General features: G+C 67.7%; 37 protein-coding genes and 5 pseudogenes (1 of these 42 running past the window's edge). 28 read left to right on the top strand and 14 right to left on the bottom strand.

Going from position 1 to position 43,344, the window contains the following annotated elements:
* Window positions 1-232 (bottom strand): annotated as a pseudogene (locus tag F1643_RS12665) (response regulator); the annotation flags it as partial.
* A 4-nt stretch (window positions 233-236) separates the two neighbouring features.
* The gene (locus F1643_RS12660; protein WP_370540581.1) at window positions 237-2,507 is read right to left on the bottom strand and encodes an ATP-binding protein; all 2,271 of its coding nucleotides are present in this window, start codon (window positions 2,505-2,507) and stop codon (window positions 237-239) included.
* A 400-nt stretch (window positions 2,508-2,907) separates the two neighbouring features.
* Here F1643_RS12660 and F1643_RS24235 point away from each other — a divergent pair, with 400 nt between their 5' ends.
* A complete protein-coding gene (locus F1643_RS24235) occupies window positions 2,908-3,375 on the top strand; it encodes an NAD(P)H-dependent flavin oxidoreductase (protein ID WP_370540580.1) in 468 nt (155 codons plus the stop codon).
* A complete protein-coding gene (locus F1643_RS24230; protein WP_370540579.1) occupies window positions 3,300-3,776 on the top strand; it encodes an NAD(P)H-dependent flavin oxidoreductase in 477 nt (158 codons plus the stop codon). The genes F1643_RS24235 and F1643_RS24230 overlap by 76 nt, the downstream gene beginning before the upstream one ends.
* 99 nt (window positions 3,777-3,875) lie before the next feature.
* Here the strand turns inward: F1643_RS24230 and F1643_RS12650 are convergent, their stop codons facing one another.
* Both F1643_RS12650 and F1643_RS12645 read right to left on the bottom strand, forming a co-directional pair.
* Window positions 3,876-4,052: a hypothetical protein gene (locus tag F1643_RS12650; RefSeq protein WP_194913532.1), complete on the bottom strand. Its 177-nt coding sequence runs from the start codon at window positions 4,050-4,052 to the stop codon at window positions 3,876-3,878.
* Between the two features lie 73 nt (window positions 4,053-4,125).
* Window positions 4,126-4,985 (bottom strand): annotated as a pseudogene (locus tag F1643_RS12645) (DMT family transporter).
* A 144-nt stretch (window positions 4,986-5,129) separates the two neighbouring features.
* Here F1643_RS12645 and F1643_RS12640 point away from each other — a divergent pair.
* A complete protein-coding gene (locus F1643_RS12640) occupies window positions 5,130-6,536 on the top strand; it encodes a PLP-dependent aminotransferase family protein (RefSeq protein ID WP_194913525.1) in 1,407 nt (468 codons plus the stop codon).
* A gap of 75 nt (window positions 6,537-6,611) precedes the next feature.
* On the opposite strand, the gene F1643_RS12635 is transcribed toward F1643_RS12640, so the two are convergent.
* From F1643_RS12635 to F1643_RS12620, 4 genes and pseudogenes are all read right to left on the bottom strand, one after another.
* Window positions 6,612-10,223 (bottom strand): molybdopterin cofactor-binding domain-containing protein, encoded by a 3,612-nt coding sequence (locus tag F1643_RS12635; protein ID WP_194913524.1) that lies wholly within the window; start codon window positions 10,221-10,223, stop codon window positions 6,612-6,614.
* A 22-nt stretch (window positions 10,224-10,245) separates the two neighbouring features.
* Window positions 10,246-10,704: pseudogene (locus F1643_RS12630) on the bottom strand ((2Fe-2S)-binding protein); the annotation flags it as partial.
* 82 nt (window positions 10,705-10,786) lie between these two features.
* Window positions 10,787-11,269 (bottom strand): MarR family winged helix-turn-helix transcriptional regulator, encoded by a 483-nt coding sequence (locus F1643_RS12625; RefSeq protein WP_206692465.1) that lies wholly within the window; start codon window positions 11,267-11,269, stop codon window positions 10,787-10,789.
* Between the two features lie 302 nt (window positions 11,270-11,571).
* Complete coding sequence (locus tag F1643_RS12620; protein ID WP_194913522.1) at window positions 11,572-12,621, bottom strand: 2,5-dihydroxypyridine 5,6-dioxygenase; 1,050 nt, start codon at window positions 12,619-12,621, stop codon at window positions 11,572-11,574.
* 468 nt (window positions 12,622-13,089) lie between these two features.
* Between F1643_RS12620 and F1643_RS12615 the strand changes: the two genes are divergently transcribed.
* The 6 genes from F1643_RS12615 to F1643_RS12590 all read left to right on the top strand — a co-directional run bounded on the left by F1643_RS12615 (window position 13,090) and on the right by F1643_RS12590 (window position 19,931).
* Entirely contained in the window at window positions 13,090-14,238 is a 1,149-nt protein-coding gene (locus F1643_RS12615; protein WP_194913520.1) for an FAD-dependent monooxygenase, read from the top strand.
* Entirely contained in the window at window positions 14,235-15,062 is an 828-nt protein-coding gene (locus tag F1643_RS12610) for an alpha/beta fold hydrolase (RefSeq protein ID WP_194913519.1), read from the top strand. Before F1643_RS12615 ends, F1643_RS12610 begins: the two co-directional genes overlap by 4 nt.
* 68 nt (window positions 15,063-15,130) lie before the next feature.
* Window positions 15,131-15,832: an Asp/Glu racemase gene (locus tag F1643_RS12605; RefSeq protein ID WP_206692470.1), complete on the top strand. Its 702-nt coding sequence runs from the start codon at window positions 15,131-15,133 to the stop codon at window positions 15,830-15,832.
* An 11-nt stretch (window positions 15,833-15,843) separates the two neighbouring features.
* Window positions 15,844-16,476: an N-carbamoylsarcosine amidohydrolase gene (locus tag F1643_RS12600; RefSeq protein WP_194913517.1), complete on the top strand. Its 633-nt coding sequence runs from the start codon at window positions 15,844-15,846 to the stop codon at window positions 16,474-16,476.
* A gap of 260 nt (window positions 16,477-16,736) precedes the next feature.
* A complete protein-coding gene (locus F1643_RS12595; protein ID WP_194913515.1) occupies window positions 16,737-18,074 on the top strand; it encodes an MFS transporter in 1,338 nt (445 codons plus the stop codon).
* A gap of 174 nt (window positions 18,075-18,248) precedes the next feature.
* Complete coding sequence (locus F1643_RS12590) at window positions 18,249-19,931, top strand: methyl-accepting chemotaxis protein (protein ID WP_194913514.1); 1,683 nt, start codon at window positions 18,249-18,251, stop codon at window positions 19,929-19,931.
* 15 nt (window positions 19,932-19,946) lie between these two features.
* On the opposite strand, the gene F1643_RS12585 is transcribed toward F1643_RS12590, so the two are convergent.
* Window positions 19,947-20,885, bottom strand: coding sequence for a LysR family transcriptional regulator (locus F1643_RS12585; RefSeq protein ID WP_194913513.1), 939 nt, complete (start codon window positions 20,883-20,885; stop codon window positions 19,947-19,949).
* Between the two features lie 98 nt (window positions 20,886-20,983).
* Here F1643_RS12585 and F1643_RS12580 point away from each other — a divergent pair, with 98 nt between their 5' ends.
* Window positions 20,984-22,213 (top strand): MFS transporter, encoded by a 1,230-nt coding sequence (locus F1643_RS12580; RefSeq protein ID WP_194913512.1) that lies wholly within the window; start codon window positions 20,984-20,986, stop codon window positions 22,211-22,213.
* A 93-nt stretch (window positions 22,214-22,306) separates the two neighbouring features.
* Window positions 22,307-22,669, top strand: a pseudogene (locus tag F1643_RS12575) (SDR family oxidoreductase); the annotation flags it as partial.
* Between the two features lie 92 nt (window positions 22,670-22,761).
* Here the strand turns inward: F1643_RS12575 and F1643_RS12570 are convergent.
* Window positions 22,762-23,397: an SH3 domain-containing protein gene (locus F1643_RS12570; RefSeq protein ID WP_194913511.1), complete on the bottom strand. Its 636-nt coding sequence runs from the start codon at window positions 23,395-23,397 to the stop codon at window positions 22,762-22,764.
* 200 nt (window positions 23,398-23,597) lie between these two features.
* Between F1643_RS12570 and F1643_RS12565 the strand changes: the two genes are divergently transcribed.
* Window positions 23,598-24,593 carry a PDR/VanB family oxidoreductase gene (locus F1643_RS12565; RefSeq protein WP_194913510.1) on the top strand — a complete coding sequence of 332 codons (996 nt, stop codon included), beginning with the start codon at window positions 23,598-23,600 and terminating at the stop codon, window positions 24,591-24,593.
* A 36-nt stretch (window positions 24,594-24,629) separates the two neighbouring features.
* On the top strand, window positions 24,630-25,055 hold the full coding sequence (locus F1643_RS12560; RefSeq protein WP_194913529.1) for a PAS domain S-box protein: 426 nt from the start codon (window positions 24,630-24,632) through the stop codon (window positions 25,053-25,055).
* A 272-nt stretch (window positions 25,056-25,327) separates the two neighbouring features.
* Here the strand turns inward: F1643_RS12560 and F1643_RS12555 are convergent, their stop codons facing one another.
* On the bottom strand, window positions 25,328-25,870 hold the full coding sequence (locus tag F1643_RS12555; RefSeq protein ID WP_194913509.1) for a hypothetical protein: 543 nt from the start codon (window positions 25,868-25,870) through the stop codon (window positions 25,328-25,330).
* A gap of 202 nt (window positions 25,871-26,072) precedes the next feature.
* Here F1643_RS12555 and F1643_RS12550 point away from each other — a divergent pair, with 202 nt between their 5' ends.
* The 7 genes from F1643_RS12550 (at window position 26,073) to F1643_RS12520 (ending at window position 32,983) form a co-directional block, all read left to right on the top strand.
* Window positions 26,073-27,026, top strand: coding sequence for a LysR family transcriptional regulator (locus F1643_RS12550; RefSeq protein WP_194913508.1), 954 nt, complete (start codon window positions 26,073-26,075; stop codon window positions 27,024-27,026).
* Window positions 27,027-27,185: 159 nt separating this feature from the next.
* Window positions 27,186-28,223, top strand: a complete 1,038-nt coding sequence (gene dctP, locus F1643_RS12545) for a TRAP transporter substrate-binding protein DctP (protein WP_194913506.1) — start codon at window positions 27,186-27,188, stop codon at window positions 28,221-28,223.
* A 14-nt stretch (window positions 28,224-28,237) separates the two neighbouring features.
* A complete protein-coding gene (locus F1643_RS12540; protein WP_194913504.1) occupies window positions 28,238-28,813 on the top strand; it encodes a TRAP transporter small permease in 576 nt (191 codons plus the stop codon).
* Window positions 28,813-30,096 (top strand): TRAP transporter large permease, encoded by a 1,284-nt coding sequence (locus F1643_RS12535; protein WP_194913503.1) that lies wholly within the window; start codon window positions 28,813-28,815, stop codon window positions 30,094-30,096. Before F1643_RS12540 ends, F1643_RS12535 begins: the two co-directional genes overlap by 1 nt.
* Before the next feature lie 95 nt (window positions 30,097-30,191).
* Window positions 30,192-31,139, top strand: a complete 948-nt coding sequence (locus tag F1643_RS12530) for a hydroxymethylglutaryl-CoA lyase (protein WP_194913501.1) — start codon at window positions 30,192-30,194, stop codon at window positions 31,137-31,139.
* Window positions 31,132-32,373 (top strand): CaiB/BaiF CoA-transferase family protein, encoded by a 1,242-nt coding sequence (locus F1643_RS12525; protein WP_194913499.1) that lies wholly within the window; start codon window positions 31,132-31,134, stop codon window positions 32,371-32,373. Before F1643_RS12530 ends, F1643_RS12525 begins: the two co-directional genes overlap by 8 nt.
* A gap of 25 nt (window positions 32,374-32,398) precedes the next feature.
* Window positions 32,399-32,983, top strand: coding sequence for a gamma carbonic anhydrase family protein (locus F1643_RS12520; protein WP_194913498.1), 585 nt, complete (start codon window positions 32,399-32,401; stop codon window positions 32,981-32,983).
* Window positions 32,984-33,030: 47 nt separating this feature from the next.
* Here F1643_RS12520 and F1643_RS12515 read toward each other — a convergent pair whose 3' ends face one another.
* From F1643_RS12515 to F1643_RS12505, 3 genes are all read right to left on the bottom strand, one after another.
* Complete coding sequence (locus F1643_RS12515) at window positions 33,031-33,792, bottom strand: ABC transporter permease (protein WP_194913497.1); 762 nt, start codon at window positions 33,790-33,792, stop codon at window positions 33,031-33,033.
* Window positions 33,789-34,715 carry an ABC transporter ATP-binding protein gene (locus F1643_RS12510; RefSeq protein ID WP_194913495.1) on the bottom strand — a complete coding sequence of 309 codons (927 nt, stop codon included), beginning with the start codon at window positions 34,713-34,715 and terminating at the stop codon, window positions 33,789-33,791. The genes F1643_RS12515 and F1643_RS12510 overlap by 4 nt, the downstream gene beginning before the upstream one ends.
* 162 nt (window positions 34,716-34,877) lie before the next feature.
* Entirely contained in the window at window positions 34,878-35,966 is a 1,089-nt protein-coding gene (locus tag F1643_RS12505; protein ID WP_194913494.1) for a LacI family DNA-binding transcriptional regulator, read from the bottom strand.
* Between the two features lie 155 nt (window positions 35,967-36,121).
* Here F1643_RS12505 and F1643_RS12500 point away from each other — a divergent pair, with 155 nt between their 5' ends.
* The 8 genes and pseudogenes from F1643_RS12500 to F1643_RS12475 all read left to right on the top strand — a co-directional run.
* Window positions 36,122-37,162, top strand: a complete 1,041-nt coding sequence (locus F1643_RS12500) for a TRAP transporter substrate-binding protein (protein WP_194913493.1) — start codon at window positions 36,122-36,124, stop codon at window positions 37,160-37,162.
* Between the two features lie 254 nt (window positions 37,163-37,416).
* Window positions 37,417-39,315 carry a TRAP transporter large permease subunit gene (locus tag F1643_RS12495; RefSeq protein WP_194913492.1) on the top strand — a complete coding sequence of 633 codons (1,899 nt, stop codon included), beginning with the start codon at window positions 37,417-37,419 and terminating at the stop codon, window positions 39,313-39,315.
* 45 nt (window positions 39,316-39,360) lie between these two features.
* Window positions 39,361-39,900 (top strand): VOC family protein, encoded by a 540-nt coding sequence (locus F1643_RS12490; protein WP_194913491.1) that lies wholly within the window; start codon window positions 39,361-39,363, stop codon window positions 39,898-39,900.
* A 112-nt stretch (window positions 39,901-40,012) separates the two neighbouring features.
* Window positions 40,013-41,317 carry a ribulose-bisphosphate carboxylase large subunit family protein gene (locus F1643_RS12485; protein ID WP_255542719.1) on the top strand — a complete coding sequence of 435 codons (1,305 nt, stop codon included), beginning with the start codon at window positions 40,013-40,015 and terminating at the stop codon, window positions 41,315-41,317.
* A 5-nt stretch (window positions 41,318-41,322) separates the two neighbouring features.
* Window positions 41,323-42,162 carry a four-carbon acid sugar kinase family protein gene (locus F1643_RS21710; RefSeq protein ID WP_206692464.1) on the top strand — a complete coding sequence of 280 codons (840 nt, stop codon included), beginning with the start codon at window positions 41,323-41,325 and terminating at the stop codon, window positions 42,160-42,162.
* Entirely contained in the window at window positions 42,162-42,638 is a 477-nt protein-coding gene (locus F1643_RS21705; RefSeq protein WP_206692463.1) for a nucleotide-binding domain containing protein, read from the top strand. Before F1643_RS21710 ends, F1643_RS21705 begins: the two co-directional genes overlap by 1 nt.
* 205 nt (window positions 42,639-42,843) lie before the next feature.
* A pseudogene (locus F1643_RS24770) lies at window positions 42,844-43,023 on the top strand (hypothetical protein); the annotation flags it as partial.
* Between the two features lie 81 nt (window positions 43,024-43,104).
* Window positions 43,105-43,344, top strand: partial view of a diguanylate cyclase domain-containing protein gene (locus F1643_RS12475; protein ID WP_370540582.1) — the 5' portion only. It continues 1,155 nt past the right edge of the window; 240 of the gene's 1,395 nt are visible here — the first part of the coding sequence; its start codon is at window positions 43,105-43,107; the stop codon falls past the right edge of the window.

Raw genomic sequence — 43,344 nt, 5'->3', positions numbered from 1 at the left:
GATCCCGTCCACTTCGGCAGCTGATGTCGAGGATGATGACGGCCGGATACTTCGGGTCGGAAGGCTTGGATATGGGCTGCCCATTCTCGTCGAACAGATAGGACAGCGCTTCCGCCCCGTCGCGGGCGACGACGATGTCGTTGGCGAGCTGCGCCTCCTCGAAGGCCTCCAGCGTCAGCTCCAGGTCCTTCGGGTTGTCCTCGACCAGCAGGATCGGTTTCAGCGTGGCCATCGGGCTACCTCGATTCGGCGGCTGCGGACCGCGGCAGGGAGAAATGGAAGGTCGCACCGTGATCCAGCTCGCCTTCCGCCCACACCCGGCCGCCGTGGCGCTCCACGATGCGGCGGACATTGGCGAGGCCGATGCCGATGCCTTCGAACTCCTCCTCGCGGTGCAGGCGCTGGAAAACGCCGAAGAGTTTACCGGCATAGGCCATGTCGAATCCACGGCCGTTATCGCGCACATAGAACTGGTGCGCCTCGGCCGTGCTGCGGCAGCCGACCTCGATCTCCGGTTCGGCGCGGTCACGGGAGTATTTGATGGCGTTGGACAGCAGGTTCTGCACCACCAGCCGCAGCATGGTCGGATCGCCGGTGACGGTCGGCAGCGGATGCACTGTCCAACGGACGTTGCGCCCCCGCAGATCGGGCTCCAGCAGGTTACGGACCTCCTCCACCAGCCGGGCTACGTCGACCTCCACCCGCGCCAGCGTGGCACGGCCGAGCTGCGAGAAGTGCAGAAGCCCGTCGACCAGCGTGCCGGCCGAACTCGCCGCCTCGATGATGCTGTCGAGGTAATGGCGTTCCCGGTCGTTCAGCTTGTCGGCGGCGCGGGAGCGCAGAAGCTCGGCATAGCTGGAGACGTGGCGGAAGGGGGCCCGCAGGTCGTGCGAGACGGAGTAGGAGAAGGCGGCAAGCTCGCCGTTGCTGCGGCGAAGCTCCTCGTTCAGCGCAGCCATCTCCTCGGCCTTGCGCAGCACGATGCTGACGATGGCGTTGCGGAAGTCTCCGGCGGCTTCGATCTCGCCATGGCGCCAGGGCAGGGACTGGCCGCGCACCGTCTCCTTCCAGGTCTTGAAGGAATTGCGCGGCGACAGCCGGCCGCTGTCGTCGATGGGCTTGGTGGGATCGCCGGCCCATTCGATGGAGCGCACGATCTCCGGCCGGAACCACAGGAGGTAGCTTGGATGCAGCTGCGAGATGGAGATCGCCAGCAGCCCGCTGGCGCTGGCCTCCATCCCGGCGGCGGCCCGCATCTCCACGGGCAGCTGGTGGCTGGCGAACAGATCCTTGATGCCCTGACCGGCCAGCTCCGCGCCGATGGCCTCCACCACCGCCTGCGGCGGGGTATGGCCGATCAGGCGGCAATCGCCGTCGAACAGGATGGCGGCGCCATCGGCATTCACCAGCGACAGCAGATCCTCGCCATCCTCCGCCAGCCCGTCGATGAAGCGGTCCGCCGCGGCCATATGGGCGAGCAGCCGGGCCTGGATGCTCTTGGAACGGATGCGGTGATCGGCATCCTCCGCCCGCTCCAGTGCGATCATTTGGCTGGACAGCACCTGTCCCAGCAGGTCGCAGGCGGTGCGGATGGCGAAGGACACCTGCCGCGGCTCGGCATGATGGCAGGAAATCAGGCCCCACAGCCTCTCGCCGTCCATCACGGAGATCGACATCGAGGCCGGCGTGCCCATGTTGCGCATGTATTCCAGATGCACGGGCGACACGCTGCGCAGCACGGAAAAGCTGAGGTCGAGCGGCTCCGCCCCCCCCTCCGCCGCCCCCAATGTCGCCAGGACGGGAACCGGGCGGTAGCGGGCATCGGCGATCAGCCGCAGGCGGTTCAGCGCATAGAGGCGGCGCGCCTGTTCCGGAATGTCGGAGGCGGGAAAGCGCAGGCCGCGGTAGGAGGGCAGGCGGCCGTTGCCGTCCTCGGCGATGACGGTGCCGTTCCACTGTTCGTCGAACCGGTAGATCAGGACGCGGTCGAAGCCGGTCAGCGACCGCACCTCCTCCGCAGTGCAGGTCAGCAGCGTCTCGAAATCATGGGACGCCTGCATCCGCCGGATGCCTTCGCGCATCTGCGGATAAAGCGCCTCCAGCGTGCCGACGCCGGTGGCTTCGAGTTCCTCCAGTTCCAGGATCACCAGCCCGCCGGACCGGTGGGCGATGGCCTGATGGTCGCTGCCGCCGCGCAGGTGGAGGATATCGAGCTGCACCGGCTCGGCAGGGGCGGCGTGCAGCCGGCGGACGAGAGACGCCATGCCGTCGGCATCGATCAACCGGTCGATCGGCTGGCCGAAGGCCTCGGCGAGGGGGCGGTTGAGCACCGCCCCGGCTTCCGCACTTGCCCGGACCAGGCGCAGGCTATCGGGTTCCAGCGCCAGGAGATGGCCGTGCGGTTGGATGCTGCCGGGAATGTGAATCGGTTCGCGCGAGCAGGCGTCGAGGTCAAAGCTGCCCGCCATGGTCTGGGGCCACGGTTCCGGTCCGGTTGCAGGCGTCACGATCGTCCTTTGCTCGTCTCGGTCACAATCCGGCAGGCCCGCTCGAATCAGGCCCTTGTCACCAGAGTCCGCCGGATTCCCGTCGAGAGTTCGACGGCAGTCCGAACAGTCCACGATGCAAAACCCAACTCCGACCCTGCGCGTCGCGTTGCGGCGACCGGCACGGCAGGATATTCATCAGACCCTATACTTTCATTATCATAGGGCAAGTTTTCAGCTGGTTCCCAGAATTTTGTCTGATTTGCGCTTAAATCATAGATCGAAGATCATATACCGTTTCGTCTTATGGATCAGCTTATAAATACGGGTACTCCCGTTGTGCCGCATGGCAGGCCGGGAGCAGTGGGAAGGGGTGGCAATAAGGGCAGGGACAGGAGGAATTGACGGCATGAAGACCGAGGTGACGCGCCTGCTGGGCGTCGATTATCCCATCGTTCAGGGCGGGATGCAGTGGGTCGGGCTGGCGGAACTGGCATCGGCGGTGTCCAACGCCGGCGGGCTCGGCATCCTGACGGCGCTGACCCAACCGACGCCGGAGGATCTGGCGCGGGAAATCCAACGCTGCCGCGGCATGACCGACCGGCCCTTCGGCGTGAACCTGACCATGCTGCCGGCGGTGACGCCGCCGCCTTACGAGCGTTATCTGGACGTCATCATCGACAGCGGCATCACCATCGTCGAGACGGCCGGCAACAGCCCGCGCGCCTTCGTCGAGCGCATGAAGGCGCACGGCATCCGCATCCTGCACAAATGCACCAGCGTCCGCCACGCGCTGAGCGCCGAGCGGGCGGGGTGGACGTCATCAGCATCGACGGCTTCGAATGCGCCGGCCATCCGGGGGAGGACGACATTCCCGGCCTGGTGTTGATCCCGGCGGCGGTGCGGGCGTTGAAGATCCCGGTCATCGCCTCCGGCGGCATCGCGGACGGGCGCGGCATGGCGGCGGCGCTGGCGCTGGGTGCGCAGGGCGTCAACATGGGCACGCGCTTCCTCTGCACACGCGAGGCGCCGGTGCATGATGCCGTCAAGCAGGCGCTGGTCGCCGCCGGCGAACGCGACACCAACCTGATCCTGCGCAGCCTGCGCAACACCGCCCGCGTCTTCAAGAATGCCGTGTCGGACGAGGTCGTGGCGCTGGAACGCCGTCCGGGGCGGCGCCGGGTTCGAGGAGGTGCGCCCTCTCGTCGCCGGCCAGCGCGGACGGGCGGCCCTGGAGTCCGGCGACGTCCAGGCCGGGGGTGGTGTCCGCCGGCATGGTCATCGGCCTGATCGACGACATCCCGACCTGCGAGGACCTGATCCGCCGCATGGTCGCCGATTGCCGGACCCACCTGCGCCGCGCTCTCGCGATGGCGGAGGAATAGGCGGTCAGAAGATCAGCTTCAGGATGCCGGTGACGACCAGCAGGCCGATGATGAAGATGATCAGGATGGCCCAGCCGAGGATCTTGAGCATGGTGTCGGTCCCTATGTGGCTTCGTGCATTGCGTGGCGCCTCCGCTTTCCGGTGACGCCACGCCCATGCTTGGATCAACCCGCCAGCCACGCTTCGGTTCCCGCGGGAGGCGTGTGAGGGATGCCGATGACCCGCCGCGATAGGTGGCCGGGCTGCTTGACGCTCACGCGAACTTCCTGGCACCTGCGACGCACAGCACCACCAGCCCGGTCACCGCGATCATGGTCCAGGCGACCGGCTCGTGCAGCAGCAGCCCGGCCAGCGCGAGGCCGAGGAGGGGCTGAAGCAGCTGCAATTGCCCCACGCCGGCAATGCCGCCGAGCGCCAGACCGCGATACCAGAAGACGAACCCCACCAGCATGCTGAAGACCGAGACGTAACCAAGCCCGATCCAGGCGGGCGCACCGACACCGGCCCAGCTTTCCGGCATCGTCAGGGCAGCGGCCACCGCCATGGCCGGCGATGCCAGCACGAGCGCCCAGGAAATGACCTGCCAGCCGCCCAGCCGCCGGGACAGGACGGCACCCTCGGCATAGCCGAGCCCGCAGAGCAGGATTGCCGCGACCATCAGCAGGCCGCCGGCAAGCGATGCGCCTCCCCCCTGGGCCAGGGCGAAGCCGGCGACGGCGAATCCCCCGACGGTCGAGAACAGCCAGAAGGCCGGCTTCGGCCGTTCCCTCGACCGCAGCACGCCGAACAACGCGGTGGCGAGCGGCAGCAGCCCGATGAACACGATCGACTGCGCCGAGGTGATCCGTTGAAGCGCCAGTGCGGTCAGCAGGGGAAAGCCGACGACGACCCGAGCGCCACGATGGCCAGCGGGCGCAGGTCGCTGCGCGCGGGCCGCGTCTGCCGCAGGATCGACAGCAGCGCGACCGCCAGTGCGGCGGCGATCACCGCCCGCGCCGAGGTCAGGAACAGCGGCGGGAATCCGGCCACCGCGACGCGCGTCGCCGGCAGCGAACCGCTGAAGATGACCACACCGAGCATCCCGCTGCCCCATCCCGCCGAAACCCACCGCATCCTGCCCCCGATCCGCTCCATTTGCGGCGATCCTAGCGTCACATCCGCTGGCGAAGACAGCGACAGTCCCATACAATTTCACCAAACTGTATTGGTCACGGAAGCCACACGGATGGGAGCGGCGCGAATGGCGGCGGGTGCAGGATGAACAGCCGGACCGGCACGCGGAGCGGCACTCGGACCGGCGAGGTGATGGATGCGATCCGCCGCAGAATGGCGAGCCGCGCGCTGTCGTCGGGTGAAAAGCTGCCCTCGATCCGCGGCTTCGCCGCCACCATGGGCGTGTCGCCATCGACGGTGGTGGAGGCCTACGACAGGCTCGCTGCGGAAGGCGTGATCCGCTCGCGCCCCGGTTCGGGATTCTACGTGTCCGGCGCCATGCCGCCGCTCGCCCTGGCCGAGGTCGAGCCCCGGCCCGACCGGACCATCGATCCGTTCTGGGTGTCGCGCCAGTCGCTCGATGCGGCGGCAGAGACATTGAAGCCCGGCTGCGGCTGGCTGCCGGCCGATTGGATGCCGAACACCGCGATCCGACGGGCGATCCGCCGTCTTGCGGCTGCGGACGATGCCGTACTGGCGGAGTATGGCGGCACGCGCGGATCGCTGCCGCTGCGCCGTCTGCTCGTCCGCCAGTTCGCGGACGAAGGGATATCGGCGGGCGCCGACCAAATCCTTCTGACCGGCTCCGGAACCCAGGCCATCGACCTGATCTGCCGCTTCCTGCTGCGCCCCGGCGACGTGGTGCTCGTCGACGATCCCTGCTATTTCAATTTCCAGGCGCTGCTGCGCGCCCATCAGGCCCGGATCGTCGGTGTTCCCTATACGAGGAATGGGCCCGATGTGGCCCTGTTCACCGAAGCCCTGATGGCGCATCGGCCGAGGCTCTACATCACCAACTCCGCGCTCCACAACCCGACCGGCGCGACGATGTCGCCGCAAACGGCGCACAAGCTGCTCGGCGCCGCCGCCGCCCACGATCTCACCATCGTCGAGGACGACATCTTCGCCGGCTTCGAGCTCGAGCCGTCACCGCGGCTGGCGGTCCTCGACGGGTTGGCTCAGGTCATCCGCATCGGCAGCTTTTCCAAGACGCTGTCCGCCTCGATCCGCTGCGGCTACATCGCGGCCCGGCCGGATTGGGTGGAGGCGCTGGTCGATCTGCAGGTGGCGACGAGTTTCGGCGGCCCCAGCCCCGTCGCCGCCGAACTCGTCCTGGCGACCTTGAGCGACGGCAGCTATCGCAAGCATCTCGACGCCCTGCGCCGGCGGCTGGCGCGGAGCCGCCGCGTGGTTGCGGCCAAGCTGGCCGCGTTCGGCCTGCGTCCATGGCTGATGCCGCGCGGCGGATTCTATCTCTGGTGCAGCCTGCCCGACGGCCGGAACGCTGCCGATGTCGCCCGTGCGGCCTTGCGCGAGACCGTGGTTCTCGCCCCCGGCGACGTCTTCAGCGTGTCCCGATCGGCTTCGGCGTTCCTGCGTTTCAATGTCGCCCAGATGGAGGACCCGCGGGTGTTCGACGTGCTGGCGCGCGCGATGGCGGCAGGAGAGTAGACACGGCGGACGCTCCACCGCTCCGTCGATCCGGCCGCCCATCCCGCGCCCTATGCGACATCGCATGTGTCCGTATCAGTGCGTTCCCGGATTGGCCCGCGCCCTGGCCACCACATTTGCAATGTCCGTCCAGGCCGGTTTGTCCGACGCGAAACGGCCGCGCAGGTACGCCATCAAATCCGCCACCTGTTTATCGGACAGGCTGTCGCGGAAGGCCGGCATATAGCCGAGGTCGCGGGTCGCCGGGTTCTGGATGCCGTGCAGGATGACGCGGGCAAGGTTGTCGGCCCTGTCGCTGTGAACGTTGCTGTTCACCGCCATCGATGGGCTGACGCCGAACAGCGTCGGTCCATTGCCGTCGCTGTGGCAGGCCTGGCAGGCTCCGTTGAAGATGCGCTCTCCATTGGCGGAGTTGACGGGGGCCGGAGAGACCGCGGGCGCTTCCACTGCGTCCCCTCCCACATCGCCGCCCAACGAGGCGAGATAGACCGCCATCGCCCGCACATCCGCCTCCGGCACGGTGGACAGCTCGTGCACCACCGCGGCCATCGGGCCGGCGGCGACGCCATGGCGCTGGGAGAAGCCGGTGCGCAGGTAGGTGAACAGGTCGTCTTCCGTCCAGGGCTTCGGCGCCTTGGACAGGCCGGTCAGGGCCGGCGCTTCCCACCCGTCGACCGTACCGCCGGCCAGGAAAGCCTCGCCCAGCTTCTCCGCCCCCAGCGCGTTGCGCGGGCTGTGGCAGGCGGCGCAATGGCCGAGCCCGTTGACCAGATAGTTGCCGCGGTTCCACTCCGCAGTCTTCTGCGGGTCCGGTTTATAGGTCTCGCGGTTGAGGAACAGGGTGTTCCACCCCGCCATCATCGGGCGCAGGTTGAAGGGAAAGCGCATGGTGTTGGCCGGCGTCTCGCTGCGCACCGGCTGCTGCGTCATCATGTAGGCGTAGAGCGCCTGCATGTCGACGTCGGTCATGTTGCGGAAGGCGGTGTAGGGGAAGGCCGGGTAGAGATGCCGGCCGTCGCGGCTGATCCCCTCGCGCATCGCCCGGTCGAAGGCGGCGAAGGACCAGCGCCCGATCCCGCTGTCCGGGTCCGGCGTGATGTTGGTGCTGTAGACGGTGCCGAACGGCGTCTCGAACGGCCGGCCGCCGGCATTGGTGGCGCCGTTCTCAACCGTATGGCAGACCGCGCAGTCGCCGAGCGCCGCCAACTGCCGCCCGCGTTCGATGGTGGCCGACGACCACAGTCCAGCTGACGGTGGCGAGACCGGAGCGATTTCGGCGCGGAAGGGCAGGGCGCTGCTCGCCATGCCGATCATCACCCCGCATAAGCCGGTCAGCGAGGCGCCGAGCCATGCCTTCCACCCGCGCTTGCGCGGCTTGGCGGCTTCCGGCGGCGCGGGCGGGACCGGCTCGGATGGGCCGTTCAGCGCCTCGCGCACCCGCTCCGCGGTGATCGGCAGTTCGCGGAAGCGGATGCCGGTGGCGTCGAAGATGGCGTTGGCGATGGCCGCCGCGCTGGGGACGGAAGCGGACTCGCCCGATCCCAGCGGCGGCTCGTTCTCGCGCGGCATCATCACGACGTCGATGTCCGGCAGCTCGGGGAAGGTCATGATCGGGTAGCCGCCCCATTCCTTGGCGGCGACGACCGAGTCCTCGAACTCGACCTGTTCCTTCAGCACGCGGCTGGTCGACTGGATGACGTTGCCGTGGATCTGGTGGCGTACGCCATCGGGGTTGATCATCTGCCCGGCGTCATGGCCGACGACCACGCGGGTCACGGCGATCTCGCCGGTCTTGCGGTCCACCGCCACGTCCGCCACCCAGGCCGCCCAGGCGGCGCCGAAGCCGGGAAACTTGCTGTGGATGTAGCGGGCATAGGCGAAGCCGCGCCCGCGCAGCACGTCGCCCTCCGGCGGGGTCTGCTGCGGGGCGGTGCGCGGCTGCCAGCCGGCGCGGCCGGCGACGGCACGGATCAGGTCGGCGGCGCGCTCGTCCTCGGTCAGATGGCGCAGGCGGAATTCCACCGGATCAACCCCGGCGGCGAAGGCCAGCTCGTCGATGTAGCTGTCATGGGCGAAGCTGTTGGGCATCGCCGACACCCCGCGCATCCAGGAGGCGCGGACGATGGGGGCCATGTCGTTGATGACCACCCGCATGTTCTCGTAATCGTAGGGCGGGATGGAGGTGCGGTCGCCCATCTCGAACACGGCAGCCACCGGATCGACCCGCCCGGTCAGCAGCAGCGCCAGCGTCGGCGCGCCATTCGACGGGTAGCTGGTGGCGAAGTCGTAGGCGACAATGCCGCCATCGGCGCTGATGCCGCCATCGACCTCCATCAGCTGGGCCGTGCCCTTGGGCTCCCACAGATGCTCCTGCTCGCGGGTCAGCTGGACGCGCACCGGACGGCCGACCGCCTGCGACAGCAGCAGCGCATCCGCCGCCACGTCGTCGGCGCAGTTGCGGCCATAGCAGCCGGCGGCCTCCATCCGCACCACGTCGATCCGCTCCTCCGGCCATTCCAGCAGCCAGGCGAGGTCGGCGCGCAGCAGATGCGGATTCTGGGTGCCGGACCAGACCGTTGCGTGGTCCGCCTTGCAGTCGGCCACCGCGCAGGACGGCCCGATGGAGCCGTGCATCTGGTAGGGCCAGACATAGGTGCGAGTCATCCGCTGGTCGGCGGCGGCGAGCGCGGCATCGACGTCGCCCTTGTCCAGCACCTTGCGCGGCGTGCTCGGATTCTCGCGCAGGGCCTGGGCGAGGTTCGACAGATCCGGCAGCTTGCGGGTCCAGGGCCTCCAAGTGATCTTCAGCCCGCGTGCGGCCTTGATCGCCTGCTCCTCACGCTCCGCCACCACGCCGACGAAGTCGCGCAGCACCACCACCTTGATGATGCCGGGAATGTGGGCGATGGAGGATTCGTCGATGCTCTCCAGGCTGTTGCCGACGAACTCGCCGCTGTCGATGCCGGCATAGGGCGGGCGGACCACCCGGCCATGCAGCATCCCCGGCAGGCGCAGGTCATGGACGTACGAGAATTCGCCGGTCGCCTTGGCCGGGATGTCGACGCGCGGCGCCCCCTTGCCGACCAGCTTGTACTGCTCGCGCGTCTTCAGCGGGGCCTTGCCGCTGATGCGCAGTTCCACCCGCTCGCCCCGCACCAACTCGCCGTAGGAGATGCGACGGTTGCCGTCGCCAGCGATGACCACCCCCTCTTCGACGCGCAATTCGCCCGCCGGCACGCCGAACAGGGCGGCGGCGCGGTCCAGCAGGTGGCGGCGCGCCTCCGCCGCGGCGTTGCGCAGGGGGACCGCCGAAATCTGGATGGTGGCACTGGCGATGGTGGCGCCCTGGTTCGGCGTCCGGCCGGTGTCGCCCAGCACCATGCGCAGCTGGTCCATGCGCAGGTCCAGCTCCTCCGCGACGATCTGGGTCAGCGCGGTCTGGATGCCGGTGCCGAGATCGACATGGCCGTTGAAGGCGTAGACCTGCCCGTCGTCGCGCAGCGCCAGGAACAGCGCGGTTTCCGGCGGCTTCGGCGTCGCGGTGCCGCCCTTGGCGACCAGGCCTGGGGGCGGCTGGATCTCGTCAACGATCAGCAGGACGCCGGTCGCCGCCATCAGCTCCGCACGGGTCGGCGTCGGCTGGGAGTGCGGATTGGGCGTCGGGCCGGGCGTTGGGTTGATCGTCATGATGTGCTCCGGGGGAGGAGAGAAGCTGCGCAGCCCGCATGACGGCACGCAGGATTTCGACATGGGTGCCGCAGCGGCACAGGTTGCCGGACAGGGCGCGGCGCACCTCGTCCATCGTCGGGGTCGGGTTGCGGTCGAGCAGTGCCTTGGCGGTCATGATCATGCCGTTCATGCAATAGCCGCACTGGGCCGCCTGCTCGTCGATGAAGGCCTGCTGGACCGGGTGGGGGGCGCTGCTGCTGCCCAGACCTTCCAGCGTCACCACCTCGCGCCCTTCCGCACCGGCCAGCGGGATGACGCAGGACCGCGCGGCGACGCCGTCGAGGATGACGGTGCAGGCCCCGCATTCGCCGAGCCCGCAGCCGTATTTCGGCCCGTTGAGGGCGAGATCGTTGCGCAGGATGTAGAGCAGCGGCGTGTCGGCCATCGCCGTCACCGAGACGGCGCGGCCATTCACCCGCAGCGCGATGGTCTTTTCCATAAGGCGTCCGTCCGGTGCGATAGGTCCCGCATCCCCGCTGTATCCGCAGGGCGAAATGGCCTGAAAGCCATCCAGCGGTGGGTTACTCCTCCCCGTCCTGCGCGATCATCTTCTGCAGGACATGGGTGACCGCCAGCCGTTCCGCCGGGTTCAGCTGCCCCATGGTCAGCTCGCTGATCCGCTTGGCGCAGGGGACCATGTCCTCCAGCAGCTGCCGTCCTTCGTCGGTCAGGCAGTTGATGACCTTGCGGCGGTCCTGCGCGTCGGAGGTCTGGCTGATCAGCCCGCGCGCCTTCAGCCGGTCGACGATGCCGCGGATCGTCGCCTGATCGATGGCGGTGGACTTCACCAGCTCGATCAGCGAACTCGGCCCGTTGTCGCGGATGGCGCAGAGCGTGACGAACTGCACCGAGGTCAGCTGCGGGTCGCAGGCGTTGCGCTGGAAGATGGCGAGGTGCCGCTGATAGGCCCGCCGCAGCAGATGGCCGATCTGGTCGGAAAAGACGTAATCCGCCTCTCCGGGGCCAGTTTGGGGGCCGTCTTCGGGCAGCAGGTCTTGGGACATCGGGGACAACATGCGGTGGACCGGGTGTGGTGCGGACGATAGCAGCGGCGGCGGGGGCAGGGAAGGGCGGCGGGTTGGTGCTTTAGGGCTGTTGCATATGACTCCCTCTCCCGCCCCGGGAGAGGGAAGGGGCCCATGCGGAGCATGGGAAGGGTGAGGGGCTAGGCACGAAGCCATGCGCATTTGGATCCTTGGGCCACCCCTCACCCTCCCCACTTCGTGGGTCCCCTCCCGCTCCCGGGGCGGGAGAGGGCGGTTGATGCCACATGCGATAATCCTCATGCCGCCCTTCATGCCGGGCGTCATGCCCTGGAGGCTTCCGGCGCCACCACGTCGCCGGCCAGCACCACCGGTTCGCCGTCCAGCAGGATGTCGCAGCCGCGCAGCGGGATGTCCATGTGGCAGGGCGTCTTGCGGCTGCCGCCGACCTCGGTGTTCGGGCCGGTGGAGAACAGGAAGTTGCCGTAGAAGGCGCGGGCGTCCATGCACATGCCGTCGTTCTTGTCGTGCAGACCCATCGCCGTCCATTGCGCCCGCGGCTGCAGGCCCCAGCCGATGTGGGAGATGCCGTAGACCTCCGGATCCTTGAAGTAGGCCATGTAGTCGCGCAGGTATTCCGCCTCGAACCCGCCATGGATGCGGCGGATGAAGCCCTCCTCGATCTCCAGCGTCATCTTTTCCCGGACATAGGTCTTGAAGGGCAGCAGGATGTCGCCGACGTCGAGCACCAGCGTGCCTTCGGCGCTGCCCTCGTCCGGCCAGGAGAACAGGAAGCCGCTCGGCCAATGGTCCCAGCGGCCGGGCTCGTCGGCGAAGCCGTACTCCGTCACCGTAGGATACTGGCCGAGCGTGGCGCGGAAATCGCTTCCGGCCTTTGAGGTGACGGCGATGGAGCGGGCGCGCTTCAGCCGTTCCGCCGCGGCGTTGACGCGGATCTTGTCCTCCTCCGTCGGCATGATGCGGGCCAGCACCTCCGGCGGCTCGACCGCCAGCAGGATGCGGGTGCCGGTCTTCAGGATCTGCTCCTGCTCCGGCGAATGCAGCAACATCATGGTGTCGACGATCAGGTCCGCCGCCTCCAGCGCCCGCTGGGCGGCGATGTTGCCGGTCAGGGGCGTGTCGCCGCAATAGGCGGTCATGTCCATGCCCATCGCACGCGGGTGGTTGAAGGCCGGCAGTTCGACCCCGTAGACGTTCGCGCCCAGCCGCTGGGCGGCGTCCATCGCGGCACGCACGATGCGCGGGTTGGAATAGTCGCTTTTCAGCACAGCGACGCTCTGGGTCTTGTCCACCTTGGACAGGGTCAGAACCCGTTCGAACATCTGCGTCAGTTCGCGATCGCTCACCGGCATCTCATTTCTCCCAACCTTGGTGGCCGCAGCCGCTGAATGCGCGATCCGGGCCGTGTTTCCGGGTGGACATCCGCCGTCATCGCGGCGGGCTGACCAGGATATATAGAGCGTATAAGCTTAATTCGACCATGAACAGTATGGGGGTAAACCCTTCGCTGTCGCTGTGTCGATCTGAACGATAAATAGGCATCTGTGATTTAAAATGAGGCTGTGCAAGGCTATTTTGTGGTCAGGCGCATGCCGTCAACGACCGGAATGGCCCCACAAAGCCTGAGTAGCGTTGTATGACGAATTGTGTTGCGTGGCAAGCTGAAACAGCGTACACACTCCATATCGAGTTCAATGCAACGGTCGACGGCCGGAGCCGGGGCGAGAAGCCCCCGGACACTCCTCCCGCACCCTTGCATCCGGTCGCGAGCCCTTCGGCAGCGCCGACCGAACACCCCACCTCAGCAAAGGGCCATACCCATGGGAAAGACTCAGAGAATCGCCATTGTCGGGGCCGGCCTGGGCGGAGCCGCCGCCGCCGGTCTTCTGCAGCAGGCCGGGTTCCAGGTGGATGTCTACGAACAGGCGCCTGAATTCTCCCGGCTGGGCGCGGGGATTCACGTCGGTCCCAACGTGATGAAGGTGTTCCGCCGCCTGGGCATCGAAAAGCCGCTGGAGGCGATGGGCTCCAAGCCGGACTTCTGGTTCAGCCGCGACGGCTTCACCGGCGATTACCTGTCGCGCATCCCGCTGGGCGACTTCGCCAAGCGCGAATACGGCGCCGCCTACGTCACCGTTCATCGCGGCGACATGCACCTGCTGCAGATGGACACGCTGGCCCCCGGCACCGTCCAGTTCGACAAGCGGCTGGAGACGATCACCGACAGCGGCGACGACGTGCATCTGACCTTCGCCGACGGGACCGAGGCGCGCGCCGACATCGTTATCGGCGCCGACGGCATCAACTCCCGCATCCGCGAGGCCTTGCTGGGTGTCGAGGCGCCGAACTACAGCGGCTGGGTCGCCCACCGCGCACTGATCCGCGGCGAGCAGCTGGCGAAATACGACCTGACCTTCGAGGATTGCATCAAGTGGTGGACCGAGGACCGTCACATGATGGTCTATTTCACCACCGGGAAGCGCGACGAATATTACTACGTCACCGGCGTGCCGCATCCGGCCTGGGACTTCCAGGAAGCCTTCGTCGACAGCAGCCGCGAAGAGATGTACGAGGCCTTCCAGGGCTATCACCCGACCGTCCAGGCGCTGATCGAGTGCACGGAGGAGGTCACCAAATGGCCGCTGCGCAACCGCAACCCGCTGCCGTTGTGGAGCCGCGGCCGGCTGGTCCTGCTCGGCGACGCCTGCCACCCGATGAAGCCGCACATGGCCCAGGGCGCCGGCATGGCGATCGAGGACGCGGCGATGCTGACCCGCTGCCTGTCCGAAACCGGCCTGACCGACTACCGCACCGCCTTCGCGCTGTACGAGGCCAACCGCAAGGACCGTGCGACCCGCGTCCAGTCGGTGTCCAACGCCAACACCTTCCTGCGCACGCAGGAGGATCCGGCCTGGGTCTTCGGCTACGACGTCTATGAGCAGCCGCTGCGCGAAGGCATCGCGGCATGACCGCCTCCACCTTCCTCTACGGCGCCAACGTCCAGGCCAACGGCATCCGCCAGCATTACCTGCGCTATGGCGGGGAACGGCATGCGGGTCGTCCGGCCATCGTGCTGATCCCCGGCATCACCAGCCCGGCCGTCACCTGGGGCTTCGTCGCCGAACGCTTCGGCCGGCAATTCGACACCTATGTGCTGGACGTACGCGGACGCGGTCTGTCGGAAAGCGGGCCGCATCTGGATTACGGCATCGACGCCTGCGCCGACGACGTGAACGCCTTCGTCGCGGCGCTGGGCCTGACCGATTACATCCTGGTCGGCCATTCCATGGGCGCCCGCTTCGCCATCCGCGCCTCGGTGCGCGGCGACGCGAAGGGCCTGCGCCAGCTGGTGCTGATCGATCCGCCGGTCTCCGGCCCCGGCCGCCGGGCCTATCCCAGTGGGCTGCCCTGGTACGTCGACTCCATCCGCCAGTCCTTGAAGGGCATGGATGCCGACGCCATGCGCGCCTTCTGCCCGACCTGGACGGAGGAGCAGCTGCGGCTGCGCGCGGAATGGCTGCACACCTGCTACGAGCCGGCCATCGTCCGGACCTATGAGGGCTTCCACCAGGACGACATCCATGCCGACCTGCCGAAACTGCCGGTCCCGGCCCTGCTGATGGTCGCCGGCCGTGGCGGCGTCATCCAGCCGGAGGACGAGGAGGAGATCGCCCGCCTCCAGCCGGCCATTCGCATCGCCCGCGTCCCCGATGCCGGGCACATGATCCCCTGGGATGACCTCGACGGCTTCTTCGCCGCTTTCGGCAACAGCCTCGGCCATCCGCTCGCCTGATCGATAGGAACCAATCCATGTCTTCGCTGTACCGCATCGGCCAGATCGTCCCCAGCTCCAACGTCACCATGGAAACGGAAATCCCGGCCATGCTGACCGCGCGTCAGGCGATCCGCCCGGAACGCTTCACCTTCCATTCCGCTCGCATGCGGATGAAGACGGTCAGGAAGGAAGAGCTGGCGGCGATGGACGCCGAATCCGACCGCTGCGCCGTCGAGTTGTCGGACGCCCGCGTCGATGTGCTGGGCTATGCCTGCCTCGTCGCCATCATGTCGATGGGCCTCGGCTATCACCGCGATTCCGAGGCGCGGCTTGCCCGCAAGACGCTGGAGAACGACGCGCCAGCCCCGGTGGTCACCAGCGCCGGCGCCCTGGTCGACGGGCTGAAGGTGATGGGCGCCAAGCGCATCGCCATCGTCGCCCCCTACATGCGCCCGCTGACCGAACTGGTGGTGGACTATATCCGCGCCGAGGGCTTCGAGGTGCAGGACTGGCGCGCGCTGGAGATCCCCGACAACCTCGACGTCGCCCGCCACGACCCCAACAACCTGCCGGACATCGTGCGCGGCATGAACCTGGAGGGCGTGGACGTGGTGGTCCTGTCCGCCTGCGTGCAGATGCCGTCGCTGCCGGTGGTGCCGCGGGTGGAGGCGGAGACCGGCAAGCCGGTGCTGACCGCCGCCATCGCCACGACCTACGCCATGCTGAAGGCGCTGAAGCTGGAACCGGTCGTGCCCGGCGCCGGCGCCCTGCTGTCCGGCGCGTACTGAGGAGCGGCCACATGACCGACGGGCAGAGCGCATCCGACAATTACAAGGATGTCTGGGGCAACCGGATCGGCTTCGGCGAGCGGCCGGCCCTGCTGGTGATCGACTTCATGCAGGGCTACACCACCGAAGGCGCGCCGCTCTACGCCCCCGGCGTGGTGAGCGCGGTGGCGGAGACGGTGGAGCTGCTGGACGCCGCCCGCAGCAGCGGAATCCCGGTCGTCCACACCAACATCCGCTATCACCCCGGCCATTTCGCCGATGGCGGCATGTGGGTGCGCAAGGCCCCGGTGATGAAGGATATGGTGGAGGGCAACCCGCTCGCCGCCTTCTGCCCGGAGGTCGCGCCGCTCGATCACGAGGTGGTGATCTCCAAGCAGTATGCCAGCGCCTTCTTCGGCACCAGCCTCGCCCCGATGCTGCATGCGATGGGGGTGGACACGGTGGTGCTGACCGGCTGCTCGACCAGCGGCTGCATCCGCGCCACCGCCGTCGATGCGGTCCAGCACGGCTTCCGCACCATCGTGGTCCGCGAGTGCGTCGGCGACCGCCATGACGGCCCGCACGAGGCCAACCTGTTCGACATCGACAGCAAGTACGGCGATGTGGTGAACAAGCAGGAGGCGCTCGCGCAGTTCGGCCGGTAAGGAAGCAGGATGGTTCCCTCTCCCCCCCGGGGAGAGGGTTAAGGGTGAGGGGGAAGCGCGGCGGCCCTTCCTCAAGAATCCACGCCATGAATCCCCCTCACCCCGACCCTCTCCCCGGGGGGGGAGAGGGGGATGAGCACTACAGGACTAACAAAAAAACAAACTGGGACCGACAACCGGCGCCGCACCCGAGACAGGCGGCGCCGGCATGAAAAAACAGGACGGGTTCACAACGCGATCAGCGTAAGGAGACAGACGACATGTCCTATGCCCAGACGACAACAGCGGATGCGGCGCCCAATGCCGCACTTGGCGCGGCGCAGTCCGTCGATGCGGACCAGCTCTACAAGAAGATCACCTGGCGCCTCATTCCGTTCCTCTGCTTCTGCTATCTGGCGGCCTATCTGGACCGCATCAACATCGGCTTCGCCAAGCTGCAGATGATGGGTGACCTGCAGTTCAGCGAGGCTGCCTACGGTCTGGGCGCCGGCCTGTTCTTCGTCGGCTACATCCTGTTCGAGGTGCCGAGCAACCTCGTGCTGACCAAGGTCGGCGCGCGGCTGTGGATCGCCCGCATCATGATCACCTGGGGCCTGCTGTCGGCCGCGACCATGCTGGTCACGACGCCGACCCAGTTCTACATCGTCCGTTTCCTTCTCGGCGCCGCCGAGGCCGGCTTCCTGCCCGGCGTGCTCTATTACCTGACGCTGTGGTTCCCGACCTACCGCCGCGGCCGCATCATGGCGCTGTTCGTCATCGGCCTGCCGCTGTCCAGCGTGATCGGCGGCCCGCTGTCGGGCTGGATCATGAGCCATTTCGACAATGTCCAGGGCCTGCGCGGCTGGCAGTGGCTGTTCCTGCTGGAAGCCATCCCCAGCGTGCTGCTAGGCTTCCTGACCTTCGTGGCCCTGCCCAACTCCTACAAGGATGCCAAGTGGCTGTCGGGCAATGAGAAGGCCCGGCTTGCAGCCGACCTGCACGGTGACGACGCCGATGCCAAGAATGTCGGCCACAGCTTCAAGGAAGGGCTGCTGAACCTGAAGGTCTGGATGCTGGGCGGCATCGACTTCGCCATCCTGCTGACCGCCTACGCCATCGGTTTCTGGCTTCCCACCTTCATCCGCAAGACCGGCGTGATGGATCCGTTCCACATCGGCCTGCTGACGATGATCCCCAACATCGTCGCCGTGGTCGGCATCCTGCTGATCGGCGCCAGTTCCGACCGGATGCGCGAGCGCCGCTGGCACATCATCATCCCCTTCCTGGCCGCGTCCGCCGCGATGGCGACCAGCACCTTCTTCGCCGAGAACCTCATCGCCACCGTGGCGCTGTTCACCGTCGCGTCGGTCGGCGTGCTGGGTCCGCTTCCGGCCTATTTCAGCCTGCCGGCCACCTTCCTGAAGGGCACGGCGGCGGCCACCGGCTTCGCCATGGCGATCTCGCTCGCCAGCATCGCCGGTCTGGTCAGCAACTCGCTGATCGGCATCGTCATCGACCTGACCGGCAGCAGCAGCGTCGCCTTGTGGTTCTTCTCCGGCTGTCTCGTGATCGGCGCCCTGCTGGTCTATGCGCTCCCGCCCAAGGTGGTGAACCGCTGACCAATTTTGTGCAGCGTGTAAACCATCCGTGAAAGATCACGCGATATGAGTGCGTAAACGGCTCGGCCGGCGCCGCCCGGAGGGGTGCGGCGCCGGTCGGCCGTTCCGGCGGGTCCGGCCACGGCGCGGCCGAGACGCACGCCGCAAAAGCCAGTCGCCGGGGACAACAGAGACATGATTTCCGCATTGCGTGGCATCCGGGGGCGCCTGCTGCTGCTGCCCCTGATCACCGTCCTGGCGCTGGTCGGCGCCGGGGCCATGACTGCGAAAACGCTCGGCACCGTGATGATGGAGGAGCGCCAGGCCCGCGCCCGCGTCGCGGTGGAGATGGTGACCTCCGTCATCGAGCGGTTCGAACAGCGGGCCGTGTCCGGCGAGCTGCCGGTCGCCGACGCGCAGAAGCTGGCGCTCGACATCGCGCGGTCGGCCCGCTACGACGGCACGGAATATGCGCTGATCCTCGACCGCAAGGGCAACATCCTGGCCCACCTGAACCCGCAGGTCGAAGGCAAGGCCATGTGGGACAGCACCGACAAGACCGGCCGTCTGTTCGTGCGCGACGAGATCGCGGCGGCCGAATCCGGCGGCGGTTATTCCTCCTTCTTCTTTCCCAAGCCCGGTTCCAGCGATCCGGTGGAGAAATCGGCCTATTCCAAGCTGACCAAGGGCTGGGGCTGGGTGGTCAGCTCCGGCGTCTATCTCGACACCGTGGCCGCCGCGCGCCTGCAGACCATGCTGAACATCGCCGCCGTGATCGCAACGTTGGCGGCGATCAGCCTCGGCCTGGCCGTCTGGATCGGCCGGCGCATCACCACCCCCATTCTGCAGCTGACCCAGGCCACCAACCGCATTTCCACCGGCGATCTTTCGGTCGCCATCGGCCACCAGGACCGCGGGGACGAGGTCGGCACGCTGGCCCGCGCGCTGGACGAGTTCAAGCGCAACGGCCTGGAGGTGCGCCGCCTGCAGGCCGAGGCCGAGGCACAGAAGGAGCGCACCGATGCCGAACGCCGCGCCGCCCTGCTCGACATGGCCGCCCGGTTCGAGGCGCGCGTGATGGGCGTGGTTGGTGCCGTCGCCACCGCGTCCCATCAGATGGAAAGCACCGCCACCGGCATGGCCGGCGCCGCCGAGCGGTCGGGCACCCAGGCGGATGCGGTGTCGCAGGCGTCCGAGCAGGCCAGCAGCAACGTCAACACCGTCGCCGCCGCGACCGAGGAGCTGTTCGCCTCCATCGCCGAGATCGGCCGTCAGGTGACGATGTCCACCTCTGTCGCCGGCCGTGCGGTGGACGAGGCGGCGAAGATCGACGGCATGATCCACAGCCTGGCATCGGCCGCCCAGGAGATCGGGCAGGTGGTGGAGCTGATCAACGCCATCGCCGGCCAGACCAACCTGCTGGCCCTGAACGCCACCATCGAGGCGGCCCGTGCCGGGGAACATGGCAAGGGCTTCGCCGTCGTGGCGAGCGAGGTGAAGGCGCTGGCCAACCAGACCGCCCGCGCCACCGACGACATCCAGGCCAAGGTGCTGGAAATCCAGCAGTTCACCGGCAGCACGGTGACGGCGGTGCAGGGCATCGGCGCCACCATCACCTCGGTCAGCGACATCGCCACCGCCATCGCCTCGGCGGTGGAACAGCAGAGCGCCGCCACAAAGGACATCGGCGCCAACATTCAGCAGGCCGCCCGCCATACGGCGGAGGTCAACAGCAACATCGCCGGCGTCGCCCAGCCCGTCGGGCAGACCGGTACCGCCGCCTCGGGCGTGCTGGAGGCCGCCAGCGATCTGGTGCGCGAGACCGTCAAGCTGCGCAGCGAGGTCGAGGACTTCCTCTCCACCGTCCGCGCCGCCTGAGGATGCGGTTCGTCGTCACGGTGCCTGGATCGTCCGAAAGGCGATGGGCACCGCGACGCGCATCGCGTCGATGAAGCGCCGGAGGCGCGTCGGCTGGTGCCGGGCCGGCGGATAGACCAGATGCACCGGCAGCGGCGCCGCCTGCCAGTCGGGTGCGAGGTGGACCAACTGCCCGGTCGCCAGATCATCCACCAGCGCCCATTCCGACGCGATGGCGGCCCCCAGCCCACGGATCGCCGCGTTGCGGATCGCCTGCAACCCGTCGGTGGACAGCCGGGGACGGATGGGGAAGGTCACCGCTTCGCCGGTTTCGGCATGGGTCAGCGTGACCTCGTCGCGATAGAAGGTGCGCAATGCCAGCCAGGGCAGATCCGCCAGTTCCGACGCATGCGCCGGAACCGGGCGTCCGTCGAGCAGGGCAGGGGAGGCGACGGCGATCCGCGGCACCTCCCCCAGCCGCAGGGCGATGACGGACGGGTCACCGACCTCGCCGACGCGGATGGCGCAGTCGATGCCCTCGCCGATGAAATCCGGCATCCGGTCGTGCAGCAGCCATTCCACTGTCATCCGCGGGTAGCGTTGCAGGTAGTCGGCCACCGGCCCGATCAACTGCTGCTGTCCGAACGCATGGGGCGCCACCACCCGAAGATGGCCGGACGGCTGGTCGTCCGCCCCCCGTACGTCGCTTTCCAGCATCTGCCAGCCGGCGAGCAGGTCCTTCGCCCGCTCGTAACAGCGCGCTCCGTCGTCGGTCAGCGCCATCCGGTGGGTGGAGCGCTGCAGCAGCCGGACGCCCAGCATCCGCTCCAGCTGTTGCAGGCGGCGGCTGACCGTCGGCTGGGTGCTGCCGAGCTGTGCCGCCGCAGCCGACAGGCTGCCGGCCTCCACGACACGGACGAAGGTTTCCAGCAAGGCGATTCGGTCGCTGCCGGCCAACGGAAGGTCTGTGCTCATACGCACTGCGTATAGCAAATCTACACCTGATCCGGCTACCGTCTCTGAAACCCCGCCGCCATAGTCCCTCTTGATCACGTTCCTGAGGGGGTCTCACGATGACGACCATTCAAACCGCGCATAGTGGCGCAGCCGCGGTGCCGGCGTCCTCCGATGCCGGGCTGAGCCGGCCGCTGGTATTCCTGTTGGCCGCCGGTGCCGGTCTGGCGGCGGCATCGCTCTATTACAGCCAACCCATGCTGGGGGTCCTCGGGCCCGATATCCAGGCCGACGGCCGGTCGGTCGGCTGGGTGCCGACGCTGACCCAGCTCGGCTATGCCGCCGGCATCCTGTTGCTGGCACCGCTGGGCGACCGCTTCGACCGGCGCCGGATCATCCTGGCGAAAGCGGCCGTGCTGGTCCTGGCGCTGCTGGCGGCGGGCTTTGCGCCGTCCATCGCCGGGCTGCTGGCGGCGAGCCTGGTTCTCGGCCTGTCGGCGACGCTGGCGCAGGACATCGTGCCCGCCGCGGCGACCCTGGCCCTGGCGGACCATCGCGGCCGGGTGGTCGGCACGGTGATGACCGGTCTGCTGCTCGGCATCCTGCTGTCGCGGGTGGTCAGCGGCCTCATCGCCGAGCATTTCGGCTGGCGCGCCGTGTTCGTGGCGGCGGCGGGAAGCATCGCGCTGCTGGGCGTGGCGCTGTGGCGCGGCCTGCCGCGCTTCGCACCGACGACCAGCCTCGGCTATGGCGAACTGCTGGCATCCCTGACCGTGCTGTGGGGCCGTCATCCGGCGCTGCGCCGCGCTGCGATGGCGCAGGGGCTGCTATCGCTGGGCTTCAGCGCCTTCTGGTCGACCCTGGCGGTCATGCTGCATGGCGCGCCGTTCCATCTGGGCGCCGCCGCGGCGGGTGCCTTCGGTCTGGCCGGTGCGGCGGGCGCGCTGGTGGCGCCGGTCGCCGGACGGATCGCCGACAGCCGCGGGCCGGAGCTGATGACCCGGCTGGGCGCCGGTCTCGCCGCGCTGTCCTTCGCCGCCATGTTCCTGTCGCCGCTGATGCCGGAGGGCGGCCGCCTGTGGCTGTTGGTGGCCAGCGCCGTCGGCTTCGACCTCGGCGTCCAGGCCTCGCTGATCGCCCATCAGACCATCGTCTACGGCATCGACCCGGCCGCCCGCAGCCGCCTGAACGCGGTGCTGATGGTGGGCATGTTCATCGGCATGGCGGCCGGCGCCACGCTGGGCAGTCAGGCGTTGGCGGCCTGGGGCTGGAACGGCGTCATCGCGGTGGCGACCATCGCGTCCATCGGCGCCCTGATCCTGCGGCTCTTCACCCGGCCCGAGCGGTAAGCCGATGTCCGTCACCAAGGTTCAGGCGTGACGGTTCTCAAGCCCTGGGATCATGCGGCGTCGCATGATCCCAGGGCGGTTCATTTTTCAAAGCTGGCGGACGGCGGCCGGATCGTGAATTTCTCCTCCGGCCTGACCCGCGTGTCCTTCCCCGGATTCTCGGCCTATTCGGCGGCCAAGGGTGCGGTTGAAATCCTTACCCACTACCTGGCGAAGGAACTCGGCGTCCGCGGCATCACCGCCAATGCGATCGCGCCCGGAGCCATCGAGACCGACTTCCTCGGCGGCGCTGTGCGCGACACTCCGGCGTACAACGAGGCCTTCGCCACCATGACCGCGCTTGGCCGTGTCGGTGTGCCGGACGACATCGGACCGGCCGTGGCGAGCCTGCTCGGCCCCGACAACCGCTGGGTCACCGCCCAGCGCATCGAGGTTTCGGGCGGCCAGAACATCTGAGCCAGGAGCAGCGGGAAAACATTTCCATAATTTTGCTTATGCGCCATTTTGTGGGGGCAGCGGTCGATCCCAGTCGAGCGCTGCCCCCCTCGTCAACGTGCCGGGTTCAACATCGGGCCGGTCAGTTCGGGGCCGTTCGCGGCGTCCGCGATGGTGATGGCGGTCGGACCCTGGGAGCCCAGCGTCATCGTCACCGGGCGTCCGTTGTTGTAGTTCTTCCACATCTGGTACAGGGCCAGTGCCGCGAACATCTTGCCGTCGCGGCTGGTGTTGTACTGCCATTCCTGGGTCGGCACGACGCGAAGTGTGCCGTTGCCGGACTGTTCAACCTTTTCGGCGAAACGGTAGCCGAGCTTGTCGCTGATGTTTGCGACCAGTCCGTCGAAGCCGGGCGAAAGCCGGCCGAAACCGGCCTGCGCCGGAGCCGTATCACCGCCGCCCAGCGTGCTGGCAGAGTTCCGCTTGACGAGATCGGCGAACAGCCACCCTTCCTCCCCGGTGCGCAGCACCCGGACGCCCAGCCAACTGCCCTCCCGCCTCAACTCGACGACTTCGTCCCCGCGCGCGATGGTGGAGCGAACCGCCGCGTCGTCGGAAGGGCCGGCGCGCAGGTTCACCTTCTCCCCCACCACCGCATGAACATCGCCCGATGCGGCCAACGCTGGAACCAACGTCGTTCCCGCCAAGCCGACTGCCGCAACCAGGGCAAACAAGATTTCCCGTGACATGACCGCTCCTCCTGCTTGGGTGCTGGCGCGCACCGTTTTGCGAACAACACTCGGCAACGGGTGGATGATCCATGAACGGCTCTCCGGGATTTCCACTTGACCTGAAGTTAACTTGAGGTTTTAGGCTGCGAATCTGGGGATCTGGCATGCCAAGCGTCATAACCGATCCCGGCCGATAAACCTCTGAGGCAGGTAAGACGATGAGCAGTGTACAGCTGGAAACGCCGCGGCGCTCTCCCCCGACAACACGGACGCTGCGCGTTCACCGTCTGGAAAGGGTTGCGCCACAGGTTCTGCTGGTCGAACTGCGCGATCCCGATGGCCGATCGCTGCCGCAGGCGGAACCGGGCGCCCACATCGATGTCCATCTGCCGGACGGGGAGGTGCGGTCCTATTCGCTGTGCGGCGATCCGGCGGACCGGCAGGCCTACAGCATCGCCGTTCTGAACGTACCGGGCGGGCGGGGATCGCGCTTCGTCCATGGCGATCTGGCGCCGGGCACCGACATCACCATCGCCCTGCCCCGCAATAATTTCCGCTTCGACGAAGCGCCGCGCTACCTGTTCATCGCCGGGGGCATCGGCATCACCCCGCTGTTGCCGATGATCCGCGAGGCGGCGCGCCGGGAGGCCGACTGGGTTCTTCACTATTGCGTGCGCAGCGCAGCCGTGGCGCCGTTTCTCGGCGAACTCCGCGCTTTGGCCGACGCCCAAGGCGCCAACGGCCGGGTTGAGGTCCATGCTGCCGACGAAGGCAAGAAACTGACGGTGGATGCGCTGCTTGCAGATACCCCGGAAGATGTCCTGATCTATTGCTGCGGTCCGCAGCGGCTGATGGAAGCCGTGGCCGCCGCCGCCCGGCCGACGCAAGACGTGCGTTTCGAGTGGTTCGCGCCGCGCGCGGACACCGCCCCCAAGGCTGCGTCGGACGACGGCTTCGAAGTGGTTTGCGCCCGCTCCGGCGTGACCGTCACCGTGGCGGCGGGGACCAGCATTCTGGAAGCGCTCGACGCCGCGGGCGTCGCGGTCGATTCGTCCTGCGAGCAGGGCATCTGCGGCACCTGCGAGACGGCTGTGCTGGAGGGTGAACCCGACCACCGCGACAGCGTCCTGTCCGACGCCGAACGTGCTGCCGGCAAGACGATGATGCTGTGCGTATCGCGTGCCCGAAGCGCAAGATTGGTGTTGGACGTTTGATATCCGACAGTTCACCACAAGACATTGGGAGGAATGATGACCGAGGAAGACCTGCAGCGGCTCGGGCTGGCGCTGTTGAACAGCCCGGCGGAGGCCATCGTCTATTCCGACCGGGAGGGCCTGATCCGGTTCTGGAACGCGGGAGCGGAGCGTGTGTTCGGCTTCACCGCCGAGGAGGCGCTCGGCCAGTCGCTGGACATCATCATCCCCGAACGCCAGCGCCAACGCCATTGGGAGGGCTATGACGAGGTGATGCGGACGGGCGTGAGCCGCTATGGCAGCGGCGATCTGCTGTCGGTGCCAGCGCTGCGCAAGGACGGCAGCCGCATCTCCGTCGAGTTCACCATCGTGCCCCTGAAGGACGCTGACAGGGCGATGATGGGAATGGCGTCGGTCATGCGCGACGTATCGGCCCGCTTCGACGAGTTGAAGACCCTGCGGCGGCAGGCGGCCGGACGCTGAAAAAGGCCCTGCCCTACCCTACGCCCCGCCGGCGACCCGGTCAGCGCCTGTTCCAACCCGCCGGCCAGCTTGGGCGAAACCAGGACGGTGGACGCCGCGGAATCCTCCAGGCTCCGCACCGGTTCGCGCGGGTGCAGCTTGGCGTTGACCGGCGTCGCCGCCATGCCGGCGGCCCAGATGGCGAAGAACAGGAATTGTAGACCAATAGACGAGAATCGGGAGCTTTATCAACGGCGTAGGCGGAATGGTCCAACCAGAGGATTGCCACAGCGTCACAGCACCATCAGGAGGGCCGGGACGCCAGCCAGCACGGCGCCCTGGGTGCCGCCCCACACCGTGCTCTCCTCGGCCAGCAAGCCGCCGACGTCGCGGATATGGACGATTGCGCAATAGAGGGACGGAACGAGGGCGGTCAGCGATAGCCACAACACCCAGTCCGGGGCTCCCCCGATCACGACCGCCGGTGCGAGCATCAGCATCGTCCGGCCGATGCCGGACAGACCGTCGGCGATCAGTCCGGGCCATCCCCGCGCCGGCCGGCCGCTGCGGCAGGGCATCAGAAGCAGCCCGCCGACCATCGCGGCTGCGGTGGCCGCACCGATCAGCAGCGCCGTCTGCATCGGCAGAAGGAGCGACCAGGGAGCGGTGGTGAGCAAGGTGGCCGGCAATCCCCAGAGCAGCAGGCGCATCCACATGTTCGGCTGCCGGTAGACCGTACCGAGAAACACGCCTCCCAGCACACAGCTGGCGACAGTGAGCAGACCGGCTGTGATCAGCAGGTAGTCGATCAGAAACTGTTCGGTCAGCATCACCATCGAAGCGCTCTCCGTCTGTGCGGACCAGTCACAGTGGTGGGCGGCTGCAAGCCGCGTCAACCGAAATGCGGCGCTTCAGTCATGAACGGCCCACGATTGCTGGCAGGCCGCGCATCCGCTCTATATAGGATTGCAGCCCCCGTGTCGGATCTGACCTTCCAATCCGGCGCATCTCTGCCGGGCAACCCTGGGACAAGCCCGAATGTCGACCAAACTGGACTTTCGCCGCCTCCGTTATTTCGTCGCCGTCTGCGAACTGGGCAGCTTTTCCAAAGCCAGTGAGTTTCTGAACGTCGCCCAGTCGGCGATCAGCCAGCATGTGGCGACGCTGGAGGAGGATTTGGGCGTCCAGCTTCTGGTGCGGCAGCCGCGCGGCGTCAGCCGGACGGAAGCGGGGGAACGGCTCCACGCCCATGCCAGGGGCGTGCTGCACGCGCTGGAGCAGGCGGAACTGGACGTGCTGTCGCTGGCGCGGGCGGTGGTGGGACCGGTGATGGTCGGCTTCAACTACACCGCGATGGAGGCCATCGGCCTGCCCTTCATCCGCCGGGTCGCCTCCACCCTGACGGAGGTGAAGCTCCGCGTCATCGAAGCGCACAGCGAGATCATGCACCAGTGGATGCTGTCCGGTCAGGCCGACATCGCCCTGACCCTGGTGCCCCCCAACGACGACCGGCTGGAAGGCGTTCCGCTGCTGGACGAGGAACTTGTTTGTCTCGGTACCCGCGCGATGCTCGGCGACGGAGGACCGATCGATCTCGCCGACGCGCTGCGCCTGCCGCTGATCATGCCCGGCCGAACCGCCGTGCTGCAGGCGCTGGCCAGCGACGCGGAGGTGCGCAACGCCATCGCCGCGCGGGTCCATATGGAGATCGAATCGGCGATCCCGCTGAAACGGGCGGTCAGCGCCGGGCTGGGCGTGACCATCCAGTCGGCGGCGCTGGCCGGCGACGAGATCGCCCGCGGCGAGCTGGTGGCGCGGCCGGTGGTCAACCCGACGATGGGACGCACCCTGTATCTGGTGTCCTCGCGCATCAAGACCGCATCCCGCGCGGTGATGGAGGCGCGGCGGCTGATGATCGACGTGGTGCACGAGGCGCAGGCGAGCGGCCGCTGGCCCGGACGGCTGCGCGATACCCATCTCGAAACCAGATAGCTCGCTTCTTTTCTTTATATTTTACGACCCTGCAATCCCGTGGTGATCTGTTTCGCAGGCAAACAATTCGAAGGCCCGCAGTTGAATGGGCCCGGCTTCCGGCCCCGGCTTCTCCGCCGCCGGAATGCCGCAACGAACCACTGGAGGGAGGTGCAGGACATGACGACCACCAAGACGTCCACCCATGGTCTTACCCGCGCGAAGCCGATGCTGGGGCTGCTCGCCGCCGCTTCGGCCACCGCGCTGATGGCGCTGCCGACGGACGCGGAGGCGGCGACGCGGATGCGCTGCAGCCATCAGCTGCCGCCGGCCCACCATATCTCCAAGGTCGTCGAGCGCTGGGCTGCGGAGGTGAAGACCCTGTCCGATGGCAATCTGGACGTCCAGGTGTTCGGCTCCGACAGCCTGATCAAGGCCAACGAGAACATCCTGGCCGTGGCCAAGGGCGACATCGAATGCGCCTTCTCGCTGAATTTCCAGTGGGGCAAGACCCTGCCGCTGATGAACGTCACGGTCGGCCCCTACACCATGTCGTCGATCGAGGCGTGGAAGAAATGGCCGGACTCCGAAGCCGCCGCCTTCCTCGAGGAGCGCCTGCTGAAGAAGGGCGTGAAGAACATCGCCTGGATGTTCCAGACCAACACCAGCGTCTTCACCTCCAAGGGCAAGCCGCTGCTTAAGCCGGAGGATTTCCAGGGGCTGAAGATGCGCGGCCTCGGCCCGGCCTTCGACCGCGGGCTGAAGGCGATGGGCGCCACCCCGGTGGCGATCCCCGGCAGCGAGGTCTATCAGGCGCTGGCGACCGGCGTCATCGACTCCGCCATCACCGACGTCGCCGCAGCCTGGTCGCGCAAATACTACGAGGTGCAGGACCACATGACCGTGGTGCCGGTGCTGGCCGCCTATCTGCACGGCTACGTCAATCCCGGCTGGTACAACAAGCTGACCGACAAGGACAAGGCCGCCCTGAAGAAGGCCGGCGACCTTGCCGCCGGCTGGGCGATCGAAGCCTCGCAGGAGGCTGCGGCCAGCGCGCCGGCGGACTTGGCATCGAAGGGCGTCAAGGTCCACATTGCGACCCCGGAGGAGAATGCCGCCTTCAAGGCCGCCATGGCTCCCGCCTTCGCCGAGGGATTCGCCGACGAAACCGGCGCCGACGGCCGCAAGCTTCTGGAACTCGTCAACAAGCTCCAGTGAAGAGGGGACCGGCCATGAGCAGCATGTCCACCCCCGACACCGCCACACCGGCAAGCGGCAGGGGCGCGGCCCGCGGCGCCTTGCGCCTGCTGACCGGCACCGCGTCGGTCCTGTCGCGCATCGGCGGCGCACTCAGCATCCTGCTGATCGTCGTCGTGCTGGCCCTCACCACCGCCGGCGTCTTCGCCCGCTATGTCGTGGGCCAGCCGCTGGAGGGTGTGGACGAGGCCTGCGGCTTCATGGTCGTCGCCATGGTGATGGCCGGTGCGGCGGAGGCGCTGCGCACCGGCCACCATATCCGCATCGACCTGATCATGGGCTTCGTCGGTCCGCGCGGCCGGCGCTGGCTGGATGCCTGGGCCAATCTGGCGGTGCTGGTCGTCGCCGTGCTGCTGGCCCGCACCGGCTGGCACACCGCCATGTTCTCCTACGACTTCGACGCTTTCTCGCCGGGCCAGCTGGAGCTGCCGATGTGGATCCCGCAGGCCACGCTTCCCATCGGCGCCGCCCTGCTGGGGATCGTCGCCTTCGCCAAGCTGCTCTCCGCCCTGGCGGGCGAGGGGACGGACGAGACGAGGGGAGGCCACTGATGACGTTCCTGATCCTGGGCCTGCTGCTGCTCCTGCTGTTCAGCGGCATGCCGATCTTCGCGGCGCTCTCCCTCACCTCGCTGGGCGTGCTGGCCCTGTTCGAGGGCAGCATCGACGGCATGGCCGACGCGGTGTTCTCCAGCCTGAACAACCCGCTGCTCGCCACCATCCCGATGTTCGCCTTCATGGCGCACATCATGATCAAGGCCAAGGTGGTCGACGACCTCTACGAGATGTCGAACACGCTGGTCGGGCACATCAAGGGCGGGCTCAGCTTCGCCACCATCCTGTCCTGCACCATCTTCTCGACCATTTCCGGCTCGTCGGTGGCGACGGCGCTGACCATCGGCTCGATCTCCATCCCGCAGATGAAGCGCTTCGGCTACCGCCAGCGCGACACCTACGGGCTGATCGCCGCCGGCGGCACGCTGGGCATCCTGATCCCGCCGTCCGGGCCGATGATCCTCTACGCCATCGTCACCGACGCGTCCATCGGCGCGCTGTTCCTGGCCGGCATCATTCCGGGCCTGCTGATGGCGGTGCTGTTCGCCGGCTACAGCTGGCTCCAGGCAAAGCGGCAGGATGCCGTGCGGTCGCAGCCCTGGCCCGGCCTCGTCGCCGTCGCCGTCGCCTTCCGCAAGTCGGTCTGGGCGGTGGTGATGCCGCCGCTGATCCTGGGCGGCATCTATCTCGGCGTCTTCACGCCGGGCGAGGCCGCGGCGGTCGGTGCGGTCTATGCGCTGGCGGTGGCGCTGCTGGTCTACCGCAACGTGTCCTTCGCCGACCTGCTGGATTGCGGCGTGCAGACGATGCGGACCAGCGCCATGCTGTTCATGATCATCGCCGCCGCCGGCATGTTCGGCCACGCCATCACCATCATCCGCCTGCCGGCCCAGATCATGGAGACGGTGACGGCGCTGGGCCTGTCGCAGGGCGGCTTCATCCTGGCGGTGATGCTGGCGATCTTCATCCTGGGCATGTTCCTGGAGACCATCGCCATCATCCTGATCACCACCCCCATCATCCTGCCGGTGATGACCGCGTTGGGCATCAACCCGATCTGGTATGGCGTGATGCTGATGATCAACCTGGAACTGGCGCTGATCACCCCGCCGGTCGGCATGAACCTGTTCGTTATCAAGGGTATCACCACGTCGTCCCTTGCCGAGGTGACGCGTGGCGCCCTGCCCTACGTGCTGCTGATGATGGCGGGCCTGTTCGTGACCTGGCTGGTTCCGTCGCTGTCGCTCTGGCTGCCGCAGGCGGCGGGCTTCGGCATCTGACCTAGCCTCTTCCAGCTTTTCGCTTTCCGTTTCCACCGGATGCGCCCCCTCCCGGCGCATCCGAACGGAGGACCCTTGCCTTGACCAAAGACTCCATGACGAAAGACCCCGTGACCATCGTCGAGGTCGGCTTGCGCGACGGGCTCCAGATTCTCGACCGCGTGGTACCCACCGCCGACAAGCTGCGCTGGCTGGAGGCCGAGCACCGCGCCGGCGTCCGCCGCTTCGAAGCCGCCTCCTTCGTACCGCCCAGGCTGCTGCCCCAGATGGCCGACGCGGCCGAGGTGGTGGCCGGCGCCCGTGCGCTGCCCGGTATCATCGTCCACACGCTGGCCCCCAACCTGAAGGGCGCCACGGCGGCGCTCGCCGCCGGCTCCGACGTCATCGTCCTGCCCCTGTCGGCCAGCGAAGCGCACAGCCGCGCCAACATCCGCAAGACCCGCGAGGAGTCGGTGGAGGAGTTGGCCCGCGTCTGCCGCGCCCGCGATGAAGGCGGATACAGGACCCGAATCGACGCCGGCATCTCGACCGCCTTCGGCTGCACCATCCAGGGCGAAGTGCCGGAGGACGAGGTGGTCCGCCTCGCCGAAGCCTGCCTGGAGGCCGGGGCCGACCGCGTGGCGCTGGCCGATACCGTTGGCTACGCAAATCCGGCCCAGGTCCGCCGCCTCTACAAGCGGGTGAAGGACGTGGCCGGCGACCGGCTGCAGAGCGCCCATTTCCACGACACCCGCGGTCTCGGCCTCGCCAACTGCCTCGCGGTGCTGGACATCGGCATCCGCGAGTTCGACGCCTCGCTGGGGGGGCTGGGTGGTTGTCCGCACGCCCCCGGCGCCAGCGGCAACGTCGCAACAGAGGATCTGGTCTTCATGCTGGAGGCGATGGGCTTCGACACCGGCATCGACCTGGACGCCCTGATCGAGGCGCAACGTCTGCTCGCCACCCTTCTTCCCGGCCAGCCGCTGCACGGCAGGATCGCCGCCGCCGGCCTGCCCAAGCATTTCGACCAAAGCCATTTTCACCGGAGCCCCGTCCATGTCTGACGCCACCACCCCCAACCTGCCCCTGGCCGGCATCCGCGTCGTCGAATTCTCCCACATGGTGATGGGGCCGACCTGCGGCATGATCCTGGGCGATCTCGGCGCCGACGTGATCAAGGTGGAGCCGGTGACCGGCGACAAGACCCGCGCCCTGCCGGGGGCCGCCGCCGGCTTCTTCCGCACCTTCAACCGAAACAAGAAGTCGCTTGCCGTCGACCTGAACAGCCCCGACGGGCTGGCCGCCGTCCACAGGCTGGTCGACACCGCCGACGTGGTTCTGGAGAATTTCCGCCCCGGCCTGATGGCGCGCTACGGCCTCGACTACGCCAGCCTCCAGGCGCGCAACCCGCGCATCATCAACCTGTCCCTGAAGGGCTTCCTGCCCGGCCCTTATGAAAAGCGCACCGCGCTGGACGAGGTGGTGCAGATGATGGCCGGGCTCGCCTACATGACCGGACCCACCGGCCGGCCGTTGCGCGCCGGCAGCTCGGTCAACGACATCATGGGCGGGATGTTCGGCGTGATCGGCATCATGGCGGCGCTGCGCACCCGCGAGGCCACCGGCCGCGGCCAGGACATCCAGTCCGGCCTCTACGAGACCTGCGTCCTGCTGTCGGCCCAGCACATGCAGCAGTTCGCCGTGACCGGCGAAGCCCCGCCCCCCTTCCCAGAGCGGATCGCCGCCTTCAGCATCTACGACACCTTCGAGGTGAAGGACGGCGAGCAGATCTTCCTGGGTGCGGTCAGCGACGTGCAATGGCGGACCTTCTGCACCGCCTTCGGCTTCGACGATCTGCTGGCCGATCCCAGGCTGGACGGCAACACCAAGCGCTGCCTCGCCCGCGACTGGATGCTGCCGGAAATCCGCCGCCGCCTCGCCGCCTACAGCAAGGCCGAGATCGCCGAGCTGTTCGAGCGCAACGGCCTGCCCTATGCCCCGATCAACCGGCCGGAGGAGCTGTTCGACGATCCCCACCTGAACCAGAGCGGCGGTCTTGCCACCATCGCCACCGAGACTGGTGGAGAGGCGCGCGTGCCGCTGCTGCCGCTGACGCTGGACGGGCAGCGGCTGGGTCCGCGCATGGCGCTGCCGCAGGTCGGCGCGCAGAGCGCGGCGCTGCTGGCCGAACTGGGCTATACTCCGGCGGAAATCGACCGGCTGCTCGCCGCCGGTGTGGTGGCCGATCCGGCCGACGGACCGAAGGCGGAGGCGGGAAAGGAACGGCTCGCCTCCTGACCGGTGGGGATAAGGAAAAGAAGCAATGACCTCCGAGAGCGCACCCGAAACGCCTTTTGAGACCGGCGAGGCCCTGCTGGCCCGTCATCCCGGCGCCATCATCCAGCCCTTCAAGGGGGTGTGGCCGCGCATCGCCGCCGACGCCTACATCGCCCCCGGCGCGGTGGTGGTGGGCGACGTCACCATCGGCGCGGAGGCCAGCGTCTGGTACGGCTGCGTCCTGCGCGGCGACGACCACAGCATCGCGGTGGGGCCGCGCACCAACATCCAGGACGGCACCATCATCCATGTCATGCTGAATGAATATCCCACCGTCATCGGCGCCGACGTCGTGATCGGCCATGGCGTGCGGATGCATGGCTGCACGCTGGCGGACGGCTGCCTGATCGGCATCGGCTCCATCGTGCTGGACGGGGCCGTCGTGGAAAGCGGTGCCATGCTGGCCGCAGGATCCGTCCTGACCCTGCGCAAGCGCATCCCCGCCCGCCAACTCTGGGCCGGCAGCCCGGCCAAGCATCTGCGCGATGTCACCGACGCGGAGGTCGAGTTCATCGCCTTTGACGTCCGGCATTACGCCGGTCTCGCGCGGACCGCTTCGGGTCGCGGGTGAGGTGCTTGCGCCCGTCGTGGCGAACGCCTCACCCGTGAAACGCGCCCTCAGTTCTTCAGCTTGTAGCCCGTGCGGAAGATCCACCAGACGACGGCAAGGCAGATCGCCATCATCAGCGCGACCATGACGAGGCTCAGCGCGACGGGCACGTCGGCGGCGCCGTAGAAGCTCCAGCGGAAGCCGCTGACCAGATAGACGACCGGGTTGAACAGGGTGACCTTCTGCCAGAAGGGCGGCAGCATGCTGATCGAATAGAAACTGCCGCCCAGGAAGGCCAGCGGCGTGACGATCAGCATCGGCACGATCTGCAGCTTTTCCCAGCCATCGGCCCAGATGCCCAGGATGAAGCCCAGCAGGCTGAAGGTCACCGACGTCATCACCAGGAAGGCCACCATCCAGACCGGGTGGGCGATCGAGAAATCCACGAACAGCCTTGCGGTCAGCAGGATCAGCGTGCCGAGGATGACGGATTTGGTCGCCGCCGCCCCGACATAGCCGATCACCGTCTCGAAGGCGGAGACCGGGGCCGACAGCAGTTCGTAGATCGTGCCGGAATAGCGCGGCATGTAGATGCCGAAGGACGCGTTCGACACGCTTTCCGTCAGCACCGACATCATGACGAGGCCGGGGACGAGGAACGCGCCGTAGCTGACGCCCTCCACCGACGCGAAGCGCCCGCCGATCGCCGCGCCGAAGACGATGAAGTACAGCGAGGTGGAGATCACCGGCCCGGCGATGCTCTGGAACAGCGTGCGCCAGGTGCGGGCCAGCTCGAAGACGTAGATGGCCTTGATCGCATGCAGGTTCATGCCCGCTCCTTCACGAGGCTGACGAAGATCTCCTCCAGGGAGCTTTCCTCGGTGCGCAGGTTCGTATAGTTGATGCCGTGGTCGCCCAGCTTGCGCAGCAGCCCGGCGATGCCGGTACGCTCGCCCTGCGTGTCGAAGCTGTAGACCAGTTCCCGCCCATCGGCCGACAGGGTCAGCGGATAGCCGGCGAATTCGGGCGGGATGGAGTCCAGCGGGGACAGCAGTTGCAGGGTCAGCAGACGCTTGCCCAGCTTTTCCATCAGCGCGGCCTTCTCCTCAACCAGGATGATCCGCCCGCCGGAGATCACGCCGATGCTGTCGGCCATCTCCTCGGCCTCTTCGATGTAATGGGTGGTCAGGATGATGGTGACGCCGCTGTCGCGCAGGCGCCCGATCATCTCCCACATGCCGCGGCGAAGCTCCACGTCCACGCCGGCGGTCGGCTCGTCCAGGAACAGCACGCGCGGCTCGTGCGACAGCGCCTTGGCGATCAGCACGCGCCGCTTCATGCCGCCGGACAGTGCCATGACCTTGGTGTCCTTCTTGTCCCACAGGGACAGGTCCTTCAGGATCCGCTCGATCACCGCCGGGTCGGACGGCTTGCCGAACAGGCCCCGGCTGAAGCTGACCGTCGCCCAGACGCTTTCGAACGACTCGGTCGTCAGCTCCTGCGGGACAAGGCCGATCAGGGAGCGGGCGGCGCGCCAGTCGCGCATGATGTCGTGGCCGTCCACCGTCACGGTGCCGGCCGTTGCCCGCACGATGCCGCAGACGATGCTGATCAGCGTCGTCTTGCCGGCGCCGTTCGGTCCCAGCAGCGCGAAGATCTCGCCATGGCGAATGTCGAGATCGACACCCTTCAGGGCCTGGAAGCCGGATGCGTAGGTCTTTTCCAACCCACGAATCTGAATGATTGGCTGCATATCTCCCCTCGGCTTGCGGATGCGCCGGGTGCGGGCGCCATTGGAGCGGGCGCCAGCATAGCGTCTGTGGCATCATGCCGCACCCACGTTACCGGTAACACCCCATATGCGGTAAGCGCGCGACACAGGCCGCCGGGCGATCAGCCGTCACTCGTCCAACCGTCACTCGTCCGGCAGCATGCCCTGCGGCAGGTTCTCGCGGAAGATCACCTCGCCCCGCGGCGTCTCCACCCCCTGCATCGCCGGCCGCCCCGCCCGCAGGTTGCTGAAGATCGCCACGCAGGCCGACAGCGTGTTGCGCGGGTCCTGGGTGATGACCGCATCCAGCGTGCCGTCGATCAGCAGGCCGCGGGTCTCGTTGGTCAGGCCGTGGCCGATGCAGACCATCTCCCGCTCCCGCCGGGTCTCCTTCAGTGCGCGGGCCACGCCCTCCGCCCCGCCGCCGATGTTGTAGACGCCGGCAAGGTCGGGGTGCAGCCCCAGCAGCATGCGGGTCTGGCGGTAGCTCTTGCCCTCGTCGTCATGGCCCTCGCGCAGGCCGACCACCTCGATGTCGGGGGCGATCTCCTTCAGGACATGCAGGAACCCCATCTCGCGGTCCTCATGGGCGCGGTAGCTGAGGCTGCCGGCGATCATCGCCACCTTCGCCGGCCGCCTGCCCAGGAATCGCGCGATCAGATAGCCGGCGGTCCGCCCCGCCGCCCGGTTGTCCAGCCCGACATAGCCGGCGCGGCGGCAGTTCAGGATGTCGGAGATCAGCGTGACCGCCGGTACGTTGCGCTCCGCCAGCGCATCCACCGCTTCGCGCACCGCCGGATGCTCCAGCGCCATGAAGGCGACGCCGTCGGCCTTGCGGCCGTGCTGGAACAGGCAGCGGGCCAGCAGTTCCGGATTGAAGCTCTTGATGAACTCGACCTGCGCCTTCACCCCGTGCGGGGCCAGCATGGCATCGGCCCGCCGGATCATCTCGCCCAGCCCGGTCAGGAAGCGGTTGTTTCCGGCCGGCAGCAGGAAGGACAGCCGCATCGGCTTCTGCACCGCCGCCGCATGCAGTTCGGACTCCGGCAGATAGTCCAGCTCCGCCGCGGCCTTCAGCACCCGCTGCACCGTGGCGGCGCGCACGCCTGGCCGGTGGTTCAGAACGCGGTCGACCGTTGCGGTGGACACGCCCGCCGCCTGCGCGATGTCGACCACCCGCGGCAGACCGCGCTGGGTTCCACGCTGGAGTCCCTGGGTGTCCGCATCATCCATCGGCGAAACCATCAAAAACCATCATCATTCGCGTTTGACACTTGTTGGCCCTGGACCTACCGTCCACCCAACAATCATCAATTGACATCAGATCACATCAGAAACGCAAGGCCGGAAGCAGCAAAGTCGGCCGGAACCCTATGGGAGGATCGAACATGACCAGTCTGACCCGCCGCACCATGCTGAAGGCCTTCGCCACCGCCCCCGCGGCCCTTCCCGCCATCGGGGCCGCCGGTGCCGTCATCGGCATGCCGCACATCGCGCGCGCCGCGGAATTCGAGCTGAAGTACGGCAACAACCTGCCGCTGACCCATCCGCTGAACGTCCGCGCCCACGAGGCGGCGGAGCGGATCGCCAGGGAGTCGAACGGCCGGGTCGAGGTCAGGATTTTCCCCAACAACCAGCTCGGCGGCGACACCGACATGCTGTCCCAGGTGCGCAGCGGCGGGCTGACCTTCTTCACCCCGTCGGCGCTGGTCATCGCCACGCTGGTTCCGGTCGCCGCCATCAACGCGGTCGGCTTCGCCTTCTCCGACTACGATCAGGTGTGGAAGGCGATGGACGGCAAGCTGGGCGCCCATGTCCGCAACGCCATCTCCAAGGTCGGCCTCCACGCCTTCGACAAGATGTGGGACAACGGCTTCCGCCAGATGACCAGCGGCGGGAAGGCGATCACGTCCGCCGCCGACATGGACGGGCTGAAGATCCGCGTGCCGGTCAGCCCGCTCAGCATCGCAATGTTCAAGGGTCTGGGTGCTGCCCCCACCAGCCTGCAGTTCAGCGAGGTCTATTCGTCGCTGCAGACCCGGATCGTCGACGCGCAGGAGAACCCGCTGCCGATCATCCAGGTCGCCAAGCTGTACGAGGTGCAGAAATACTGCTCCCTGTCCAACCACATCTGGGACGGATTCTGGTTCATCGCCAACGGCCGTGCCTGGAAGGGCCTGCCGCCGGAGATGCAGACCATCGTCGCCAACGCCATCAACGACGCCGGCATGGCCCAGCGCGGCGACATCAAGGCGCTGAACGCCTCGGTCCGCGCCGATCTGGAATCGAAGGGGCTGGCCTTCAACCAGCCGTCGCCCGACAGCTTCCGCGCCAAGCTGCGCGACAGCGGCTTCTACGGCGAGTGGAAGGGCCGTTTCGGGGACGAGGCCTGGGGCCTGCTGGAGGAGGCGGTCGGCAAGCTCGCCTGAGCGTCGATCCTTTCAAATCAGAGACCGTGAGTTTCCGGAGCCTCTTATCGGCCGTCATCCCCGCGAAGGCGGGGATCCAGTGTTTCCCGAGCAGAACCAATGGGTAAGCCTGGATCCCCGCCTTCGCGGGGATGACGCCGAAAAAGGTGCCGGCATCCTGTGAGTCAGCGCCTGAGCGCGAAGACGGGAATGACGGCCGAGAGAGGCAAAACTCACAAACGCTCAGGTATTCTTCCATGAAGGAACCCCCCGTCATGTCCCACCTGTCCGAACCGGTCCACGGCTTTGCGGAGGCGCCCGGCAGCTTGGGCACCGGCGGTGCCTCTTCGCTGCTCCGCAAGATCGACCGCGGCCTGTCGGTCGGGGTGGAGATGGCGGCGGGGCTTCTGGTGCTGGTCGAGATCATCGTCCTGCTGGCCGGCGTCGTCGCCCGCTACCTGTTCCACACCCCGCTGGTCTGGTCGGACGAGTTGGCCTCGATCCTGTTCCTCTGGCTGTCGATGCTGGGGGCCGTGGTGGCTCTGCGCCGGGGCGAGCATATGCGAATGACTGGTCTGGTCAGCCGCGTCGGCCCGCAGACGCGGGGCCTGCTGGAATGCATCGCCATCACCGCCCCCATCGCCTTCCTGGCGCTGGTGCTCTACCACGCGGTGGATTACGCGATCGAGGAGCAGTTCATCACCACCCCGGCGATGGAGGTATCCAACGCCTGGCGTGCCTCGGCCCTGCCGGTCGGGCTGGGGCTGATGCTGGTGGCGGCGCTGTTCCGCCTGCTGCGGGTCGCCCGGCCGCTGACCGTGCTGGCGGCGGCGCTGGTGACGGGCGCCATCGTCGTGGGCTTCTGGGTCGCCGGTCCGGTGCTGAAGCCGCTGGGACAGCTGAACCTCATCATTTTCTTCGTTGGGCTGGTTGCCGCCAACGTCTTCGCCGGCGTGCCCATCGCCTTCTCCTTCGCGCTCGCCACCTTCGCCTATCTGGCGCTGACCACCTCCACGCCGCTGCTGGTGATGGTCGGCCGGCTGGACGAGGGGATGAGCCACCTGATCCTGCTGGCGGTGCCGCTGTTCGTCTTCCTCGGCCTCCTGATCGAGATGACCGGCATGGCACGCGCCATGATCCAGTTCCTGGCCAGCCTGCTGGGCCATGTGCGCGGCGGCCTGTCCTATGTGCTGATCGGCGCGATGTATCTGGTGTCCGGCATCTCCGGCTCGAAGATCGCCGACATGGCGGCCATCGCGCCCGTCCTGTTCCCGGAGATGAAGAAGCGCGGCGCTCCTCCGGGCGATCTGGTGGCGCTGCTGTCGGCCACGGGCGCGCAGACCGAGACCATTCCGCCCAGCATCGTGCTGATAACCATCGGGTCGGTCACCGGCGTGTCGATCGCGGCACTCTTCACCGGCGGCATGCTGCCGGGCGTGGTCCTGGGCGCCTGCCTGTGCTTCGTCGTCTGGCGGCGCTACCGGCATGAGGATCTGAGCCATGTCGAGCGCACCCCCGGCCGCGAGATCGCCCGGCTCGCCATGGTGGCGCTGCCCGCCATCCTGCTGCCCTTCGTCATCCGCGCCGCGGTGGTCGAGGGCATCGCGACGGCGACCGAGGTGTCGACCATCGGCATCGCCTATTCCACTATCGTCGGGCTGCTGATCTACCGCCAGTTCGACTGGGGCCGGCTGAAGCCGATGCTGATCGAAACGGCGTCGCTGACCGGAGCCATCATCTTCATCGTCGGCTGTGCCACCTCGATGGCCTGGGGCCTGACCCAGTCCGGCTTCTCGTCCGACCTCGCCCGCTTCATGGCCGGCATCCCCGGCGGCGCCTACGGCTTTCTCGCCATCTCCATCGTCGCCTTCATCATCCTGGGCAGTGTTCTGGAGGGCATCCCGGCCATCGTGCTGTTCGGACCGCTGCTGTTCCCCATTGCCCGCGCCGCAGGGGTGCACGAGGTGCATTACGCGATGGTCGTCATCTTCGCCATGGGCATCGGCCTGTTCGCCCCGCCCTTCGGCGTCGGCTATTACGGCGCCTGCGCCATCAGCAAGGTGAATCCCGACGAAGGCCTGAAGCACATCTGGGGCTATGTCGGCGCCCTGCTGGTCGGCCTGGTGATCGTCGCCGCCATCCCCTGGATTTCGACCGGTTTCCTGGCGCGCTGAGAGCCGCCGGTTCGATCCGATCCCCCCTTATCCGGAGTTCCTTCTATGAGCCGATTCTTCGGCCAGATCCGTCAGGCTGGCTACGTGGTGCGCGACATCGAGGCCGCCATGGACTATTGGAGCCGCACGCTCGGCATCGGCCCCTGGTTCTACAACGAGCGGGTTCCGATCCGGAACTACACCTACCGCGGCGAATCCTACGAGGTTCACAATTCGGTGGCGTTGGCGAACTCGGGTCCGCTGCAGATGGAGCTGATCCAAACCCGCAACGACGCGCCGTCTATGTACCGCGACTTCCTCCAGGCCGGGAACACGGGCCTGCAGCATGTCGCCTATTGGACCGAGGATTACGACGCCGACCTGGAGCGGCTGCTCGGCCAGGGCTTCAAGCCGGTGATGAGCGGCGAGGTCGGCGAGAAGGGCCGCTTCGTCTATTTCGACACCGAGTACCACCCAGGCACGGTGATCGAGCTGTCGGAGGTCGCCGGCCCGAAGGGCAGGATGTTCGACTTGATCCGCGAGGCCTCGTTGGGCTGGGACGGGTCCGATCCGGTGCGGCCGTTTCCGGATTTGGGCAAGCTGTAAGAGGGCGAGGTCAGACCCCCACCTAACCTCCCCCTCCCCGCTTAAGCGCCAGTCCCCCTCCCCCGCCCAGCGGGGGAGAGTCGGGGTGGGGGCAATAAGCCGCCGCTCCTCCATGCGACCGAACAAGGCCAAGCCCATGCACGCCGACCGCATCGAAGCCACATACCTGATCGAAACCCCCCTCGCCCCGGCCAAGGTGGCGGAGGTGATGGCGGGCGAGCAGTCCTGCGGCACCTTCACCCGTGTCCATGGCGAAACCGACGACCTGCGCGCCCGCGCCCGCGCCATCGTCGAGTCGGTGGAGAAGCTCGACACCGCCGACACGCCTGCCCTGCCCAACAATTGGCTGGAGCGTCAGCGCACTACCGGCCCGTGGCAGCGCGCCCGCATCACCATCTCCTTCCCCACCGCCAACATCGGCGCCAACCTGCCCACGCTGGCCGCGACGGTCGCCGGCAACCTCTATGATCTCGGCGAGGTGACCGGCCTCCGCCTGGAATCCCTTCGCATTCCGCAGGCCTTCCGCGCGCGCTTCGACCTGCCCCGCCACGGCGTCGCCGGCACGCGCCGGCTGACCGGGGTGCAGGACGGGCCGCTGGTCGGCTCCATCATCAAGCCGAATGTCGGGCTGTCGGCCGAGGAGACCGGCGATCTGGTCGGCACGCTGTGTGCCGCCGGGCTCGACTTCATCAAGGACGACGAGATCTGCGCCGACCCGGCCCATGCGCCGCTGGCCCAGCGCATCCCCGCGGTGATGGACCGGGTGCGCCGCCACCAGGACCGCACCGGCAAGCATGTGATGGTCGCCTTCAACATCACCGACGAGACCGACGCCATGCGCCGCCACGCCGATCTGGTGGAGCGCGAAGGCGGGTCCTGCATCATGGTCAGCCTGAACTGGTGCGGCTATTCGGCGGTTCAGACCCTGCGCCGGCACAGCGGGCTGGTGCTGCACGGTCATCGCAACGGCTTCGGCGCCTTGTCCCGCCATCCGCTGCTGGGCATCGGCTTCGACGCCTATCAGGCGCTGTGGCGGCTGGCCGGGGTGGACCACATGCATGTCCACGGCTTGAACGGCAAATTCGCCCAGCCCGACGCCGAGGTGATCGACGGCGCACGGGCGTGCCTGGCGCCGCTGGCCGCCGATGCGTCCGACGCTGCGGACGCCGTCATGCCCGCCTTCTCCTCCGGCCAATGGGCCGGCACGGTGCCGGTCACCTGGGAAGCGGTTGGCACGGCAGACCTGATGTTCATGTCCGGCGGCGGCATCATGGCCCATCCCGATGGGCCGGCGGCCGGGGTGCTGAGCATCCGGCAGGCCTGGGACGCCGTCCGCGCCGGGCGCACTCTCGACGATGCGGCGGCCGATCTGCCGGAGTTGCGCCGGTCGCTGGACTTCTTCGGAAAGAAGGACTGACCATCATGCCGGCGATCCCGAAGCTCGGCTGGTACGGCGACGACTTCACCGGGGCGACCGACACGCTGGCCGCGCTGGCGAAGGCCGGGCGGCGGGCGTTGCTGTTCCTCGACGTGCCCGACGTCGGCCGGCTGGGTGCCGCACAGAGAGGCGCCGGTGGTCCGCTCGACGCCATCGGCATCGCCGGGGCGGCCCGCAGCATGCCGCCCGACGCCATGCGGACGGAACTGGAGCCGGTCGGCCGCTTCTTCGCGGCGCTGGGCGTGCCGGTGATGCATTACAAATGCTGCTCGACCTTCGACAGCGCCCCCAAAATCGGCAGCATCGGGGAGGCGGTGCGCACCCTTGCGCCCCATTTCCCCAACCGGTTCCGCCCGGTGGTGGGCGGGCAGCCGAACATCGGCCGCTACTGCCTGTTCAGCACCCTGTTCGCCGCAGCCGGCACCGGTGGCACGGTCCACCGCATCGACCGCCACCCGACCATGAGCGCTCACCCCGTCACCCCTATGGCAGAGGCCGACCTGCGCCGGCACCTCGCCGCGCAGGGGCTCGACGGGACGGCGGCTCTGCACTACCCCGATTACTGCCTGGACGACGTGGCGCTGGACATCCTGCTGGAGCGGCTGCTGGCGGAGCATCCCCCCGCCGTGCTTCTGGACGTCTCCCGCAGCGCCGACCTCGCCGCCGTCGGCCGGCTGATCTGGACCCATGCCCTGCGCCAGCCGCTGCTGGCGGTGGGGCCGAGCGGCGTCGCCCAGGCCCTGACCGCCAATTGGGACGCCCAATCCCCGCCCGCGCTCATCGAGGAGACGCCGCTCGCCACAGCGTCAGCCCGGTCTTCCTGATGGCCGGCAGCCTGTCGCCGGTAACCCGCCGGCAGATCGAAGCGGCCAGGTCCTACAGCCGCATCCAGGCCGATGCCGCCGCCCTGTGCGACGATCCCGGCTATGCCGAACGCCTGCTGGGAGAGGTCGCCGAATCCTTGCGCGATGGACGCCACACGCTGGTATGGACCGCGCCGGCCGAGCCGGGAAGCGCCGACACCACCCGCGCCGGCCGGGTCGCGGCGGCCACGGCGGCATTCGCCGCAGCGGTGCTGCGCGCAGTGCCCCTGCGCCGGCTCGGCATCGCCGGCGGCGACACGTCGAGTCTCGCGGTGCGGGCGCTCGGCTGCTGGGGGTTGTCCTACCGCTGCACCTTGGCGCCCGGCGTCACCGTCAGCCGCACCCATGCCGACGATCCGGCGGCGGACGGGCTGGAGTTGATGCTGAAAGGCGGCCAGATGGGCGGCGACGACCTGTTCGAACAGCTGCTTGGCTGATCCAACCGCCGGTTGCGGGGTCATTCGGGCCGCACCGCCGTCAGTCAATTATTTCCGAAAGCGCAGCATAAAGTTACATAAGCGTCCAAATGAATTGCCCCAACCTCTCCGTGCTATTCGGGGAGTCCGACGTGTTGCGTTCGTATGAAATTAACGTTTCTGTCTGATAAAATGCTTATAATTATAACCTTGGACGTACTCCGACATGGGCGCGGCAGCCTGCATCAACCATACGTCCGGCCAACATTGGTCAACGAATGATTTTGCAGCACTTACCCTGATTGACGACCCGATCTGGGTCGCCGATCTGCGGACAGGCCACGCCCTCTGGGCGAACGGCGCGGCTTGCACCCTTTGGGGATTGCGGTCGCCGAATGAGCTCCCCGCGAACGCCGATTGCTTCCTGCCGGAGGCGGTCCGGCAGCGGCTTCCCGAATACGCCCTGTTGCTTTCGAACGGCGCCAGCGTGAGCGAGCGCTGGATCATTGCGGCTGCGACCGGCCCGGCCTCCCTGTCCTGCCACTGCTCCGGCATCCGTCTGACCGACGGGCGGACGGCAATGCTCGTGCATGGCAGGCCGCGTCCGGCCGAAGCGGCGGCGCCCTCCGCGCTGCACCTGTCGCGGATGGTGGAGCATCTGCCGATGGCGGCGGCCTATGTCGAGGACGAGCGGATCTTCATCAACCAGGCGGCGGAGCGGTTGACC

The sequence above is a fragment of the Azospirillum sp. INR13 genome (genome assembly GCF_015390205.1).
Taxonomy (GTDB): Bacteria; Pseudomonadota; Alphaproteobacteria; order Azospirillales; family Azospirillaceae; genus Azospirillum.
This window is presented reverse-complemented; position numbering and strand designations above follow the sequence as displayed.

Coding starts and splice junctions, on each gene's coding strand:
- F1643_RS12525 (WP_194913499.1), top strand. CDS start 31,132: ATGTCTGACGCCACCACCCCCAACCTGCCCCTGGCCGGCATCCGCGTC.
- F1643_RS12620 (WP_194913522.1), bottom strand. CDS start 12,621: ATGCCGGTGAGCGATCGCGAACTGACGCAGATGTTCGAACGGGTTCTG.
- F1643_RS12640 (WP_194913525.1), top strand. CDS start 5,130: ATGAACAGCCGGACCGGCACGCGGAGCGGCACTCGGACCGGCGAGGTG.
- F1643_RS12560 (WP_194913529.1), top strand. CDS start 24,630: ATGACCGAGGAAGACCTGCAGCGGCTCGGGCTGGCGCTGTTGAACAGC.
- F1643_RS12505 (WP_194913494.1), bottom strand. CDS start 35,966: ATGGATGATGCGGACACCCAGGGACTCCAGCGTGGAACCCAGCGCGGT.
- F1643_RS12550 (WP_194913508.1), top strand. CDS start 26,073: ATGTCGACCAAACTGGACTTTCGCCGCCTCCGTTATTTCGTCGCCGTC.
- F1643_RS12540 (WP_194913504.1), top strand. CDS start 28,238: ATGAGCAGCATGTCCACCCCCGACACCGCCACACCGGCAAGCGGCAGG.
- F1643_RS12565 (WP_194913510.1), top strand. CDS start 23,598: ATGAGCAGTGTACAGCTGGAAACGCCGCGGCGCTCTCCCCCGACAACA.
- F1643_RS12520 (WP_194913498.1), top strand. CDS start 32,399: ATGACCTCCGAGAGCGCACCCGAAACGCCTTTTGAGACCGGCGAGGCC.
- F1643_RS12530 (WP_194913501.1), top strand. CDS start 30,192: ATGACGAAAGACCCCGTGACCATCGTCGAGGTCGGCTTGCGCGACGGG.
- F1643_RS12610 (WP_194913519.1), top strand. CDS start 14,235: ATGACCGCCTCCACCTTCCTCTACGGCGCCAACGTCCAGGCCAACGGC.
- F1643_RS12595 (WP_194913515.1), top strand. CDS start 16,737: ATGTCCTATGCCCAGACGACAACAGCGGATGCGGCGCCCAATGCCGCA.
- F1643_RS12600 (WP_194913517.1), top strand. CDS start 15,844: ATGACCGACGGGCAGAGCGCATCCGACAATTACAAGGATGTCTGGGGC.
- F1643_RS12555 (WP_194913509.1), bottom strand. CDS start 25,870: ATGGTGATGCTGACCGAACAGTTTCTGATCGACTACCTGCTGATCACA.
- F1643_RS12495 (WP_194913492.1), top strand. CDS start 37,417: ATGTCCCACCTGTCCGAACCGGTCCACGGCTTTGCGGAGGCGCCCGGC.
- F1643_RS12605 (WP_206692470.1), top strand. CDS start 15,131: ATGGAAACGGAAATCCCGGCCATGCTGACCGCGCGTCAGGCGATCCGC.
- F1643_RS12590 (WP_194913514.1), top strand. CDS start 18,249: ATGATTTCCGCATTGCGTGGCATCCGGGGGCGCCTGCTGCTGCTGCCC.
- F1643_RS12635 (WP_194913524.1), bottom strand. CDS start 10,223: ATGACGATCAACCCAACGCCCGGCCCGACGCCCAATCCGCACTCCCAG.
- F1643_RS12490 (WP_194913491.1), top strand. CDS start 39,361: ATGAGCCGATTCTTCGGCCAGATCCGTCAGGCTGGCTACGTGGTGCGC.
- F1643_RS12585 (WP_194913513.1), bottom strand. CDS start 20,885: ATGAGCACAGACCTTCCGTTGGCCGGCAGCGACCGAATCGCCTTGCTG.
- F1643_RS12615 (WP_194913520.1), top strand. CDS start 13,090: ATGGGAAAGACTCAGAGAATCGCCATTGTCGGGGCCGGCCTGGGCGGA.
- F1643_RS21710 (WP_206692464.1), top strand. CDS start 41,323: ATGCCGGCGATCCCGAAGCTCGGCTGGTACGGCGACGACTTCACCGGG.
- F1643_RS12485 (WP_255542719.1), top strand. CDS start 40,013: ATGCGACCGAACAAGGCCAAGCCCATGCACGCCGACCGCATCGAAGCC.
- F1643_RS12625 (WP_206692465.1), bottom strand. CDS start 11,269: ATGTCCCAAGACCTGCTGCCCGAAGACGGCCCCCAAACTGGCCCCGGA.
- F1643_RS12535 (WP_194913503.1), top strand. CDS start 28,813: ATGACGTTCCTGATCCTGGGCCTGCTGCTGCTCCTGCTGTTCAGCGGC.
- F1643_RS12580 (WP_194913512.1), top strand. CDS start 20,984: ATGACGACCATTCAAACCGCGCATAGTGGCGCAGCCGCGGTGCCGGCG.
- F1643_RS21705 (WP_206692463.1), top strand. CDS start 42,162: ATGGCCGGCAGCCTGTCGCCGGTAACCCGCCGGCAGATCGAAGCGGCC.
- F1643_RS12500 (WP_194913493.1), top strand. CDS start 36,122: ATGACCAGTCTGACCCGCCGCACCATGCTGAAGGCCTTCGCCACCGCC.
- F1643_RS12570 (WP_194913511.1), bottom strand. CDS start 23,397: ATGTCACGGGAAATCTTGTTTGCCCTGGTTGCGGCAGTCGGCTTGGCG.
- F1643_RS12510 (WP_194913495.1), bottom strand. CDS start 34,715: ATGCAGCCAATCATTCAGATTCGTGGGTTGGAAAAGACCTACGCATCC.
- dctP (WP_194913506.1), top strand. CDS start 27,186: ATGACGACCACCAAGACGTCCACCCATGGTCTTACCCGCGCGAAGCCG.
- F1643_RS12515 (WP_194913497.1), bottom strand. CDS start 33,792: ATGAACCTGCATGCGATCAAGGCCATCTACGTCTTCGAGCTGGCCCGC.